Genomic DNA, 43,714 nt, shown 5'->3' with positions numbered 1-43,714 from the left:
GATCAGTATTGCCCATAATATGCGAAAATTGGCAGCCAGGTAGGCTACCAATTTTTTGTTTTTTCGTTTTTATTCGATTTGCAGCTAATTTTTGGGGCTGTTTCCAAATTCTTTAGAGACAGCCCCTCTTGCATTACCAATAAAAGAACCAGTAAACGTTACGCCTCCAGGCGCATCGGAAGATGGATAAAGAAAGTTGTTCCAATCTCTGGGGTCGAGGTAAAGAACGCCCGCCCCTTGAGGTACTTCTCGGTGATCATGCGCACGCTGTAGGTGCCCAGCCCGCGCCCGCTGCCCTTGGTGGAAAATGAACGCTGAAAAATCTGCAGCTGCGTCTCGCGCGGAATATATCCCCGGTTGTACACCCAGAATTCCAATTTGCCGTCGGCGTTCTCGCAGCCCAGCTTGATTTCCTGCCCGGCTTTGCTGGCCTCCAGCGCGTTCTTAATCAGGTTGCCCATCACCCGCCACAGCAGCTTGCGGTCTGAGGTGAAGTTGATATCCCGGGCGCGCTCATCAATTTCAATCATCCGGTTGGCCGACGCGCTGTGATGACGAAAGACGTTGCGCAGCTCGCGCAGGAATTCCAGCGAGTTTAATTTCTCCGCAGATTCAGTGTATTCATCGCGCTCCAGGTCTACCAGCAGCTTCTGCGCCTGCACCTCTTCCAGAATTTCATCCGTCAACTGGTAGAGCGTGTCCAGCAGGTCTTGCTGTTCGGCCCCGCTTGAAATCTTGGCCAGCTCCACCAGACCGCGCATCCCACCTGCCGAATTGAGCAGATCGTGGAAAAACAGGCGCTCCAGCACGCGGCGGCGTTTTTCGTGGCTGATGTCTTGCAGTGACACCACCGCGTATTTTTCACCTTCCACTTCCAGCGGCGAAGAGTGCACCAGCAGGTCCAGCGAGCCGTGTGTTTTTTCTTGAAGGATGCGGCACTCCTGCGCGTTTTGCTTGCCGGTCAAACCGCCCACCACCGCCCTGGCCGCGCCGCAGGTCTTACAAAATTCGGTTGTACCGCAGCCACCCTCCGTTTCAAAGGCGTGCAAGCAGCCCAGGGCTTCACCCGGCCGCAGGCCGGTCACGGCATCGCCATCCTCCAGCTCCAGGTACTCCATCAGGCGGCGGTTGCCATACACAATCTGCCGGTCGCTGTTCAGCACCATCAGAATATCCGGCGACGCGTCGATGATCGCCTTCATCACAGCGCTGCGGTCCAAAACAGCCGCCTGCTGACGCACTTCTTCTTTGCTGCGCCGCTCGGCAGGTAAAAAAGCGGTGGGCATGGCAACCAATGAATCTGACATTTCTCTTCACCTTTTTGAAGTCCTTATAGTATGAATTTTAAGTGTCCTCCCACCGGCTGACCATTATTTCCGCATGCAAATTGCCTAAATTTTCCATAAATTCTCCTTATTCCTTGCCCTCGCGCGCCGGGCTGCTGTCGGGCTCTGCCGGGTGGCTGTTGTGGCAAATTCCCAGGGACGCGGCGCGCATCACCGCCTGCTCGCGCGTCAGCGTGCCAAAGCGGGTTTTCACGCCGTGAATGTGCATCATCACCGTGCGCGGACTCAAGCCCATCACCGCGGCAATTTCCTTGGTCGTCAGCCCTTCGGCGAGAAACTGCAGCACTTCGCGCTGCCGCGGGCTCACGCGCCGCCGCTCGGCCCGGCCCAGGTTGCCCTGCGCCAGCAGGCGCTGCGGCATTACCACCACCAATTGACCCAGCACCAGCGCGCGCAGAGAACAACCTTCCACCTCTGCCTCGCTGGCGGCCAGATCGTAGGGCGGCGGCGGCGACCATTCTCCACGCATTACGCGCTGTTCAATTTCTTCCGCGCTATCCACCGACTCGAGCATCAGCACTGTCTGGTCATCGGGCAAATACAAAATTCTGGCCATGTTCAGGTTTCCTTTGTGGTGTGCAAATCCAATCTCATTACCGTTTCCCTGCGCTCCCGAACTGGCTGTCCAGCATCGTGATCAAGAACATCATTTAGAACATATATTCTAAATTATGGCTTTCTTTTCCACGTTTGTCAAGAAAAAACAGGAAAAAGCCGGCCAACCAAAAGAATGGTCATCATCGTATGGATTGCCGGTCGCACGTGCGGTGGCGCGCTGTCTTCACTTTCTCTATTGCGCCTTGGCAGGTTTTCCACTATACTCACACAAATCCATTCAGGAAGTTCCCCCATGCTCGCTTTTATCACCCAAGGTCTTTTGCTCGGCATCTACGCCGGAGCCACCCCCGGCCCATTTCTGGCCTTCCTCATGGCACAGTCGCTGCGCGTGGGCTGGCGGCGCACCCTGCCGGCCGCCTTTGCCCCCCTGCTCTCCGACAGCCCCGCCATTCTGCTGTGCATCTTCATCCTCTCGCAAACCCCCGACTGGTTCATCAGCGCCTTGCGCCTGGTGGGCGGCGGCGTGCTGCTGTGGATGGCTTACGGCACGCTTTCCACCGCCCGGCAAAACAGCCTCACCGAGCCATCCGCGGCCAATGAGAGCAGCCGCAGCCTGATCCGCGCCACCCTGATGAATCTCTTCAACCCCAACATCTACATTTTTTGGAGCACCATTGGCGCGCCCATCGTGCTGGATGGCTTCAAATACTCCCGCATTCACGGGTTCAGCTTCATTGTCGCCATGTACGCCACCCTCATTCCCACCCTGGCGGTGATCATCTTCCTCTCTGGGGCGGCCAACCGCTTCACCCCCCGCGTGCGCACCATTCTCTCCTACGCCCTGGGCGGCATGCTGGTTCTCTTTGGCCTCTACCAGATCAGCCAGGGGCTGATCGCCCTGCTCTAAAGCGAGTCGCCTTTAACCTTAAAAGAATACAGCTCATCCCGTAATGAGCTGTATTCCCCTTGAGAAACCACACGTTGTTTGGAGGAAAAGGAGAGGTTTGTCGCTAAACCTGTCCGGATGTAGTTATAATATACATAATATTACCTTTTTTGTCAAGTATTAATTTCTCCAATTCAACAACCAAAAAAGCGGCTCTGGGTAACCAGAACCGCTTTCTGCTTTTTTGCCGATCAGGGTCAGGCAATCACCAGATCGTTGGCGATCACGGTTGTGCCATTCATCAGGGTATCGCTGACCGGGCAGCGGCTTTCCACAAATTTCTTAAACTCGCGCAGTTTCTCTTCCGAGGCGTCCGATTGGAAGCGGATGGTAAAGCGCACATTCTGGTAACCGGGGCGCACGCCTTCTTTGCCCTTCAAGAAACCATCCGTATCCAGGTCGCCTTCCGTTTCAACCACTAAATCTTCCACCTTAATCCCGTGCGCCGGAGCAAACGCGCTCACCACAATCACCAGGCAGGAACCCAGCGCGGTCAGCAGCGCTTCCACCGGGTTCATCCCCAGGTCCGTGCCGCCCAATTCAGCCGGTTCATCCATGATGATCTTGAAACCGCGTGATTCATTCTCCACCGCCAAACCGGTCGGGAGTTTGCGAGATACTGCCTTGAACGTTACCAGTGCCATACGAATAATCTACCTTTCATTGTGAAATTTGTAACAAACGTCATGCAATATCATAACAAATAAGATCGAAAAAGCAACCAATATTAAGTCATCTATTTTTAGACAAAAATCATCTAATTAATAATGACATTCCTTCTCAACGATTACCCCCCTTGGGTCCGCGCCCACCCGCCAAACCGGCGCGCGAGACTGCAATTCCCCCTCAACCTTCAAGTGCGGATCTACTCTTCCAGCTCGATGCCAGACCCCGCCTCCAGCGGCTTGCCCCCCACCTTCAGCCCGCTCAGGCTGGCGCTGGCCCGCCCGGCATGCGCGCGGATATCATCCCGCGAATTGGCCAGCATGGTCATCGCCCGCGCAAAGCGACCATCCAGCTCCAGTTGAATGGCCTCGGTGCTGCTCTGCACCGTCTGAATGTACGCCTCCAGCCGGTACAGATCAATGCTCTGGTCGCTGCGCAGCACGGTTTGAAACACCAGCATCAGGTACGGCACCAGCATTGAATAGCTCACCAGCACCACCCCCATCTGGAACACCTCTGGCAGCACACCAAAACACAGATCGTAGATCGCGTCGGGCACCACCGCCAGCCCAAAGTTAAGCGTCAGGCCGGGGTCAATGTACTTGCGCACCTCCCGCGCCTTGGCCAGCACCGCGTTTTCAATCTCGCGTTTCAAGCGCGCCTGCTCATCCACCACCTCGCTGGCCAGAAATTGTTCCAGCAGACCGGTGGCCGCCCACTTACTGTCAATCGGCAGCACCAAGCCGTTGGGCAGCCGCAGGCCAAACTCCACCGGCCGCCCGCCCACCATAAAGTTGCGGACCTGCCATTCCACCGGCAGACGCGCGAAGACCGCCTCAACAATATTCTCCCCTGCCGCGCCTTTCGACTGGGTGCCGGCAATCACTGTCTCCAGCCGCCGCAGCGACTCGGCCATGCGCCGCTCTTCTTCCTGGCGCGTGCGGTCACTTGCGTGCAGCGCCGTCAGGTCGCTGCGCGCCTGGTTCAATTCAGCACGCATCGTTACCGTCGCCGAAGCCAGTTGGTTGGTCAGCGAGCGCAGCTCGCTCAACGCCGAAATCGACTGGGTGGCCAGTTCGCCCACTCCGCGATGCACCGTGCCTTGCGAGCGTTCCACCGTGGAAATGCGCTCGGCCAGCCCGCGCACGTCGGTTTGCAGGCTGCTCACGTGCTGCACCAGCGGCTGAATCTGCCCCACCCGCTCGTGCAGCGCGCCGATCTGCGCCTGCTCTTGTTGTAAACCGCGCGTCAGGTCCTTCAGCGACACCGCCAGCCCTTGCGGGTCATTCGCCCCGCGCCGCAGCTGCACCAGAATAGCCACGGCCAGCCCCACCAATGCCAGCAGCACCAGACCTACAACCACCACCGCCGCCGCAATCATCAATTCCATATCCGTCATGTCGCACCTCCGCGCTGATGAGATTATAGAACATTTTTCCAATTCAAACCAGTCTTCTCCACTCCCGCGCTTAAAAACGCACCGGGCGGCCTGTCGATGCCGTCCGGTAGCGGGTAAATTGGTGAACTGCTGCCGTTATTTCACGGTTACGTCCAGCACAAAGGTATCTTCGGGCGGGGCTTCCAGCTCAAACGGGCGGTAATAGCGCAGGCTCAATTCGGTTTGCCCGGCTTTCACAGCCACAAACGTCAGCGTGTATAGCCCACCTGACCCCAGCAGGTCTCCCTGCTGCTCGTATTCCGGCGTGCCGGGCATATCCAGCACTTCGCGGTCCACTTCGTTCAGGTCCCACAGATAACCCGTGGTGGGGTTGCCCTCCAGGGTAATTTGCAGCTCGTCGCCCACCTGCAGCTCAACACTTCCGCCGTTGCTCTCCGCATCCAATTGGACCACTTCCCCTTTTTTGGGGGCGCAGCCAGCGGCCATCAGCAGCGCCAGCCCGCCCAGCAAGAATTGTTTCCACATACGGCCTCCCAACTCACTTCACATGCTCCCGCACCCATCGCACCGCCTCTTCAAAAGCCGGGCGCAGCGGGCTGTACGTCAATCCGAGTTCACGCTCGGCCTTGCTGCCGTCGCAGGCAAACCCCTCCAGAAAGGTGCGCGTCTGGTCATTCGACATGCCCCACAGCGGAGGCCTTCGCGTGCGATCAGCCAGCCAGGTGAGCGCGCGTGCCAGCCCCACCACCACCCCATCGGGCAGCCAGATCAGCGGCAGGCGCTCCCCTGAGATTTCACTGACGGTTTTCAGGTATTCCTCCAGGCAAAGCGTGTGTTTGCCAATCAGATACCGCTCGCCCACATTGTACTGCGCGCGCAGCGCCAGGGCAATCGCCTCGGCCACGTCGCGCGCCGGCACAAAGGTGATGCGGCTGTTCTTCAGTCCCACCGCTGGCAGGCGGTGCTTAAGCACATTGACCACAAACATACCGCTGGCCTTCAAGTCGCCCGCGCCAATCACCGCTGCCGGGTAAATGCCCACCACCGGCAGGCCGCGCTGGCGGTGCAGGTCCCACACCAGACGGTCACCTTCATACTTCGATTCCGCGTAGGCGCTGAAGCGCTCCGGCCCAAAGGGCGTATCCTCCGTGTAGGGGCTCACCGTCGGCTTGCCGTAGATCACCGCCGAGCTGACGTGAATCACTTTCTGCGCGCCCGCCTCCAGCGCGGCGAGCATCACGTTGCGCGTGCCTTCCACATTCACCCGCCGGTAGACCGTTGGGTCCTTCTCCCAGAAAGAATACACATTCGCCAGGTGAATCACCGCCTGGCAGCCGCGCATACCCTGTGCCAGCGCCTCATTGTCGAATACATCTCCTTCCACAATCTGCGCCCCCACAGCCTGCAGCGCGCCGCGCTGGCTGGTTGGGCGCGCCAGGCACACCAGTTCGTGGCCGTCTTGCGCCAGCCGCCGTGTCACATACCCGCCAATAAATCCCGTTCCGCCGGTGATAAAAATTTTCATGGTTGTTCGTTAAAAATTTGGAGATAGCCCGCGATTAGCGCGTAACCAGCCAGGCCCCGGCCACCAGCAGTAAAAACCCTGCCACGCGCGCCAGGTCAATTGGCCGCTGCACCGCGCCCAACAGGCCAAAATGGTCCACCGCCGCCGCGATCAGCAGCTGCCCCACCACCATCAGGGTGGCCGTGGCCGCCGCGCCAATCCGCGGAATAGTGAAGCTCACCCCGCCTACCACAATCAGGCCCAGCGCCCCCGCCGCCAGCGCGTACCAGGGCACCCCGCGCCACTCGCGGATCTGCTGGCCGCCGCTCAACACCAGCGGCACCAGCGCCACAATCGCGCCGCCGATATGAATAATAAACACGCTGGAGAGCATCCCCAGACGCAGCGAAAGCAAACTGGCCATGGGAGACTGCAGCGACACCGTCGCTCCGGCCACCAGGCTGACGAGTACTGCCATAAGAATGGTTTCCATGTTCTGTTCCTTATCACCCTTCAAAATAACAATTGCCCGCCTTCAGCGGCGGTGAACAAAAAATCCGCAAGGCACTCCTTGCGGATGGGAATGCGCTTAAAACCGGGTTGGATTAATGATTGGTATCCGAATAATCGCTGCGATCTGCCGCTTTCAGCAGCGCCTCGGCCAACTGCCGGGCTTGCTGAGGAGTGATATAAATATGCGATTCGTCCACCTTAAAAATCTTTTCTTCCTCGTCGCACGACTCAGTAAAACACACGCAAATATCATCCTCGAAGCTGGTATCATCCGGGTCAAAATAGATATCCACCTTCAAGCTGTCGTCTAACAAGTAAATCGACACGCTGCACCTCCCGTCCGATGGTTGATCATCTTGTCTCTCATCAATATATAAAAATTTGGCGGCGCGGTCAAGGGGAACTTTACCGGCCTTCGCCACACGGACGTTTGAAACGGCATTTCCACCACCAGCTGCGCCTTTCCAGGATCAATTGCCACCCGGCCGCTTCCAGCATCTGGCAGAGCTGCTGGTGTACCTTATGATTATCGGGAATTTCAGGGTTTGGCCAGTTGTTGCCGCGCGTGAACGCCGCTCTGGGTGAGGTCATCAGCGCCGTTTGCGAGCCGTCGCCCTGCAGGCTCACCGCCTCAAACCACAGCTCACCGCTCCAATCTCCGCGTTCCGAAAACTCCACCTGGTAGGTCATTTCGCACACCTCGCAGCCGCGCTCAATTTCCACAGAGTCATAAGCATTGAAAAGCACCCGGCAGCCCGGCCCAGGCTCAAACTCTACCTGCGCCCCCACCTCACCATGCTCCAGCTCAAACCGCCGCGCCAGCACCCGGCCAAAGATGTCCACACCCAGCACCTGATACAATTCGTCGTCTTGACCTGCCTTGAACACATCCCCCAGTCTCATGTCGTTGCGTCCTTTTTTCTTCAGTGATGTTTCCCCGTACTGTTGTTAATTATAGGCGATCCTTGCAAGCGCGCCACCGTCTTACCCGCCCGAATATGCTATAATGATCGCCGCTCGCAGAGAGGCGTCCCCATGAAACAACCAACCCGACCCATTTTTCTAACCATCCTGCTGCTCTTCGCCGCGGCGCTCACCCTGGCCGCTTGCCGCACGTCTGTGCCGCTGCCGGCGCCCACCTTCACCGCTCTGCCGCCCTCCGTCGACCTGTACTTCACGCATGCCTGCACCCCCGCCCAGCAGCCAGACGCGCCCGCCCCCCTCGATGCCCTCGTCCAGGCGGTCAACGCCGCACAAGAGCAGGTAGACATGGCGATCTACAACCTCAGCTACCCGCCCCTCGTCGACGCCCTCATCGCCGCCCACGAACGCGGCGTGCTGGTTCGCCTGGTGGTGGAAAACGAGAACCGCTCCCGCTCTGGCCCCGCCGCCCTGCAAGACGCCGGCATTTCCGTGCGTGCCGATTCGCCGGACGGCCTGATGCACAACAAATTTGCCGTCATCGATGCTGCCGACGTTTGGACCGGCTCGATGAACTTCACCGCCAACAGCAACGACGAAGACGCCAATCACCTCATCCATTTCCATTCAACGCAACTGGCCCAGATCTTCACCGCCGAATTTGAAGAGATGTTCACCCAAAACCGCTTTGGCGCGAACAGCCCGCGCGGCGATGAAATGCAAGGCTTTATTTTTGATGGCGTTCAAGTGGAAGTCCTCTTCGCGCCCGACGACCAGCCGGAAGAACGCGTCATCGAGTTGATCGGCTCGGCGCGCCAAAGCGTGGAAATGCTGGCCTACTCCTTCACCTCCGACCCCATCGGCAACGCCCTGCTGTCCAAAGCTCGCGACGGCGTGCGCGTGCGTGTTGTGCAAGACGCCGAGCAGGTTACCGGAACCGGCAGCGAATACAAGTATCTGAGCGATTCCGGCCTGGATATTCGCCTGGACGCCTGTGATGGTCTGATGCACCACAAAGTCATCATCCTCGACGGAAACACGGTGGTGATCGGCTCGTACAACTTCACCAAAAGCGCCAACACCCGCAACGACGAAACGCTGCTGGTGATTCGCGCCCCCCATTTAGCGGCCGCTTTCCAGCAGGAATTTGAAGCCCTTTACGCCGCGGCGGTGACCCATTGAGCCGTGCGGCCGTCTGCCCCGGCTGCCAGCGCAGTTATACCTACCCGCTTGAATTGGAAGCCGTGCGCATGGTGGGCCTGGCCCTCTTGGGAACCTGTCCCAACTGCGGCGCCAGCGTGGGGCTGAACCTCACCTGGAGCTGCCGCGCGCGCTTTATCTACCAGCCCCCCGACCCCGCCGCAGACCCCGTCCCCGCCGACCCTGCCGCCAGCCAGCAAAGCCTGCTCTAATTACGGGCCGCCGTCCGAAACCCGCCGGTTCTCCGCTCCCGCGGGCGCGCCTGGCCATTTCCCCCAAAAAACAAGCCTCTCCGGTACCACGCGGCCGCAAGGCAGTGTACAATTAATCAAAAGCCCCACTCCCTGCCAAAATCGAGGCGCGTATGCTGTTCCAAATTCTCCTGCCTGTTCTGGTAGTGCTGCTCTTCGCAGCCGCCTTTATCCTCATTCGCACCGCCACCTTTTCCACCGCTGGCCACCCCGCAGAACCCGCCAAACCCATCCCTCTGGAACCGCGCCAGGCCGCCATGCACCTCGCCCAGGCTATCCGCTGTGAAACGGTCTCCACCGCGCGCGGCAAGCCCAACCGCCAGGCCCTGCTGGATATGCACCGCTTCCTGGAGCTGTCTTACCCGCTCGTCCACCAGCGCCTCGAGCGCACCCAAATCGCCGAATACAGCCTGGTCTACCGCTGGCCCGGCGCCCAACCCGAACTGGACCCCATTCTGCTCATGGCGCACCTCGACGTGGTGCCAGTCGACCCGGCCACCCTGCCCGCCTGGACCTATCCTCCCTTTGACGGCGCGATTGAAGACGGTTTTGTGTGGGGGCGCGGCGCGCTGGATATGAAGAATCAACTGGTGGCCATCTTTGAAGCCGTGGAACACCTACTCGCTGCCGGCTACCAGCCCTCCCGCGACGTGTACATCTCCTGCGGCCACGACGAAGAAATTGGCGGCATCGACGGCTCGCGCCAGGTGGCTGCCTGGTTTCGCGAGCAAGGCACCCGCTTCAGCCTCGTCCTCGACGAAGGACCGGCCATCGTCCTGGACGGCTATCCCGGCATTCAATCGCCCGTTGCGCTGGTGGCCACCGGCGAAAAAGGCTACATGACCCTCGAACTGAGCGTGGAATGCGAACCGGGGCACTCCTCCATCCCACCCCGCCAGACCGCCATCGGCATCCTCAGCCGCGCCATCACCCGCCTCGAAGCCCACCCCATGCCCGCCCACATCCGCGCTTTGCAGCCTTTCTACCGCGCGGTGGGCAGCGCCGCCCCGTTTTCCATGCAGCTCTCGTTTGCCAACCTGTGGCTGTTCGGCGCGTACTGTCGCGGCATGATGGAAACCAACCCGCAGACCAACGCCGCCATGCGCACCACCACCGCCCCCACCATCATCAGCGGCGGCATCAAAGATAATATTCTTCCGCGCCAGGCCAGCGCCCGCATCAACTTCCGCATCCTGCCCGGCGACACCATCTCCAGCGTGTGCGAGCACGTGCGCAAAGTGATCAATGACCCGCGCGTCAAATTCCAGCCCTATCACGGCATCGCCTGGGAGCCATCGCCCGTGGCCGACATCAACTCACCAGCCTTTATCAGCATCCGGCATCTCATTCAGCAGACCTTTGGCAGCCTGCCCGTAGCGCCCTTCATCATGCTCGGCGCCACCGATTCGCGCCATTTCAACGACCTGGCCGGGCAGATCTTCCGCTTCTCGCCCATGCGCCTGACCGCCGAAGACCAGGCGCGCATTCACGGGATTAATGAACGCGTCGCCGTTGATGAGCTGGCCAAAATGGTGCAGTTCTTCATCCAACTGGTGCAGGCCTGGAGCCAGCCCAAAATCATGTAAATCTTCTCTTCACACAGGAATCATTATGCAGCCGCTCATCTTTTTCCTCATCGCTCTCCCTGTCGCCCTGGTCCTGGTGGTGCTCATCCGCGCGCTCACCTTCTCGCGCCCCGCGCCCGCCCTGCCGGCAGACGAACCGCTCAAAATCGACAGCCTTGCCGCCGCGCAGCATCTCTCCCACGCTGTGCAGTGCCAAACCATCTCGTGGTCCGAATCGCAGCCGGCCAGCGCCGAAAGCCTGCTTCAGCTTCATCAGACCCTGCGCCAGGACTTTCCCCTCGTTCACCAACAGCTGACCCTGCACACCATCAACCAGTTCAGTCTGGTCTACGAGTGGCCGGGCAGCGACCCCGCGCTGAAGCCCGTGCTGTTTATGGCCCACCAGGACGTCGTTCCCGTGGACGAGGCTACCCTCGACCGCTGGGAACAGCCGCCCTTCTCCGGCAGAATCGCGGACGGCTTTGTGTGGGGCCGCGGCACGCTGGACGTGAAGAACCAGGTAACCGCCCTGCTGGACGCGGCAGAGCATCTGCTGGCGCGCGGCTACTGCCCGGCGCGCGGCATCTTCCTTGCCTTTGGGCACGACGAAGAGATCAGCGGGCGGCAGGGCGCGCAGCAGGTTTCCGCCTGGTTTGCCGCGCGCGGAACCACGTTTGAAGCCGTATTGGACGAGGGTCTGGCCGTGGTAGAAAACGCCCTGCCCGGAGTAAAAGGCCCCATCGCCCTGATCGGCGCCGCCGAAAAAGGCTACCTCTCCCTCAAACTGGACGTAACCACCGACGCCGGGCATTCCTCCACACCGCCCGCCGAAACCTCTATCAGCATCCTGGCCCACGCCCTGGCGCGCCTGCAGCGCCATCCGCAGCCCGCCCATGTGGAAATGATGAAACCGCTCTTCCAGGCCCTCGGCCCAGCCGCGCCTTTCACCCTGCGCCTGGTCTTTGCCAACCTGTGGCTGTTCGGCGGCCTGGCGCGCAAGCAGCTCGATGCCAGCCCGCAGTCCAGCGCGGCCATCCGCACCACCACCGCCCCCACCATCCTCACCGCCGGCATGAAAGACAACGTGCTGCCGCGCTCGGCCTCGGCGGTGGTCAACTTCCGCCTGCTGCCCGGCGACACCACGCAGAGCGTCATCCAGCGCGTGCGCCAGACCATCCGCGACCCGCGCGTCAGCATCGAAACCCTGCACGAATCGGCCCGCGAAGCGTCGCCCATCTCCCCCACCGACTCAACCGCCTACCAACGGCTGTCCGAAACCATTCAGCGCACCTTTGGTCCCGTGCCGGTAGCTCCATTCACCATGCTGGGCGCCTCCGACGCCTATCACTACACTCCGCTCAGCGCCAATGTCTACCGCTTCTGCCCCGTCCACCTCGACTCCAAAGACCTCTCGCGCGTCCACGGCCTCAACGAGCGCATCAGCCTCAAAAATCTGGGCAATATGCTGCGCTTTTATATACTGCTCATGCAAAGCTGGGGAAAATAGACCAATCAGTGCTCCCTTCCTGCGTAGGGTGGCGTGGAGGGCGGCCAGTTTGCACTGCACCAAAACCCGCCCATCGCCGCCCGAAACCCACCATCCCTAACGCAATTCTCCCCCATTTTCGGAACGAAAATGGGGGAGACACAGAGGGGGTTACCCAAAACTACTTCTTGCTGTTCGGGCTGCTGCGCCAGAATCCCGCCCGCATGGGGCGCACATCCTCGGCGGTGATAAACGCCGTCGGGTCCGCCTCCAGAATCACCGTCTCAGCATTATCCACATCGTTGCGGTTCACATCCGCGTGCAGCAGCGTAACCGTGCCGTCTTTTCCACGCGCCGGCACTTCCGTCACCGCGAAACCGTTCGCCCGCAGCGCGGCGGCCACCGCCGAACCCAGCGTGGTCGAGACAATATTGAGCTGCACATGCCCAATCGCCAGCCGCTTTTCAATCCACATGCCAATCGTCGTGCCGGTGGAATAGCCCGCCGCGTAGGCAACAATATTCAGCACATTGTCCATGCTCGACAGCACTTCGCTGATCACCACCACATACATGATTGATTGAATAAATCCCAGAATCCAGGTCAGCAGCTTCTTTCCGCGCAGCACCAGCAAAAACCGGACGGTGTCCAGAGAAATATTGACCACGCGCAGCCCAAAAATGGCCAAAGCCCACAGCCATACCTGGGGAGAAAGCAGCGTTTCCATTGAAATTCCTTTCTGTTAGTCTTCTTCCTCAAGAATCGGGCGGTAAGACCAGTTGGCATATTCCTTCAGCATGCGTTTCATACTGAACTGCCACGAGCAGGTCTTAATCGAACTCTTCACCCGCTTGATCCATTCGCTGGAGAGATTATCTCCCACGCGCCCGCTGTAATACATGGGCACAATTTCATTTTCCAGCGTGCTGTACAGGCTTTCCGCGTCAGCGTCGTCTTGCAGGTTGTGATCGGTGTAAGTCTTGCCGTCGCCAATCGCCCAGCCGTTCATGCCGTTATAGCCTTCGGCCCACCAGCCATCCAGAATCGAGAAGTTCAGCGCGCCGTTGATCGCCGCCTTCATGCCCGACGTGCCCGAAGCCTCGTTGGGGCGGCGGGGCGTATTCAGCCATATATCCACACCCTGCACCAGGTAGCGCGCCACATTCATATCGTAATTTTCCATGAAGATCAGCCGCCCGCCGGTTTTCGCGTCTTTCACCGCGCGGTAAACCTGCTGGATGATCAGCTTGCCCGGTTCGTCGGCCGGGTGCGCCTTACCGGCAAACACGATCTGCACCGGACGCTCGGCGTTGTTGATAATGCGCAGCAGGCGCTCCATATCGCGGAAGATCAGGTAGCCGCGTTTATAGGTGGCAAAGCGCCGCGCGAAACCAATCGTCAGCGAATATGGCTCCAGCAGTGCCCCGCCGGCGATGGCCTGCACCGGGTGAATTTGCCCGGCCAGCCACTGGCGGCGAATGCGCCGGTTGGCAAACATCATCAATTTACGCTTCAAATGGCGGCGCACTTCCCACAGCTCTTCATCGGGGATCTGATCCACACCGTCCCACAGGGCCGGGTCGTCTAAATGCTCGTACCAGTCCGCGCCCAGATGCTTGTTAAACAGCTCGCGCATGCGCCGCGCCAGGAAGGTGCCGTTCTGCACGCCGTTGGTGATCGACGTGATCGGCACTTCATCCACCTTCTTCTCCGGCCACAAGAAGTTCCACATCTCGCGCGAGACTTCGCCGTGCAGCTTCGACACGCCGTTGCTGTAGCGCGAGAAGCGCAAAGCCAGCACCGGCATGCTGAAGGTTTCGCCCCACGGCTGCGCCTGCTTGGCCAGGTTCACAAACTGGTCGCGGTCGAGGCCCAATTTCGGCCAGTACTGGTAGAAATATTTATCCACCAGCCACACAGGGAACTGGTCGTTACCGGCCGGCACCGGGGTATGGGTGGTAAACACACTCGATTTGCGCACAATTTCACCGGCTTCTTCAAAGCTCTTGCCGGCTTCAATCAACTCGCGCATGCGCTCCAGCACCATAAAAGCCGAATGGCCTTCGTTCATGTGCCAGGCCTTGGGATCGTAGCCCAATTTACGCAGCATGCGCACCCCGCCGATGCCCAGCAGAATTTCCTGCGAAACGCGCGCTTCGGGGTCATTGCTGTACAGGCGCGCCGAGAGCTGGCGGTCGGCCAGGTTATTTTCTTCCACGTTGGTATCCAGCAAGAAGAGCGGAATGCGCCCGATCTGAATGCTCCACACCCGCGCCCACACTTCGCGGTCTTGCAGCGTCACCGAAATTTTCACCGGCTGGCCGTTCTCATCCACAATCGAAATGATCGGCATATTGTGAAAGTCCAGGAAGTGATTGCGCGTCTCCTGCCAGCCATCTTCGGTGATGTGCTGGTCAAAATAACCCTGGTTGTAAATAAAGCCCACCCCCACCAGGTTCATGCCCAGCTCGCTGGCTTCCTTCAAATGGTCACCTGAGAGCACGCCCAGGCCGCCGGCATACACCGGCACCGATTCGTGCAACCCAAACTCAAACGAAAAATAAGCCACCCAATCTTTCGACAGCGGCTCGCAGTCCACATCGCTCCAGGTGTCGGTGCGCTGCATGTGGCGGTCAAAATGCTGCAAAGCGCGCTGGTAGCGCTCCACATAGCGCGGGTTCTGCGCCGCGCGGTCCAGGCGCGCGCGGTCCACTTTGCGCAACAGCTCCACCGGATTGTGATTGGTGGTTTCCCACAAAATCGGGTCCAGCATGCCAAATATACGTTGATCATCGGCGTTCCACACCCACCACAGGTTATAAGCCAGTTCCCCTAACCGGCTTAAAGGGGTCGGAAGGTCAAAATGATTCGGAATTTCTCGTCTAAATTTCTCCATCGCTTATTCTCCTAAGTTGATTCCAATCCTTCAGCCTGCAGTGAGCGTTGGCCTGCTTCTCTCGTCAGCCTATCCGGCCAACAGGTACAGATCACCCCTGATTGACGTCCAAAATTCATTATACATGATGAATCCATGACAAATAGAGGAAAAACCAGCGCGGACAGCCGGCCGTTGGGGCAGCTTCGCGCCAAAGAAGGGAAGGGATGACAGGGCTTCGGTTGGCTCAGAAATAAAAACATCTCACTTGTACAGAGAAGGCTAAAAAACCCGCCGCATTATACCATGAAAAAACCAATACCTGACCTTCCCACTCTACTTTCATAACTTTCATTAAGGGTATCCAGGCAAGCCCATTAAGGCAGGGCCAGGATTTCATCAATCACCCACACCCCATTCTGGCGCAGCAGCACAAAAGCCCGCCCCAACTCTGCCTGCCCGGTGGTCAGGTTCACTTCCACAATCGCTCCCGGCGGGTTTTGCGACACCGACGCGCTGGAGATCAGGTATCCCATCACCACATCTTGGCAGTGCAGCATTTCAACCGCGCCCTCTGGCGGAAGCTGCGCCAGCGCAGTGGTCGAGAGGTAGCGCTCCATTTGTTTTGGGTCTTCCTGCTGCGCGGCCAAAAACGCCGAAACCACCTCTTCCGGCTCCTGCGGATATTCCGTGCCATCTCCGGCAGGCGCGTAGCGCGCGTTGTCCGTTCCCGCCCCGCTGGCCGAACAGGCCAGTCCCACCAGGCTCACCCATAAGATCAACCACAAAAAAATTCGTTTCAAGCTGTTCATCCTCCGCGTTCCGCCAGCCACGCCAGCAGACGTTCTGGCGGCCAGGTATTGATGATCTGCTGCGGCGGCGCCCAGGCGCGCCGCGCCACTGAAACCCCATATTTCAACAAATCGAACTGGTCGGGGGCGTGCGAGTCGCTGTCAATGCTTAACAAAATCCCCATCTCAGCCGCCCGCCGCGCGTAGACCTCGTCCAGGTCCAGGCGGCTGGGGTTGGCGTTGATCTCCAGCACCGTCTGGTTGGCCTGCGCCTCACGCAGCACCGTTTCCCAATCCAGGTCCGAAGGTTCGCGGTGCAGCAGCAGCCGCCCGCCGGGGTGCCCGATAATATCCACGTGCGGGTTGCGCATGGCCGCCACCAGCCGCTGGGTGATCACCTCACGCGGCTGTCGCAATCCGCTGTGCAGCGAAGCCACCACCACATCAAGCTGCGCCAGGGTTTCATCGTCAAAATCCAGGCTGCCGTCTGCGCGGATCTCCACCTCCGTGCCTTTGAGCAGGCGAATCTGGTCACCCACCTCGCGCTGCACGGCTTCAATCTCCAGCCACTGCTGGCGCAGGTCTTCCGCGCTCAGGCCGCCTGCCACCCCCAGCCCGCGCGAGTGATCGGTGATGGCCAGCACGCGCAAGCCGCGCTGTGCGGCCGCCCGCGCCATGGTCTCAATTGTCTCCGCGCCATCGCTCCAGCGCGTGTGGCAGTGCAGATCGGCCATTATCTGGCTGGTCTCCAGCATGGCTGGAAGTTTGTGTTCTTTGGCGGCCTGCACCTCGCCGCGGTCCTCACGCAGCTCAGGCGGCACCCACGCCAGCCCCAGCTGCGCGTATAAATCTTCCTCGTTATCAAAGCGCAATTCTTGCCCCTGCTCGTCCACCAGGGCCTGCTCCGAGAGCGAATACCCCTGGCGCTGGGCCAACTCGCGCAGGCGCACATTGTGGTCTTTCGAGCCGGTGGCGTACTGCCACAGCGTGCCAAAGCGCTCCGGCGGTTGAATCCACAACTGCGCGCCCATTCCGTTGGCAAATTCCACGCTCGACTTGTTCTCACCGCGGCTCTTCACACGCGCCACCTCCGGGTGCGAGACAAACGCCTCCATTACTTCGGCCGGACGGTTGCTGGCCGCCACCAGATCAAAATCGCCAACCGTGTTCTTCCAGCGCCGCAGGCTGCCCGCCGCTTCGGCGCGCTGCACCCCCGGCAGGCCGCGCAGCCATTCCAGCCAGCGTTCGGCGGCCGGCACAGCGTTGCCCAGCAGCATGCGGTTGCTGCGCCGTTTCAGCGCCTCAATCCCGGCCAAAATGCGCTGCTCCGACTTCTCGCCCATCCCCGGCAGCTCACGCAGACGTCCGGCGCGGGCCGCCGCCTCCAGCCCCACCACGTCGATCACATTCGCCTCGCGCCAGAACAAGGCCGCCTTCTTGGGTCCCACGTCCGGCACGTTCAACACCTCAATCAGGCTGGGCGGCACCTCGCCTTCCAGCTTCTCCAGAAATTCGAGCCGCCCCGTATCCAGCAGTTCCTCGATCTTCTGGGCAATCGCCTTGCCCACCCCGGGGATCTCCGTCAGCCGCCCGGCTTCGCGCACCGCGCGCACGTCTTCCGCCAGGTTGCGCAGGCTGTCGGCCGCTTTGCGGTACGCCAGATACTTGTAAACCAGTTCCCCCTTGATCTCCATCAACTGCGCGATGCGCTCAAACACATCCGCCAGCTCTTTTGCGTCCATTTGCCGCTCCACTTTCTGCGCCGTCGATTAACGACAGCCGCGTAAATCGACCAGCACGCGATAGTCCTCGCCGCGTTTGGCGGCGTATTCGCTCACCACGCGCGCGCAGCTCAATTCCTGTATTTGATGATACGCCTTTTCGTTGGTTTTCCAATCCGCCCAACCGTAGTAGAGATACTCCACCCCCTCGGCCAGCAGAGCCTCCACCTGCGGGTTCGCGCTCAGGCGCGCCTGCGCGGCCTCGTCCAGCCCGCTGGTACGCGCGAAAAGGGTCTCTCCCCGCGCCGCCCGCGGATCAAACACGCGCGCCTGCGGCTCAAGTGCGTCCCAATGGTCGTCCATCAACTGCGCGTCCAGTGGCTCGATGAACGCGGCCAGCACCGGGCGGGGAGCCGCAGCCAGCGCCGCCCCCAGGCTCACGCCGCCGCCCACCAGCGCCACCAGCCAGGCAGCCGCCAGCCAGCCGCGCGCGGAACCCGCGCGTCTGCGCGCCCACATCCACGCCGCGCTGACGCCAATCGCGCTGAAGGCAAAGCCCGGCACAGCCGCTTGCAGCTCGCGCGCCCAATCCGCGCCGCCCAGCAGCAGGCTCAGCCCGCCCAGCAGCGGCAGAGACAAAAAGCCGGCCTCATACCAGCGCCCGGCCCTCCAGGCGCGCCAGCACCAGGCCAGCCCCGGAGCGGCCAGCGCAATCAGCCAGCCCGATTCAACCAGCAGGACCACTCCATGCCGGGGGTTCAACAGCGACAGCCCGCCCCAATCCGCAGAGATCACCCTCGGCGGCCAGCGCCAGTTCGCGGCTGGCAAAGGCAGCCCCAGCGCCAGCAGCGCAAGCCCCGCCCCCACCCCCATACCCAGCCAGGCCAGCCAGCGGCCGCGCCGCGCCGGGTTCATTTCTCCCCTTGCCCAGGCTGCCGCGCCCCCCAGCAGCAAGCCCGTCAGCACCACAATCAGAAACCAGGGCGCGCTCAATGCCGCCCCGGCCAACAGCAGTCCCGTAACCAGCGCCCCGCGCCAACCGCGCCAGCGCCCGGCCCCCAGCAGAAGCACCCCGGCCAGCAGCGTGCCGCCGGTCATTCCCTGGCTGAACAAGGCAGCTGGCAGGTCACTGGCCAGCAGAAACGGCACATCCAGCCCGCCGGCGCGGTTGGCCAGCCCGCCCAGCCAGCTGCCGCTGGCGCGCAAGAGCTGCGCGTCCGTGCCCAGCCAGTTCAGCACAGCGGCGGGGAAGAGCAGCAGCAGCCAGCGCGCGCCGCCCCCCAACCACCCCAGCAGACCGGCGCACCAGCCCGCCAGCGCGCTGCCGGTGGCGCGCCGCGCCCACAGCCCGGCCAGTAGTACCGCCAGGCTCAGGCTCAAGGCGCGCGCCAGGTCCAGCGCCAGCCACGCAGATAAACCGCCCAGGCGCATCACCTGCGCGGCCAGAATTTCATTGAAAAGCGCGCCGCCCGCCCAGCGGACGCCCTCCCCGGCCGCCAGCAGCGAGACCAGCGGCAGGCTGTGCGCGTCGCTCGCCGGGCTGGTTCCACGCCCGATCAGCGCGAAGACTCCCACCCCGGCCGCCAGAATCAACAGCAGCCCCGCGTCTGAGCGCGCCGGCATCCAGTCTTTCCCATTTCCTTTGCCGAAGGGCAGGTTCACAGCAATACCCAGCAGCAGGGTCAGTATGGCCGCCAGACCAAAGGCCATCCCCGCGCCCGCGATCCGGCTCAGCAGCCCCGCCAGCAGAACGTCCACCAGCAGGCCAGCCGCCAAACCGGCTGCCAAGCGCTCGCGGCGCGGCAGATGATAAGCGCGGCCCACCAGCAGCAGCCCGCCCGCCCACAGCAGCGCGCCCCAGCCCACCAGCAGACCCAATTGCAGCAGTTTCGCGGCCAATTTCAGGCTCCCTTTACTCTTCCACCGCGCAGGCGCGCAAATCCAGCAGCGCGCGCCAGTTGCCCTGCCCGTCGGCGGCTTCATCCACCACCCGCGCGCAGGTTCTTTTCCAATCGTCCAGCGCCAGGCCGCTGTCACCGGCCTGCCCGCCCACATAGGCGTAATCAAAACCAGCCGCGCGCCAGGCCGCCGGGTCTTCCCGCTCGCCCAGCGCCTGCCATTCCGGCTTGTATTCGAACCAGGTCAGCGCCGCATCGCTCGGCCGCCCGAAGAGCGTTACCGCCCCGCCGGGGTCTTTGGCATAGATCAGCGCGCCCGCCTCCAGACGGTTCCAGTTGCGCTCTGACAGTTCCACGTCCAGCGCGCTCAGGTGCGCCCCATACTTTGGCTGCGGCGCGGACGCCAGCAGGTAGCCGCCCAGCACCAGCCCGCCCAGGCAAGTCAGCGCGCCCAGCGAGGCCGCCGTAACCCGCGCCCAGGCCGCGCGCCGCGCCGCCCAGCGCCATACCAGCGGCAGGGCATAGAGCATGGCCAGCGAGACAAAACCGTACAGGCGCGAAGTGTTGCGCACGCCCGTCGAGCCGGTGAATTGCACAAAAATCGTGACCAGCGAGAGCAGCCCGCCCCACACAAAGGCGCTTTCAAACCAGCGCCCGGCGCGCAGCGCCTTCAAGCCGTAGAATCCCAGCAAAGGCAGGGCCAGCAGCCCCGGCCCCAGCTCAAACAGCGCTGCCAAAAAAGCAAACGGGCGGCTCAGCGGCATCACCCCCAGGTGAGACGATACCAGCGCCGGCGCAGCCAGTTCAAAGCCCACCGTCTGGTAGGAAGAAACTGTCTGCGCGCCGCCCAAACGCGCCGCGAAGGTCAGCAGGTATTCCGTCCACGCCCCGCCTTGCGCCAGCCCCAGCAGGCTGCCCGCCGCGTACACGCCCATCCACTGCCAAAATGAGCGCGGCAGGCGCAGCCCGCGCGCGCGGATCGCCGCGCCCAGCAGCACCACCCCCCAGCCCGCCGTGGTCAAAATCTGGTCGCTTTCGCCGGTCAGAAACGAAGCCGCCAGCAGCAGCGCGCTGAGCGCCGCGCCCCAGCCGTCGCGCCAGCGGTTGAAGGTTAACAGCAGCGCCAGGGTGATCAGCAGGCCGCACAGGCTGTTAGGTCCCAGCAGCCCCGCCACCCCGCTGGCGTTGATGCCGTTGGCAAAGGCAAAGGGCAGTTCCAGCGGCGCGCCGCTGTCGACCCCCCAGCCGCTCTGCAGCGCGCTGAGCAAATCCGCGCCCGAGGTGGCCCCGCTGCCGATCAGCGTAACCTGCGCGGAGATGCGCGTCAGCACGCCCTGCGGCAGCAGCAGCATCAGCCAGCGCGTTCCGCCCGCCAGGGCGGCAAACGCCCCACCCAGCACTGCGGCAGCGCGCCTGCCGGTCAGCCGCCGCGCCCACACGGCGGCCAGCGCCACCGCCAGCGCGAAAGACACGCCGCGTGCCAGGTCCAGGGCGGTGCCGGGCAGCAGCCCGCCCACCCGCGTCCACTGCGCGGCGAACAGCATCAGAAAATAGTGATAATAATAGGGAACGCCGGGATCCAGCGCGAAATGAGGCGGCACGTCCCCGGCCGCCATCAGCGAGGTGGTCGGCAAATGCGCGTAATCGTCAAAGATGGTCGTGCCCAACGCCACCCGCGCGGCCGTGGCCGCGATCAGCGCCATCACCGCCAGGCTCAACAGCGGGCGTTCCATCTTCAACCGCTCACGGAACTGCCCCCGGTTCAGCAGCAGACCGCTTACCAGCAGCGCCCCCGCCGAGACCCACGCCGCCGCGGGCAGGCTTACCACCCGCGCCAGCATATTGGCCAGCAAAATTTGCAGCGCAAAACCCACCGCCAGGCCCACCGGGAGTTTCTCGTATCCTTGCAGCCGAAAAGCGCGGACCGCCAGCAGCAGCCCGCCGCTCATCCACACGGCAAACCACACCCAGGATAACAGCAAACAGCACCCCTTTTATCGCGTTACGGTTGGTCGGGCGCCGGGCACTGCGCGCCCGGATACGGCGGCGTAACTTCTTTGCGCGGGAAGAACAGTGTTGCCCCCGATGGCTTGTAAGTAACCACCGGGTCGTAATAGCACAGCACCGGGATCGCCACCCAATCCGTCCAGGCGTCATTTTCATTCCCGTACTGGTGTTCTTCACCGCGGTAGGTCACCGAAATCGGTTCCGCGATGATCAGCGAGAAGCGCCGCGTCGCCAGATCGCGGTAGAAAGTGTCAAAATACTCCGCGTTGCTGGTCATCGCCATTTCCATCAGCACTTTCTTCTCATAGTCGGGCACCAGCGTCACCCCCTCACCCATGTAGCCAAAGGTGAGCAGTTGGCGCTGATCCATGAAAAGCACCTCACCCATCTGCTTGCGTTCCTGCACATGCCCGCGGATCTCGCTGACGGCCTGCTCGGTCTCCGCGCGCGGCGGAAAGCCAAACGTTTCAATCTGCACAACCGGCGTTACCGCCGGGACCAGCACCACCAGTGCCAGCAGAACGCGCGCCCAGCCACTCTTCCCCGCCTGCTCGCGCAGCCAGCCGCCCAGTCCGGCCTCCCAGGCCAGCCCGGCCAGAATCAACACGCATATCAAAAACATATCCACGTTATGCAGGTTGCTGCCCCCGCCAATCTTCACACTGATCACCAGCCCCACCCCCAGAAAAGCCCCCAGCACACCCAGCGCCGCCAGGCGCTGCAGCCAGTGCCGCGCCCAGCCTTTTTTCAGCGCGAACCACACCATCAACGCCAGCAGCGGACCGGCCGCCAGCAGCAGCCAGGGCACTATCCCCAGCGGATTGGTGGGGTTGGGGAACAAACGCTGCCACAGCAGCGGCTGCTGCTGTACCACCGTGGAGATACCCTCCACCGAGACCAGTTCGGTAGCCTCATCCGAAAGGCTGCGTTCAATCGGCATCCATTTGAGCACTTCGGGGATCAGGTAGCCCCCCACCAGCCCCGCCCCACCCAGCAGAACCGCGCGCCGCACGCGCTGCGCCAGGCTTGCTTCGGGGTCTTTCTTTTCCAGCAGGGCGATCATCACCGCCCACATCCCCGCCGCGAACATCCAGGTATAGCGGGCAAAATTGGCATAATAGCCCGCCACAGCCACCAGCAGCATGCCCGGCAGGGTTTTGGCGCGCCCAGCCAGCACCACCAGCAGCGCGGACAGCACCAGCGGGGTATAAATCGGCCCCTGATTGAGGAAAAGGTACGCCCACAGGCCCACCAATCCCCAGGTGAACAGCGATTCCCGCCGCGCCTGCCAGAATACCAGCCAGCCCAGCAGCACATACGGCAGCGAGAACAGGATCATATCCCACAATCGCACCAGGCTGATGTTCACAAACGGCAGCAGAAACGGCAGTCCCCACAAACTGCGCCGCCCCAGGCTGGTCAGCGGTTGCGGCTCAACACCGGTTGGAAGGTCGTACAACCGTGTGCCAAACGGAATGGAATAATCATACAGGCGGTTGCCCTCCGACCAGTACAGCGAAAAGGGATAATCCACCACCTGCTGAGCGGCAATCGTCAGCGCGAAGGCGCTGCCCATCAGCGTCAGGCCAATTGACGCGCCTGCTAAATCCAGGCCTTTTCCCTTTCCCGAAGCCAGCCACACACTCACTACCGCCAGAACCAGGGTAAACCATGCCTTCTGAAACGGCTGCACAAAACTCTCACTGAAGTGAACCCCAAAGAACAGCCCGGCCGCGATGCTGATCAGCACCACCACAACAAAGCGCCCGGCGCCCAGCCGGTCACGCCAGCGGTTGAGAAAAGCCAGCCGCCCCGGCGCCCAGATCAACACCAGCGCCAGCAGGCCGGTGATCAGCGCGTAAAGCACGATGGCCGCCATCGGGTATGAAATGCGCGTTGCGCCTTCCAGCAGCGGCTGGTAATAGCGCTGCAGATTCGCGCCAAAACCCACTGCCAGCCCGGCCAAAGCCAGGCTGCCCGCGATTTTCCACACCAGGTAACTGCTCTTCATCTGTCTGCTCGCTAGAAAGCGCGCCCCAGGCGTTGCAGGTTAAACCCGGCTTCGCGCCAGGCAGATTCGTCAAAGATATGCACCGCGTCCAGCACGCTGCGCGCGGTGGTTTTGGCCGCCAGCGCCTGCGGATTCAACTGCCGGTACTCGCTGTGCGCCACCAGCACCACCAGCGCGTCCGCGCCGCGTAGCGCCTCATCCAAATCGCACAGATCCAGACCGTCAATCGGTTGTTTGGGCTGAAAAGGATCGTGAGCGCGCACCCGCGCCCCGGCCGCCTGCAGCAGCAGCGCCGCTTCCACCGCCGGGCTTTCGCGGAAGTCATCCACATCCGGCTTATAGGTCAGCCCCAGCACGGCCACCGTGCGCCCGCTCAGATTACCGCCCAGCAACTTCTGCGCCAATTTGAGCACAAAATGCGGCTGGCTGTCGTTGACCTCGCGCGCCGTGCGGATCAGCGGCGTCAGGTCGGGAGCGGCCTCCACCAAAAACCACGGGTCAACGCTGATGCAATGCCCGCCCACCCCCGGCCCTGGCCGCAAAATATTGACCCGCGGGTGGCGGTTGGCAATTTCAATCGCCTCCCATACGTCCACGCCGAAGCGGTCGGCCAGGCGCGAGAACTCGTTGGCGATGGCGATGTTCACGTCGCGGTAGGTGTTTTCCATGATCTTGACCATCTCGGCCGTGGTCGAGTCGGTCAGCACAATGTCGCCGCGCACAAACACGCGGTACAGATCGCGCCCGGCTTCCGCCGAGGCCGCGTCTATGCCGCCGATCACGCGCGCGTTCTCAATCAGCTCTTTCAGAATCTGGCCGGGCAGAACCCGCTCCGGGCTGTAAGCCAGGAAGAAATCCTCGCCCGCTTTCAGCCCCGACCGTTCCAGAATGGGCGCCACCAGGTCTACCGTGGTGCGCGGCGGAGAAGTCGACTCGAGCACCACCAGGTTGCCGCGCCGCAGCACCGGCACAATCGCCTCGGTAGCCGAAATCACAAAGCGCATATCGGCGCGTTTGTCTTCCAAAAACGGGGTAGGCACGGCGATGATAAAGGCATCGGCCTCCTCCGGCTGGCTGCTGATGGTCAGCTTGCCAGACTTAATCGCCGCCTGCACCAGCGTGCGCAGCCCCGGCTCAAACAGGTGCACTTCGCCGTTCTTCAGGCCGCTCACCACCCGCTGGTCCACGTCTACCCCCACCACCTGCAGACCGTGGGTGGCAAAAGTGCTGGCCGAAGGCAAACCAATATAACCCAGCCCCAAAATGCAAATTTTCTCAAATTGCATGCTTCTTCCTCGCTTGCCGGGCATCCAGCGCTCGCGCCCGGCCTCATCAGATAGGTCTATCGCGCCGCGGCGCGCAACACTTGCTCGTATTCGTCCACAATCTTGCCCAGGTCGAAGCGCTGCGCCAGCTCGCGGCTGGCCCGGCGCGCCGCCAGCAGCTTTTCCGGGTCGCTCAACCAGACGCGCAGCGCGGCCTCGTAGCCGGCCTCGTCCTCCGGCTCCAGCAGAACGCCGTTGCGCCCCGCTTCCACCAGTTCAGGGTTGCCGCCCGCGCCGCTCAACGCCAGCGCCAGCCCTTTGGCCATCGCCTGCACACCCACCACCGGCAGCCCTTCCGAATAAGAGGGCATCAACAAAATATCTGCCTGTTCAAACGCTTCCAGCACCTGCTGCGGCGTTACCCAGCCAGGCAGCTCAAAGCGTTCCGCGCACCCCCCGCGCGCAATCTCGGCTTCCACCTCCGCCTTCAAAGGACCGTCACCCAGCATCAGACAGCGCCAGTCCAGGTCGGCCAGGCGGTTCATCACCCGCGCGATCTGCACCACGTTCTTCTGCTGCATAAATCGCCCGGCGAACACCACCACCGGCGGCTGGTGCAAGGTGATTTCACCCGCGCTCACCGCCTGTAAATCTACCCCGTTAGGGATCACCTGCACCGCTACCGGGTAATGCTTCAGCGCCAGGTCGCGGGTGAACGCGCTCACCGCCGTTACGCGCGCGGCGCGCTTCCAGATCGGCGGGGTGAAGGGATAAATCATCTGGAACCATTTACCCGTTTTTTCCGGCGTGCCACCCGGCACATCCCCCAGGTGCGCGGTGAGCACATACGGTGTGCCCGTCACCAGCGAAAGCGCCCAGGCAGCCGCCCCGGCCGGCACAGCAAACTGGGCGTGAATCACGTCCGGCTTCCACGCGCGGATCTGCTTCAGCCCCTGCCAGAAGGCCTGCCACACATACCCGGCCATCGCCTTCAGGCTGGCGCGGAACAACTGCGCGCGCCCGGACTTCAGAAAAAGCACCTCCACGCCATCCCGCTTTTCATAGAAAGGCAGATCGGCGCAATGCGCGGTCAGCACGCGCACTTCATGTCCGCGCGCGGCCAGCCCGGCGCATACATCTTGCGCCACCCGGCCTCCGCCCCCGCCCACTGGCGGGTATTCATGGGTCAGCACTAATATTCGCATGGCCGCTCAGGAATGATCGTCTTCAGTGAAGTTGATTTTTTTGCGCACCGTGTAGGTGGGCTTGCCCTGCGACTCGTGGTAAGTGCGCGCCAACAGCTCGGCAATCAGCCCCATCAAAATCGACTGGAAGCCCAGAATGGCCACCATGGTGCTTATTTGAAACAGCGGAGAATTCATCACCGACACATCGAAGAAGATGCGCCGAATGAACAGGTAAAACAGCACCAGCCCGCTCACCAGAATCAGAACGCTGCCCGTCCCGCCAAACAGGTAGATGGGCTTGTTGGCATAGCGGCTCAAAAACTGCACGGTGAACAGGTCCAGCACCACCTTAAAGGTGCGCTCCAGGCCGTATTTGGCCTTGCCGAACTTGCGCGGATGATGGTTCACTGGCACTTCCAGAATGCGCGCGCCCACCGAATTGGCAAACACGGGGATAAAGCGGTGCATCTCGCCGTACAACCGGAAACCGGTGATCACTTCGCGCCGGTAGGCTTTCAGCGTGCAGCCGTAATCGTGCAACTTAACCCCGGTGGTTTTGGAGATCAGCCAATTTGCCAGGTTGGAGGGCAGCGTGCGGGTGATAAACGTATCCTGGCGGTTCTTGCGCCAGCCGCTGATCACATCGTAGCCCTGCTCCAGTTTTTCCAGCATCATGGGAATATCCTGCGGGTCGTTTTGCAGGTCAGCGTCCATCAGCACCACCACCGCACCGGTGGCGTGGTCAATCCCCGCCGCGATGGCCGCCGTTTGACCAAAATTGCGCCGCAAAGCGATCACCCGCACGCGCTGCGGGTCGCTGTCCGCCAGCGATTCGAGCACCGGCAGGCTGTCGTCGCGACTGCCGTCATCCACCAGAATCAACTCCCAGGGTTTCTCAATGGGCTTCAGCGCGTCCACCACCGCCTGGTACAGCAAAGGCAGGTTATCCCGCTCGTTATATACCGGCACCACTACCGAAAGATACATTCCACTCTCCAGCGCAAGAAAATTTGGGTTGTCCGGTGTACCTGCAATCATAAAAAACAACCGCTGCAATTATATCATTGGCAGCGGTCTTCATTCCGGTTATTCATTCGGCTCGCACAGATTACGGACCGAATAGCCGTCGGGCGGGTCGCGCCGCGTGTATTCCGCGCACAGCGACTCGATCAGGTTCTGGTTCAAACGCAGCTCGGCCGAGATCTGGTTGGCGTCATCGTAACGGCCCAATTTGGAGTAAGCGAAATAAAACGGCATCCACTCCACCAGATCAACCGGCCGCAGGCCTTTGGCGCGCGCTTCGTCGCCCAGGCGGACGGCCTCTTCCCAGTTCTCCTGCTGGCGCGCCAAGCTGGCTTTCTGGTAATAATAGCACCAGTTGTGCGCTGGTTCTGGGCCAAAAATCTCCACCGGCGGCAGGTTTGCGCTTGCCTCCGTGCGGATCAAATCCACCCGCGAGCGGCTGGCCACCGCCCGAATCCAGGCGTCTTCCCGATCCGAGACCTCCGGGTAGCTGCCGTCGAAGACATGCAGGCAGGCCCCTTCACCCGGCAGGCTCATCACCACCAGGTTGGAAAAATCCAGCGTCATGGGAATTCGCCGGAAGGTACGCCCAAACGAAAACGCGCTCAACATCGGCTGCAAAGTCTCCTGGTTGAGCACCTCGCCGGTCAGTTTCAGCTCGCCACCCTCCGGACGGTAGATGATGTTGGCCGGCCCCCAGATCTCGTAGCTCTCCGCCAGACGGTAGTCTTTGGGCAGCAGCGCGGTCAGCACGCTGTGATCTTGAAAATCGGGGGCGCGCCAGGCCAATTGCCACCACACCTGCCGCTGCGCCTCCCAAAACTGCTGAAAATACACAGCGTTGTTGTAATGCGTCATAGCCGAGACCGCCGCCAGCGCCACAAACAGCAAGCGATTAGCGCGGCTATCCATCACCAGCGAAACCGCCGCCACAAGCGCCAGCACCACGCCCGGCGCGGCCGCCAGCGTGTAGCGGTCAAACGTGTTCTCAAATTCCACCGAGCGATTGGCTGCCACCACCGGCGCGATGGTGAACAGCACCCACGCCAGGCCCACCACCAGCACCACCCGCATCTCCTGACGCTGTGTCTGCGGGAAAAAGGCGCTGTCGGGCTGGTGAATCTGCATGCGCCGCAGATACACCAGCATCAGCCCGCCGGCCACCAGGCCAAAGGCCAGCGAGAGGAAGAACTGCCCCGGCTCCACGCTGTGTGTGGTGTTATAGAGTGGAACCGCCCAGCTCAAAACCAGCGCTTCAAAAAAGTCTTGCAGCGTTTCGGCAAGCAGGCGCGGAATCATCGCCCCCGGCTGCGCCAGGTAGCTTTGTCCCAGCGCGCCCACATCAATCACCGAGCGCGCGCTCTCAAAGATGAAGATGCGCCACACCAGAAACGCGCCAAACGCCAGCAGATTGGGCAGCCAGCGCAGCAGCGCGGTTTTCGCTCTCTCGCGCCAGCCTTGCGCTTCGCCCTGTCCAAACGCCAGCAGCAGCGCGCCGCGCGCGAACTCCAGGCCGATCATCCATTCCATGATCAGATAGCACACCAGCGCCGCAGCCATCGCGGCCAGCGTTAACAACACGCGCAGACCTTTGCGCCGCGGGTCCACCCGCGTGAGCTGCAGGCTAAGCGCCAGCGAAAGCAGCCCCATGTTCAGCCCCACCATGTGATTGGAATACGCGCTGGCGGTTGGCAGTTGTAAAAATCCAGGGAAGACCAGGAACAACGCCGCGGCGATCCCGGACAGATGCGGCTTGCGCGGCCAGATCAGGCAGCCCAGCCAGTAAAAAATCAGCGCGCCGCCAATTTTCATCGCCACGCTGTACAACTGCCAGGCTTGCGGGCTGTCTCCCAGCAGCATGTAGGTTCCGGCGTAGATCAGCCCCATAAAGGGGCGGTCGGTGAGGTGCTGGTCAAAAATCTGCTGCGGACCGCGTGTGTAGCCGGCCCAGGCCACATGCCAGTCGTCGTGATAATAACCTAATTGGGAAACCAGCGGCAAAAACACCAGCGCGCCCAGCAGAACCAGGAACAGCAGGGTAACTCTTGTTTTTGAACGCCAGAAGCTGTGCATATCGCCTGCCCTTTATTTACTTTTTTGGAATTTTCGCGCCAGCCAGCCGCGCGCGTCCCACACCAGACCGCCCACCACAATCAAACCGCTCAACGCCACAATCCAGGCCACCATCGTCCAGAACGGCAGGCGGCCGAACCAGTTGAAGTAGCGGCTGAAGTACCAGTTAGTGAAAAACAGCAGAAAGACCACTTCCACCGCGATCAGGCGCGCCAGCCAGGCGTCGCGCGCCGCTCTGGCCTTCGCCAGTGCCCAGGGCGCAGCCAGCGCCAGCCAGGGCAAAAAGGCAATCCGGTAGCGCGGATTATCCCAATCGTCGCCGCCCGCCCTCAGGGAAGAAATCAGCACCCACACCAGCAGGGTGATCACCATCACCAGCATCCGGCGCCGTTCAGCGCGGTCTTGCGCGCGCAGCAGCGCCAGCGGGCTGTAGAGCAAGAAAGGCGCCAGGGCGTACCAGCCCGCCGAGCGGACGATGGCAATCGTTTTCCAGATCGGGTTGGAGGGGTCGGCAATCGCCGCCGGCAGCAGCGGGCGCAACAGGCCGTAGATGGTGATAAAGCCCATCTGGAACACCCGCGGGCGGCCTTCGATCAGCTTGGCTACCCAGCCGGAATTCTGCACCGCCAGGGTCATGTCCCAGCTCAGCGATTCGCGCAGCCACACCCAGAAGATACCCGCCAGCGCCAGCCCGGCCCCGGCGATGGCCGCGTAACCCAGCCAGCTCAGCTTCTTCTGGCGTGGAGACGTGTGAATCACCCAGAACCATACCGCCAGCGCCAGCAGCGCCATCACCGCGATGCGCGAGGAGATCAGCAGCATTCCGGCTGCCGCCAGGCCAAAACCCAGCAGCCGCTTCCAGCGCGCGCCGTTCTTCCAGTCGCACACTGCCCAGAAGCCAATCGCGAACAGCCCCAGCATAAACGGCTCGCGTAACTGCGAACTGCCGTACAGAATGCCATCCGGATAGAGGGCGTAAATCCAGCCCGCCGCGCGGGCCATCTTTTCATCAAACAACGCGCGGCTGGCGCGCCAGAAGAACGGCAGCCCCAGCGCGATGAAGAACGCGCCCAGCATCACAATCAACTGCGGGCGGTGCGCGTCTGGGCTGATCCCGCGGTAGACAATGCCGCTCAACACCAGCAAACCACCGTACTGGTCGGTGTCAAACTCCGAGCGCATCACCTCCCACAGCGAGCCGGGGTTCAGACGCAGCCCCCAGGCCTCATCATCGCGCCGGTAGGCATCCGTAAACAGGTAACCGGCGTTCTGCTCATCATTATCGTAGCCGTAAACCGGCAGCACCGCGCTGATTCCAATGCCAAACACCAGCCGCACCAGAAAAGCGGCCGCCATCATCGCCGCAAGGCCCTTTTGCCCGCCACCCCAGCGCCAGGCGCAGATCAAAATAAAAACCGACACGCTCAACAGCAGCGCGCTGATCCAAAAGCTGCTGGCATACGCGCCTGGCACAAAGGCCGCCGCGGCCGCCCCCAATCCGGCACCACTCACCAGGGCAATCACAGCATTTTTCATCATGGGTTTCTGAAAGAAATGCATCTCCTCAGGATTCCTTTCCAATCATGCCTGGCGTAATCCGTCCAGCGCGCGTTCAGCGCGCGCCTTCCACGTATAGCTGTGCGCGTCTTCCCGCGCCCGCGCGGACAGGCTCTCGCGCCGCGCCGGGTCTCGCATCAGCCCGCGCAGGGCGTCTGCCCAGGCCGCCGCGTCTTCCGGCGGGCAAAAGACGGCGTTATGCTCATTTAAGATTTCATGCAGCACCGGCAGTTCGCTGGTAACGATCACCCGCCCGGCCGCCAGGTAGTCAAACATTTTCATCGGGCTGCAAATCGCCGCGCTGTCGCCGCCCCCCGACCCGGCAATCGAGCGCTCATACGGCATCAGCAGAAAATCGCCCGCCGCCTGGTACAGCGGCAGGTGCGCGTTGGGCACAAATCCGCTCAACACCACATTTTCCATGTTCGCCTCGGCCAGCTTCTCGCGCAACGCGGCCACATCTTTTTCACGCCCGCCAACCCACACAAAATTCAATTCCGGCAGGTGGCGCGCCAGTTCAAACAACAGATCGGTGCCGCGCCCGGCGTAAAAATGCCCGCTGAAGACCGCCGTCAATCCTTGCGGCAGGCCCAGTTGGCGGCGCGCGTCCTCTGCCGCGGGCAGGTTCTCATAGCGTTCCATTTCCGTGCCGTTGGGCGCGATCTGTGTAACCGGCGCGGGCAAAGCCATGCCAAACTGCCGTTCCAGCACCGCGCGCAGCGCCTCGGTGATCAGCAGCAGGCGCTTGGGCCGGCGCGACTGCAGAAACCACCGGAACCACAGCGGGCCAACCTTGCCGGTGATGCGGTCGTGCAGCTCCAGCACCGCGGGCAGGCCGCGCCACTGCGCGAAGACCGCCGCCTGCGGCGCCCAGGTATACACCACCCGCGCGCCCCACTGCTTCGCCGCCCGCGCCGCGTTCCAGGCCAGATCATAGCGCCGCCAGACCTGGCGGGTGGGCAGCCAGCGCACCTCAAACGGTGTGATCAGGCCGTACTGCTCGGCCAGGGCAGCCCATTCCGCGCCGCGCGCGCCGGGCACCCACAAACACACCTCGTTTCCCACCTGTGCCAGCGCCTGGCAGGCCTTCATCACCTGAATGCTGTTGGCCGTGCTGGAAGGCACCTGTGAAGTGGCAATACAGGCGATTTTCATACCGCCGCTCCCTCCGGGTTTTGCCGCTCCGCCGCGCGCAGTTCGCGCATGCCCTTCCACAAAATCGGAATCACCGAGATGATAAAGAAGCTGGTCAGCAGCAGCGCTTCGCAAACATAGCCATAACGCGGCACCAGCGGAAACGCCAGCCCCACCTTCACCAACCCGCCCGCCAACATGGCCGCCACCGGGAAACCCGGCAGGCCCAGCGCCAGCAGCAGGGGACGGTTCCAGAAGAAGACATTCGCCAGCCCATAGCCCACCAGCAGCACCATCAGCGCCGGGTAAGCGGGAATATACTCCACACCGTACATCAGGCCAATCACCCAGCGCCCCAGTACCAGCAGGCCCAGGGTGGTCACCAGTGTCCACGCGCCAGAGAACAGCGTTACCCGCCGCAGCAGATGGCGCAGCCGCTGCCATTGTTTAGCCGCCACACTGCGGCTGATCTCCGGATAAGTGGTGCTGATGAAAGGCGTAATCGGCATCACCACCAGGTTGACCACCGCCATGGCGATCTTATAATACCCGGCTTCCAATGGAGAGAGGAAATACGAAATCCACAGCAGTTCGCTGTCGCGCACCAGCAGATTGATCGTCGCGCTCAGGTTGGTGCTCACCGCGAAATGCATCACTTCCTTCAATTTCGGCATGTGTTCGGCAGAAATGCGCCACCAGTCCGGCCCAAACAGGCGCCGCAGACTGCCCAGCGCCAGCCCCACCGGCCCAATGCCCAAAATCACTTTGCCCACCAGGTAGGCCAACATCACCCAGAACAACCCACCCTTGAGCACAAAGGCGGCCAGAATCATCGCCGCCGTCAGCACCGACTGCGCCACGTTGATCACCGCCTGGGCGCGGAAGCGGTTATCGATCTGCAAAATGCCGGTGGCGGTTTCCACCACCAGCCCGGCCAGTATCGAAACACCGTAAATCCGAAATAAAGGGGTAAAGGAAGCGTCTTTGGCCAAAAATTCGGCCGCCAGCGGAGCCAGCCAATACAGCACCCCAAAGGCGATCACCGAAGCCGACGCCTCGGTCAGCGCGGCCAGCGCCACCACCCCTTTGGCGCGCTCGCGCCGCTCTTCCGTCAGGTCGCGGCCCAGGTATTTGACCACCAGCTCGCTCATGCGGAACGACAGCAGGCGGTTGATGGTGGAAGCAAACGAGGTGATGGTGCCCAGCACGCCCAGCAGCTCAACGCCCAGCAGGCGCGCCGCGAAAATGCTCTGCAGCATGCCCAAAACCATGCTGACCGTGCTGCTGCTGAACAAATAGCCCGTATTCTTAATCACCCCTTGCAGCAAACGGTCCTGGCGCAATCCCTTAAGCGCGTCTGTTAGCCGCTGCTTCATGGCGTTAGAACCTGGCTGGTCCACTCCCTCTCTTGCATATACCATTCCACCAGACGGCGCATGCCCTCGCGCAGCGAGACCTGCGGTTCCCAGCCCAGCATGCGGCGGGCTTTGCTCACGTCCGCCCAGTTGGAAAGCATATCGGCCTTATGCGCTTCGTGGAACACCACGTTGGCCTTCTTGCCAATCAGCTCTTCCAGCACGCTGATCATCTCATTGATACTGATCACCTCATGCCCGCCCAGGTTGATGATCTCATAGCCCAGCGGTTTCAATCCCAGAATCGTGCCGCGTGCGATGTCATCCACATAGGTGAAGCCACGCGTCTGCTCGCCGTCACCGTTCAGATGCACCGGGCGGCCTTCGGCAATCCACTGGCAAAAGCGGAACATGACCATATCCGGCCGCCCCGCCGGGCCGTAGACCGTGAAGAAGCGGAAGATGGTTACATCCAGCCCGTGCAAAAAGTGATAGGCGTGGCACATCGCCTCGGCGCCTTTTTTGCTGGCCGAATAAGGCTGCAGCGGATGGTCGCTGTTGGTCTCTTCGGGCGTGGGCATCGGCGCGTTCAGGCCGTAAATGCTCGAAGTGCTGGCCAGAATAAATTTGGGCACGCCGTGAATTTTGCACTGCTCCAGCAGATTGAGCACCGCGTTGTTGTTGGTCTCCAGGTAAATAAACGGGTTTTCCACGCTGTAGCGCACGCCCGCGCGCGCCGCCAGGTTGATCACCGCGTCAATCGGCCCGCTTTCAAATACCGGTTTCAGGCGCTGATAATCGCGCAAGTCTTGTTGAAACAAGCGAAAACCCGGCTGCCCAGCCAGGCGCTTCAATCGCCATTCCTTCAGGCGCACATCGTAAGCGTCATTCAGATCGTCCACGCCCAGTACGGTATGCCCGTCTTGCAGCAGCAGTTCGCTAACGCGCGCGCCAATGAAACCAGCCGCGCCGGTTACCAGATAATTTGCCATGTTACAGCCTCACGACTTTCGATTGATTTTTGCCCATTGCCCCCAGGCCGTTGCGCGTGTCGACAATCAGGCTGGCCTGTTCCAAGATTGCGGCGTAATCGTAGCTGGAATGGTTGGTGATGATCACCACACAGTCCGCCGCCGCCACTTCCTTCATTAAGTCATCCACGCTGTGCAGCGCCCAACCGTCGTGCTCAATTTTCGGCACAAACGGGTCGTGATAGCGCACGTCCGCTTTCAACTGCATCAGCAGGCCGATCACGTCCAGCGCCGGCGACTCGCGCATATCGTCAATGTCCGGCTTGTAGGCCGCGCCCAGCACCAGCACCCGGCTGTTCTTGAGTGGTTTTCCGGCCTCATTGAGCGCGTCTTGCACTTTGCGCAGCACAAAGCGCGGCATGCCGGTGTTGATCTCGGAAGCCAGCTCAATAAAGCGCGCCGTGTAATTGAGGCTCTTCAATTTCCACGACAGGTACAGCGGGTCAATCGGAATGCAGTGCCCGCCCAGACCGGGGCCGGGGGTGAACTTCATGAAGCCAAATGGCTTGGTCGCCGCCGCGTCGATCACTTCCCACACATCCACGCCCAGCCGGTCGCACATAATCGCCAGCTCGTTCACCAGCCCGATATTGATCATGCGGAAGGTGTTTTCCAGCAGCTTGGACATCTCGGCCACTTCGCAGGAAGACACCTTCACCACCGTTTGCAGCGCCTGGCCGTACCACAGCTCGGCCATATCTGAACACTGCGGCGTGATGCCGCCCACCACTTTGGGGGTATTGATCGTCGTCCAGTCTTTGCGGCCGGGGTCCACCCGTTCGGGCGAAAAGGCCAGGAAGAAATCCCGCCCGGCTTGCAGCTCGCAGCACTCGGTCAGCACCGGCAGCATCAGCTCGCGCGTGGTGCCGGGGTACGTGGACGATTCCAGCACCACCACCATGCCGCTGTGCAGAAATGGCGCCAGCGACTCAGTGGCCGAAACAATAAACGACAGATCCGGGTCGCCGGTTTTGCGCAGCGGGGTGGGCACGCATATGCTCACCGCGTCGGCCTCGGCCAACACGCTGGTATCGGTGGTGGCGCGCAGCTTCCCGGCCGAAACCAGGGCAGCCAGCTGCTCCGAAGGGATATCCATTACATAGCTTTCACCGCGATTGATGCTCTCCACCTTCGATTCAATCGGATCAATGCCCACCACCGTGTAACCGGCTTCGGCAAACACCACGGCCAGCGGCAGGCCCACATAGCCCAGCCCCATCACCGCCACCTTCGCGCTGTGATCGCGAATCCGCGCGGCAAGCGCGGAACGAATTTCATCACTCATACCCATCTTCCTTCATTAACTCAGGCAAATTAACAAATGCCTGGAATTTCAATCTTGCATCGCTAAGCTAGAACAGGCTCAACTGCGTGGCGCTGCCCAGGTCTTCCTCAGACGGTTCCGCCTCTGCCGCCGGGCTGGCTGCCTGCGCCGCCGGGCGGTGACTCTCGGCCATCTTCACAAACTCAGGCAGGCGCGCGAAATCGGCTTCCACCACCGGTCGCAGCGTTGGTTGGTGCAGCGCCGCCGCCGGGTGATACATTGCCACCACCAACCGGTCTTTCACCCAGCGCGTCTGCCCGTGCACTTCGCTGATTTTCGCGTTGGGCAAAAACTTTGCCATCGAAAAACGGCCCAAGGTAACAATCAACGCCGGGTTAATCGCGTTGATCTGCCGATCCAGGTAATCATTGCAGGCAGCCAGTTCGTCTGCCTGCGGATCGCGGTTGCCGGGCGGGCGGCATTTAACCACATTGGTAATGAACACCGCTTCACGCCTCAGGCCGGCCGCCGCCAGCAGCTCATCCAAAAATTTTCCGGCCGCGCCCACAAATGGCAGCCCCTGCTGGTTTTCATAAAAGCCCGGACCTTCGCCAATGAACATGATCTTGGCGTTGGCTTGTCCTGATCCGGGAACCGGTTTCTTTCGCGAGAAATGCAATCCGCAGCGCTTGCAGTTGCTTACCTGCCGCGATACCTCCAGCAACACTTCAGCAGGGTCCACGATATCGCCTCCTTCATCTTCTTAAGATCGCAAATCGCTCCGCGATTTGAAATCGGTTGATCGCCAAAGATTCCCGGTCAACGATTCTACCAGAAGCCAGGCTGTCTGAATGGATTCAATTCTTTAACCGGCCAGCGCCTGCAGCGCCTCGGCGTTCAGGTTTTCCAGCGCCATTAGCAGCGCGTCTTCGTGATTGTCGCGGTAATAGCGCGGACGAACACCCTCCACGCGAAAACCCAGCTTCTGGTACAGCTCCTGCGCCGAGAAGTTTCCCGCGCGCACTTCCAAATACGCGGTTTTCGCGCCGTTTTGAGCTGCGTCGGCCAGGGCGTGCGCCGTCAGGCGCAGGCCAATCCCCTTGCGGCGGTAATCGGGGTGCACCGCCACTGTGGCAATGTGCGCCTCATCCAAAATCAGCCACAAAACCAGCATGGCCGCCAGTTTGCGGCTGCCGTCGGGCAGGGTTGCTTCTGCTACCCACGGACGCGCGGCGCGGTTCTCGCACACTTCAAAGCGATAAGAGCGTTCAGACCACGGCAGGCTCAACGAAAGGGTGTCAATTTCATGCACCTGCGGAATGTCCGCTTCCTGCATGCGCCGGATGAGCAGTTGGGATTCTTCCATTTCAGGCATCCTGATGGGGTGGGGTCACGCTTCAGGCCTCGGCTGGCACCGAGCCCGGCACCACATGCAGATAAATGGGCGCCAGCGAAACCGGTTCGTCGAATTGCTTGGCTTCGTAGCGCGCCCAGGCCAGCTGCGCCAGGTAGGCCGGCCGCCGCGCGCTGCGCGCCGGGTCGGCCAGCTCTAACTGCTTGCACTTGCGCGCCAGCGACTGCCGCTCCAGCGCGCTCAACTCGCCCGCCACCAGCGCCTTGTGCGGTGGAAACGCCTCTGCCAGGTTGGCCTTCTCAATCACCTGCAAATCGCCCTGCGCCCGCCACTTTCCTTTCATAAAACCATACCACTGCAGCGCGAAGCGGCCCCGCCCCGCGCGCAGAATGCACGCCAGCGGATCTTCGCTGCCCGGCTGGGCGGCGGCTAAAAAGTCCAGGGTGGGAATGCCAATCATCGGAATGTGCAGCGCCAGCGCCATGCCTTTCGCCACAGCCAGCCCAATCCGCAGACTGGTAAACGAGCCCGGCCCCAGCGCCACCGCCAGGGCTTTCAGGTCTTGCGTTTCGACCCCGCAGCGGTTAAGCAGCGAACGAATGGCGGGCGCCATTTCGACCGTGTGATGGTTGCGGGTGTTCCAGATCATCTCACCCACTACCTGATTTTCTTCATAAAGCGCCAACCCGGTCCACTGGGTAGACGTGTCTACCGCTAACAGCATGCTTAACCTCCAAACGCCTGCCGGCGAAAGTCCGCCAGCAGCGTGTTGTATCGATTTCCTTCCGCTTTGAACACCATGCCGCGCTGCAAATCATCAATATAGCTCAAATGCACCCACAGGCAGTCGGCTGGCAGCGCGCTCTTAATCCGTTCCGGCCATTCCACCACCAGCGCGCCGCTGTCCAGCATCCAATCCATGTCCAACGCCTCGGCCTCTTCCGCGCCCTCCAGGCGGTACGCGTCCAGGTGATACAGCGTCTCACCCTGCGGGCGGCTGTAATAATTCACCAGCACAAAGGTCGGGCTGGTTACCGCGTCCAGCGACCCCCACCCCTGGGCGATTCCCTTCACAAAGGTGGTCTTGCCCGAGCCCAGGTCTCCCGAAAGGCAAACCACATCGCCCGCCGAGAGCAGCGCGCCCAGACGCGCGCCCAGACGCCGCGTCTGCTCGGGGCTGCGGCTGAAAAATTCGAGCGCGTTGGGAGAAAGGATTGGCATGTTGAAATTATAAGGTACCCAAATCTGAAGAGCAAGAAATCGCTACCCACCCTGTTGTTTTTTTCTGGCCGCGCTGGCCAGAATGCGCGCGATCTGGCGCGCCGCGTCGGGCCGCGCCACACGCAGGCAGTTTTGCGCGGCCTTCTCGCGCTCTTCCGGCGACTCAATCCAGCGGCACACCGCGTCTGCCACCTGGTTCGGTTCCGGCGCCCAAATGCCCGCGCCCTGTTGTACCACATAGGTTACATTGCCGTCTTCCTGCCCCGGCATCTTGCTGTACAGAATAATCGGCAGCCCGGCGATAAAGGCCTCGCAGATGGTGCCCGGCCCGGCCTTGCTCACCAGAATATCGGCGGCGCGCATAAAGTCCGGCATATCGCGCACAAAGCCATACACAAAGGTAGGGATGCTCCATTTATGCGCTTCCAGAGTGGCTTTCAGCTTGCGGTTGCGCCCGGTGATCACCACCAACGCCGCGTTGGGGCTGCGCTTCTCAATCGCCCGCGCCACCTGCTCCAGCGGCCCCATGCCCTCGCCGCCGCCCACCAGCAGCACCACCGGCCGGTCTTGCGGCCAGCCCAACTGCTCGCGCAGCGCCAGCTTGTCGCCCACCGGCTGGCAAAAACGGTCTGCTACCGGCAGCCCCACCACCTGCACTTTTTCAACCGCCACGCCCACCTTCACCGCGCGTTCTTTGGCGGCTTCGGTCGGCACAATCACCAGGTCGGCGTTCGGGTTGTACCACGCCGCGTGGGTTGAGACCATGTCCGTCACCACGGTGATATACGGAACTGTCTCCTTGCGCAGCGCGCGCAGCACCGGCGCGTTGATCAGCGGATGCACCGACACGATCAAATCGCACGGGTTTTCATGGATCAGGCGGTGAATCGAGCGGCGCACATACGGCCAGATGGCGTTATACACCATGTTGGCGCGCCGCGGCCCATCGCTGATCTGGTAGCCAAACTTCCACACATCCGGCATGCGCGACAGCGGCGGGTACACGCGCGGCGCGAGATTAAACGGCGACGGCGCGTATTGCAAAAAGATATCCACCATCTCGGTGGTAAATTGGTTGGGATATTCCAGTTGAATGGCTTCGATAATCGCTTCTGACGCGCTGCGGTGTCCGCCTCCCGTATCGGAAAACAGAAACACAATGCGTGGCTGGTCAGGCTGTAGATGAATCATGATCACCTCGCGGTTGGATAACCTTCAATCTGCGCGCCAGTTCTCGCCGTGAAATCAGCACGCGGCGCTGGCAGGTGCAGCACTCCAGACCAATATCCGCCCCCAAACGCACCACCTTCCACTCTGTCCCCCCGCAGGGATGTGGCTTACGAAGTTGCACAATGTCGTCTAACCTTAGGTCGGGCAGCACGAAATCATTATACCACCCATGTTATAATCAGGAAAATGACCGCTTTTCACCGCTTAAACAACCCAAGCGCGGTTGGTTTGAGCGAGGAGACCTGACCTATGTTCGGCTTGAGTGTTCCCACACTTCTATCCCGCATCATCACCCTCGTGATTGCGTTCACCATTCACGAATTTTCCCACGCCTGGACGGCCAACCAGTTCGGCGATGACACCCCGCGCCTCAACGGGCGCCTCACCCTCAACCCGGCCGCCCACCTCGACCTGATGGGCACCCTCATGCTGTTGATGGCGGGCTTTGGCTGGGCGCGCCCCGTGCCCATCAACCCCTACGCCCTGCGCCGCCGCTCTCCCTCCGCGGTGATGTGGGTTTCCTTCGCCGGCCCGCTTTCCAACCTGCTGCTGGCCATCCTGGCCGCCATTCCCCTGCGCCTGGGTCTGGTTCCGCTGCGCTACCCCACCGGCATGTTCCCCACCCTCTACAGCTTCTTATGGGACTTCATCAGCATCAATTTGCTGCTGTTGCTCTTCAATTTAATCCCGCTCGCCCCCCTCGATGGCGACAAAATGGCCGAATACCTCTTCCCGCCGCGCTGGGCGCGCGCCCTCGAAACCATCCGTCCCTACGGTCCCATCATTCTACTCGCCATCGTTTTTGTGCTGCCCATCATCGGCATTGACCTGTTCGCCTGGATTCTAACCCCGGCGCTCTACGCCTTGCGCGGCCTCCTCATCGGCATATAGGAGATACCATGACCATCCAGCTCACCATCATTGGATTGAACCAGATCGGCCTTTCCATCGGCCTGGCTTTAAGCAAACAAACTCACCAGCTTCGCCGCGTGGGGCATGACCGCGATTCCGGCCTGCACGCCCCCGCAGAGAAAATGGGCGCGGTGGATGAAACCCGCCTGCTGCTGCGCGACAGCGCCCGCGGCGCGGACGTGATTGTGCTCTGCCAACCGGCCGCCCAGGCCATCGAAACCATTGAAGTGATCATCCCTGACCTCAAACCCGAATGCGTGCTGCTCGACACCTCCTCGTCGCCAGCCGCCTTCCTCAACGCCGCCGCGCGCCTGCTGCCTGCCAATGTCTTTGCCCTCAGCTTTGTGCCCGCTTTGCACCCGCAGTACCTTGAGCTGAACCCTCTGGACGAAGAATCCGCCCGCGAAGACCTCTTCAAAGACAGCACCATCGCCATTTCCTCCCTGCCCAGCGCCTCCAGCGACGCCCTGCAGTTAGCCACCGACCTGGCCGCCCTGCTCGGCGCGCAGGCCTTGTTTGCCGATCCGCATGAGATCAGCGGCTTGCTGGCCGCTTCATACGCCCTACCCCAGATGGCCGGGGCCGCCCTGCTGCAAGCCGTTACCACCCAGCCCGGCTGGATGGAAGGTCAAAAATTTGCCGGCTACCCCTTCTCGCTGGCCACCCTGCCTTTCCAAACCCAGCCCGAAACCCAACCCCTGGCGGCTTCGCTGCTGCTGGAAAAAGAAAATAACCTGCGTGTGCTCGATAATTACCTGGCCGCCCTGTCTCAACTACGCGCCATGCTGGCCGAAGAGCGCGCCGCAGACCTGGAAACATGGCTGGACGATGCCCGCACCGCCCGCGCCGATTGGCTGCGTGCGCGCCGCACCCGCGAATACCTGCCCGCCAGCGAAAAAATCGAAATTCCCACCCTCGGCCAGTCCTTTGGCCGCCTGCTGGGGCTGGGCAAGCGCAAACCCAAAGGCCAATGAACGGTTACTTCTGCTACATTGTGCAGTGCGCCGATGGCTCTTTTTACACCGGCTGGACCACTGACCCTGAGCGGCGCGTGCGCCAGCACAACCGCGGCCAAGGCGCGCGCTACACCCGCCTGCACGGCCCGGTGCGCCTGGTCTACCTCGAATCTCTGCCCGACCGCTCGGCAGCCATGAAGCGCGAAGTTTCCATCAAACGCCTCACCCGCGCCCAAAAACAGGCCCTGGCCAGTACCTATAACCAGATTTTGGAATAAATTTCAACGTTCGCTTGTTGTAGAATTAGAACAAGAACACTCAGAGAAAGGCTTATGCCAATGCGGAAAGCCATTAAACTCCCAGAGCATGCCCCAGGGCAGGGATTCCCCGAATATGCATTAATCCTTGCCCTGGCAGTCGTCATTTTGGTATTAATTCTCAACCTGCTGGGCGTCAGCACGCGTGAATTGTACTGCACTGTCCTGACCTCCCTGGGCGTTGAAACCGCATTGTGCGAGAGTGCGTATTGCCAATCCGCCTTCGAAAGTATGGAAGGCTGGCAATCAAGCCAAAACCAGGGCTGGAATATTCAAAACGGCAATCTTTGTAATACCAGCAATCCTTACCCCAACTTTCTCTTCAACCAATGCTCGCAGCAAAACGCCCCCTCCGATTATGTAATCAAAATCGATGGCGCCACTCTTAACGCGGGTGATGGGTATGGGGTCTTTTTCCGTTTGCAAAACTACGATAACCGGCCAAGTGGTTATATTTTCCAATACGACCCTGGACTGGGCGGCGCCTTCGCGGTGCGAAAATGGGTGAATGGAAATGAAATTAACCCACCCATTGCACTCAACCGCCCGCCGGGGTATACCTGGACAGGCGTGCCCCGCGATGTTGAAATTCATGTTAAAGGCAATACATACACCGCCTTTGTTGATGGCCAGCAAGTGCTGACGTTCACCGACAATACCTACATGTCAGGCGGAGTTGGATTGCGAACCTGGGACAAAACATCCGTTTGCATGGACGATTTTTCTATTAACCCAATCCAATAGCCACCAAAGGAATAACGATGTCATTGGATAATTCCCCTTCTCTAAAGGATTTTGCGAACGGTCTGCCTGCAAGCCCGCCTCCCGATTCGGTTACTCGCAAACGCCGCCTGCGTCTTGTGATTGTTGTTTTGGCCGTGGTGGCCTTGCTGTTTGGCGCCATTAATTTTTTCTCCAGCAGCACGGGCAGCATTTTGCGCGGAGTGGGATCCCTGCAGGGGCGCGTCACCGACGCGCGCGGTAACCCGCTGGCACAGGCCGAAATCTATTGGATCCCGGCCGGCGCGTCCACCTTTACTGCCGCAGACGGCAGCTTCATTCTCAATAGCGTCCCCGCCGGAGAAAATTCGCTCGTTGCCGCCTACAAGGGCACCGGCAGCGAAATTTTGGTGAATTTGCAGCCTGGTCAAACCGTGGATGTTGGCACAATCACCGTCGTTGTGATGGAAACCCCCGAAGCAGAATAACCTCCCATCCCACAAAATGAGGTCGACAAAAAAAGGGATGCCCGGCCTGACAACCCGGACATCCCTTATTGCATCTTTTTTGGTTATTTGAGGTTGTTTTCCATTCGCTGGTGCCCAAGATATCCCAGCAATCCCCAGCCCAAGACCAGGATAGCGGTGATCGGCAGAATGATGATCAAATAATTCCAGATATGCTGCAGTGTAATCGCCTGCCCCAAAAGGACCGTGTACTTGAAAATGGTAAAAAGTAATCCGACCAAAACAAAAGCTGCGTAACCCATCACCAGATACCGCATCTTGATCCTTTTCAAATTGACATGACCACTTAAAAATATCCCTCCCCCAATTAAAAGCAGCACGTTGAAAGTAATTAACAGAGCAATATCATCCCATTGCTCCGATGGCTGTCGCAAAACAAACTGCCGGTATAGCTGCAAAATGATCAGAACAATCAACGTGATGAAATAGAGAATGACGATTAGATTTTTATAGACATCTCGCTCTCGTTCATCCAGGTTAAAGGGGCTTTTTCGCATTTTAATCCTCCTCCCAAAACAATTCATCCAGGGTCCGATCCAGCGCTTTAGCAATTTTGATGCACAGATTCAGGGTCGGATTATAGCTTCCCTTTTCAATCAAGCCGATTGTCTGGCGCGTCACCTCTACCAAATCAGCCAGCTCTTGCTGATTGAGATTCTTTTCAATTCGCGCCAGTCGTAATTTCATGTTACCTTGTTTGTCCATAAATAATATATAACATAAATCTTGCATTATGTAAATTATATATTACATTATGAATGATATATATTACTTTAAGAAAGCAAGACAGCAGGTATACAAAAGGGGCTGTCCAAAAAGTAGAGGACAGCCCCTTTACATTTTTAAAAAGCAATGATTCAATAAAGGAATGAGAAGAAAACAAGCCCACCCCGTGTTTAAGCCCTATGTAATGAACCAGGTAGCGCTGCT

Annotated in this window: 43 protein-coding genes; 10 read left to right on the top strand and 33 right to left on the bottom strand. The window is 60.9% G+C overall.

Going from position 1 to position 43,714, the window contains the following annotated elements; translation table 11 throughout:
* Positions 1-158: 158 nt before the first annotated feature.
* Both ADN00_RS02065 and ADN00_RS02060 read right to left on the bottom strand, forming a co-directional pair.
* Entirely contained in the window at positions 159-1,307 is a 1,149-nt protein-coding gene (locus ADN00_RS02065; RefSeq protein WP_075061298.1) for a sensor histidine kinase, read from the bottom strand.
* A gap of 106 nt (positions 1,308-1,413) precedes the next feature.
* Entirely contained in the window at positions 1,414-1,902 is a 489-nt protein-coding gene (locus ADN00_RS02060; protein ID WP_075061297.1) for a response regulator transcription factor, read from the bottom strand.
* A gap of 294 nt (positions 1,903-2,196) precedes the next feature.
* On the opposite strand from ADN00_RS02060, the gene ADN00_RS02055 reads away from it, so the two are divergent.
* Entirely contained in the window at positions 2,197-2,811 is a 615-nt protein-coding gene (locus ADN00_RS02055) for a LysE family translocator (RefSeq protein ID WP_075061296.1), read from the top strand.
* A gap of 236 nt (positions 2,812-3,047) precedes the next feature.
* Here ADN00_RS02055 and ADN00_RS02050 read toward each other — a convergent pair whose 3' ends face one another.
* The 7 genes from ADN00_RS02050 to ADN00_RS02020 all read right to left on the bottom strand — a co-directional run bounded on the left by ADN00_RS02050 (position 3,048) and on the right by ADN00_RS02020 (position 7,835).
* Positions 3,048-3,494: an OsmC family protein gene (locus ADN00_RS02050; RefSeq protein WP_075061295.1), complete on the bottom strand. Its 447-nt coding sequence runs from the start codon at positions 3,492-3,494 to the stop codon at positions 3,048-3,050.
* 221 nt (positions 3,495-3,715) lie between these two features.
* Positions 3,716-4,915, bottom strand: coding sequence for a DNA recombination protein RmuC (gene rmuC / locus ADN00_RS02045; RefSeq protein WP_075061294.1), 1,200 nt, complete (start codon positions 4,913-4,915; stop codon positions 3,716-3,718).
* 135 nt (positions 4,916-5,050) lie between these two features.
* Entirely contained in the window at positions 5,051-5,440 is a 390-nt protein-coding gene (locus ADN00_RS02040) for a protease inhibitor I42 family protein (RefSeq protein ID WP_075061293.1), read from the bottom strand.
* A gap of 13 nt (positions 5,441-5,453) precedes the next feature.
* On the bottom strand, positions 5,454-6,440 hold the full coding sequence (locus ADN00_RS02035; RefSeq protein WP_075061292.1) for an NAD-dependent epimerase/dehydratase family protein: 987 nt from the start codon (positions 6,438-6,440) through the stop codon (positions 5,454-5,456).
* Between the two features lie 34 nt (positions 6,441-6,474).
* Positions 6,475-6,912, bottom strand: coding sequence for a DMT family transporter (locus tag ADN00_RS02030; protein WP_075061291.1), 438 nt, complete (start codon positions 6,910-6,912; stop codon positions 6,475-6,477).
* A 112-nt stretch (positions 6,913-7,024) separates the two neighbouring features.
* On the bottom strand, positions 7,025-7,258 hold the full coding sequence (locus ADN00_RS02025; RefSeq protein ID WP_152966221.1) for a hypothetical protein: 234 nt from the start codon (positions 7,256-7,258) through the stop codon (positions 7,025-7,027).
* Between the two features lie 79 nt (positions 7,259-7,337).
* Entirely contained in the window at positions 7,338-7,835 is a 498-nt protein-coding gene (locus ADN00_RS02020; protein WP_075061289.1) for a hypothetical protein, read from the bottom strand.
* A gap of 132 nt (positions 7,836-7,967) precedes the next feature.
* On the opposite strand from ADN00_RS02020, the gene ADN00_RS02015 reads away from it, so the two are divergent.
* The 4 genes from ADN00_RS02015 to ADN00_RS02000 all read left to right on the top strand — a co-directional run bounded on the left by ADN00_RS02015 (position 7,968) and on the right by ADN00_RS02000 (position 12,376).
* Entirely contained in the window at positions 7,968-9,035 is a 1,068-nt protein-coding gene (locus ADN00_RS02015) for a phospholipase D-like domain-containing protein (RefSeq protein WP_075061288.1), read from the top strand.
* On the top strand, positions 9,032-9,265 hold the full coding sequence (locus ADN00_RS02010; RefSeq protein ID WP_075061287.1) for a transcription initiation factor IIE subunit alpha family protein: 234 nt from the start codon (positions 9,032-9,034) through the stop codon (positions 9,263-9,265). The genes ADN00_RS02015 and ADN00_RS02010 overlap by 4 nt, the downstream gene beginning before the upstream one ends.
* Before the next feature lie 152 nt (positions 9,266-9,417).
* Complete coding sequence (locus tag ADN00_RS02005) at positions 9,418-10,890, top strand: M20 family peptidase (protein ID WP_075061286.1); 1,473 nt, start codon at positions 9,418-9,420, stop codon at positions 10,888-10,890.
* A 25-nt stretch (positions 10,891-10,915) separates the two neighbouring features.
* Positions 10,916-12,376, top strand: coding sequence for a M20 family peptidase (locus ADN00_RS02000; protein ID WP_075061285.1), 1,461 nt, complete (start codon positions 10,916-10,918; stop codon positions 12,374-12,376).
* A 160-nt stretch (positions 12,377-12,536) separates the two neighbouring features.
* Here ADN00_RS02000 and ADN00_RS01995 read toward each other — a convergent pair whose 3' ends face one another.
* The 22 genes from ADN00_RS01995 to ADN00_RS20395 all read right to left on the bottom strand — a co-directional run bounded on the left by ADN00_RS01995 (position 12,537) and on the right by ADN00_RS20395 (position 39,503).
* Complete coding sequence (locus ADN00_RS01995; protein WP_075061284.1) at positions 12,537-13,082, bottom strand: DUF2179 domain-containing protein; 546 nt, start codon at positions 13,080-13,082, stop codon at positions 12,537-12,539.
* A 15-nt stretch (positions 13,083-13,097) separates the two neighbouring features.
* Positions 13,098-15,251: an alpha-glucan family phosphorylase gene (glgP, locus tag ADN00_RS01990; protein ID WP_075061283.1), complete on the bottom strand. Its 2,154-nt coding sequence runs from the start codon at positions 15,249-15,251 to the stop codon at positions 13,098-13,100.
* Between the two features lie 356 nt (positions 15,252-15,607).
* Positions 15,608-16,033 carry a hypothetical protein gene (locus tag ADN00_RS01985; RefSeq protein ID WP_152966220.1) on the bottom strand — a complete coding sequence of 142 codons (426 nt, stop codon included), beginning with the start codon at positions 16,031-16,033 and terminating at the stop codon, positions 15,608-15,610.
* 5 nt (positions 16,034-16,038) lie between these two features.
* On the bottom strand, positions 16,039-17,763 hold the full coding sequence (gene polX / locus ADN00_RS01980; protein ID WP_075061281.1) for a DNA polymerase/3'-5' exonuclease PolX: 1,725 nt from the start codon (positions 17,761-17,763) through the stop codon (positions 16,039-16,041).
* A gap of 27 nt (positions 17,764-17,790) precedes the next feature.
* The gene (locus tag ADN00_RS01975; protein WP_075061280.1) at positions 17,791-19,641 is read right to left on the bottom strand and encodes a hypothetical protein; all 1,851 of its coding nucleotides are present in this window, start codon (positions 19,639-19,641) and stop codon (positions 17,791-17,793) included.
* A 13-nt stretch (positions 19,642-19,654) separates the two neighbouring features.
* Entirely contained in the window at positions 19,655-21,622 is a 1,968-nt protein-coding gene (locus ADN00_RS01970; RefSeq protein ID WP_075061279.1) for a hypothetical protein, read from the bottom strand.
* A 20-nt stretch (positions 21,623-21,642) separates the two neighbouring features.
* Positions 21,643-23,658 carry a hypothetical protein gene (locus tag ADN00_RS01965; RefSeq protein WP_075061278.1) on the bottom strand — a complete coding sequence of 672 codons (2,016 nt, stop codon included), beginning with the start codon at positions 23,656-23,658 and terminating at the stop codon, positions 21,643-21,645.
* Between the two features lie 11 nt (positions 23,659-23,669).
* The gene (locus ADN00_RS01960; protein ID WP_075061277.1) at positions 23,670-24,944 is read right to left on the bottom strand and encodes a nucleotide sugar dehydrogenase; all 1,275 of its coding nucleotides are present in this window, start codon (positions 24,942-24,944) and stop codon (positions 23,670-23,672) included.
* Positions 24,945-25,000: 56 nt separating this feature from the next.
* The gene (locus tag ADN00_RS01955) at positions 25,001-26,128 is read right to left on the bottom strand and encodes a glycosyltransferase family 4 protein (RefSeq protein ID WP_082389804.1); all 1,128 of its coding nucleotides are present in this window, start codon (positions 26,126-26,128) and stop codon (positions 25,001-25,003) included.
* Between the two features lie 6 nt (positions 26,129-26,134).
* Entirely contained in the window at positions 26,135-27,097 is a 963-nt protein-coding gene (locus ADN00_RS01950) for a glycosyltransferase family 2 protein (protein WP_075061275.1), read from the bottom strand.
* Positions 27,098-27,196: 99 nt separating this feature from the next.
* The gene (locus ADN00_RS01945; RefSeq protein WP_075061274.1) at positions 27,197-29,206 is read right to left on the bottom strand and encodes a hypothetical protein; all 2,010 of its coding nucleotides are present in this window, start codon (positions 29,204-29,206) and stop codon (positions 27,197-27,199) included.
* A gap of 12 nt (positions 29,207-29,218) precedes the next feature.
* Entirely contained in the window at positions 29,219-30,745 is a 1,527-nt protein-coding gene (locus ADN00_RS01940) for a hypothetical protein (RefSeq protein ID WP_152966219.1), read from the bottom strand.
* Positions 30,746-30,787: 42 nt separating this feature from the next.
* Positions 30,788-31,918, bottom strand: coding sequence for a glycosyltransferase (locus ADN00_RS01935; protein WP_075061272.1), 1,131 nt, complete (start codon positions 31,916-31,918; stop codon positions 30,788-30,790).
* Positions 31,915-33,273 (bottom strand): lipopolysaccharide biosynthesis protein, encoded by a 1,359-nt coding sequence (locus tag ADN00_RS01930; RefSeq protein ID WP_075061271.1) that lies wholly within the window; start codon positions 33,271-33,273, stop codon positions 31,915-31,917. The genes ADN00_RS01935 and ADN00_RS01930 overlap by 4 nt, the downstream gene beginning before the upstream one ends.
* Positions 33,270-34,244: a GDP-mannose 4,6-dehydratase gene (locus ADN00_RS01925; RefSeq protein WP_075061270.1), complete on the bottom strand. Its 975-nt coding sequence runs from the start codon at positions 34,242-34,244 to the stop codon at positions 33,270-33,272. The genes ADN00_RS01930 and ADN00_RS01925 overlap by 4 nt, the downstream gene beginning before the upstream one ends.
* A gap of 1 nt (position 34,245) precedes the next feature.
* Complete coding sequence (locus ADN00_RS01920) at positions 34,246-35,574, bottom strand: nucleotide sugar dehydrogenase (protein ID WP_075061269.1); 1,329 nt, start codon at positions 35,572-35,574, stop codon at positions 34,246-34,248.
* Positions 35,575-35,635: 61 nt separating this feature from the next.
* Positions 35,636-36,289, bottom strand: coding sequence for a uracil-DNA glycosylase (locus ADN00_RS01915; protein WP_075061268.1), 654 nt, complete (start codon positions 36,287-36,289; stop codon positions 35,636-35,638).
* A gap of 123 nt (positions 36,290-36,412) precedes the next feature.
* On the bottom strand, positions 36,413-36,913 hold the full coding sequence (gene rimI / locus ADN00_RS01910; RefSeq protein WP_075061267.1) for a ribosomal protein S18-alanine N-acetyltransferase: 501 nt from the start codon (positions 36,911-36,913) through the stop codon (positions 36,413-36,415).
* 31 nt (positions 36,914-36,944) lie between these two features.
* Complete coding sequence (gene tsaB / locus ADN00_RS01905; RefSeq protein WP_075061266.1) at positions 36,945-37,625, bottom strand: tRNA (adenosine(37)-N6)-threonylcarbamoyltransferase complex dimerization subunit type 1 TsaB; 681 nt, start codon at positions 37,623-37,625, stop codon at positions 36,945-36,947.
* A gap of 2 nt (positions 37,626-37,627) precedes the next feature.
* Positions 37,628-38,122, bottom strand: coding sequence for a tRNA (adenosine(37)-N6)-threonylcarbamoyltransferase complex ATPase subunit type 1 TsaE (tsaE, locus tag ADN00_RS01900; RefSeq protein ID WP_075061265.1), 495 nt, complete (start codon positions 38,120-38,122; stop codon positions 37,628-37,630).
* A 42-nt stretch (positions 38,123-38,164) separates the two neighbouring features.
* The gene (locus ADN00_RS01895) at positions 38,165-39,313 is read right to left on the bottom strand and encodes an MGDG synthase family glycosyltransferase (RefSeq protein ID WP_075061264.1); all 1,149 of its coding nucleotides are present in this window, start codon (positions 39,311-39,313) and stop codon (positions 38,165-38,167) included.
* The gene (locus ADN00_RS20395) at positions 39,294-39,503 is read right to left on the bottom strand and encodes a DUF951 domain-containing protein (protein WP_201781131.1); all 210 of its coding nucleotides are present in this window, start codon (positions 39,501-39,503) and stop codon (positions 39,294-39,296) included. The genes ADN00_RS01895 and ADN00_RS20395 overlap by 20 nt, the downstream gene beginning before the upstream one ends.
* Positions 39,504-39,601: 98 nt before the next feature.
* On the opposite strand from ADN00_RS20395, the gene ADN00_RS01885 reads away from it, so the two are divergent.
* Genes ADN00_RS01885 through ADN00_RS01865 form a run of 5 tightly spaced genes read left to right on the top strand, consistent with a single transcriptional unit; the run spans position 39,602 to position 42,745 of the window.
* On the top strand, positions 39,602-40,243 hold the full coding sequence (locus ADN00_RS01885; RefSeq protein ID WP_075061263.1) for a site-2 protease family protein: 642 nt from the start codon (positions 39,602-39,604) through the stop codon (positions 40,241-40,243).
* Positions 40,244-40,251: 8 nt separating this feature from the next.
* On the top strand, positions 40,252-41,238 hold the full coding sequence (locus ADN00_RS01880; protein WP_075061262.1) for a prephenate dehydrogenase/arogenate dehydrogenase family protein: 987 nt from the start codon (positions 40,252-40,254) through the stop codon (positions 41,236-41,238).
* Positions 41,235-41,498: a GIY-YIG nuclease family protein gene (locus ADN00_RS01875; RefSeq protein ID WP_075061261.1), complete on the top strand. Its 264-nt coding sequence runs from the start codon at positions 41,235-41,237 to the stop codon at positions 41,496-41,498. The genes ADN00_RS01880 and ADN00_RS01875 overlap by 4 nt, the downstream gene beginning before the upstream one ends.
* 54 nt (positions 41,499-41,552) lie before the next feature.
* A complete protein-coding gene (locus ADN00_RS01870) occupies positions 41,553-42,281 on the top strand; it encodes a family 16 glycoside hydrolase (RefSeq protein ID WP_075061260.1) in 729 nt (242 codons plus the stop codon).
* Positions 42,282-42,298: 17 nt separating this feature from the next.
* Positions 42,299-42,745 (top strand): carboxypeptidase regulatory-like domain-containing protein, encoded by a 447-nt coding sequence (locus tag ADN00_RS01865; protein WP_075061259.1) that lies wholly within the window; start codon positions 42,299-42,301, stop codon positions 42,743-42,745.
* An 83-nt stretch (positions 42,746-42,828) separates the two neighbouring features.
* On the opposite strand, the gene ADN00_RS01860 is transcribed toward ADN00_RS01865, so the two are convergent.
* A complete protein-coding gene (locus ADN00_RS01860) occupies positions 42,829-43,281 on the bottom strand; it encodes a hypothetical protein (RefSeq protein ID WP_075061258.1) in 453 nt (150 codons plus the stop codon).
* A gap of 1 nt (position 43,282) precedes the next feature.
* Positions 43,283-43,489 (bottom strand): helix-turn-helix transcriptional regulator, encoded by a 207-nt coding sequence (locus tag ADN00_RS01855; protein WP_407944709.1) that lies wholly within the window; start codon positions 43,487-43,489, stop codon positions 43,283-43,285.
* Between the last annotated feature and the right edge of the window lie 225 nt (positions 43,490-43,714).

Source organism: Ornatilinea apprima (assembly GCF_001306115.1).
In the GTDB taxonomy this organism is placed as follows: Bacteria; Chloroflexota; Anaerolineae; order Anaerolineales; family Anaerolineaceae; genus Ornatilinea; species Ornatilinea apprima.
Note: the sequence above shows the minus strand (reverse complement) of the source record. Positions and strands in the feature narration are given on the sequence as shown.

Bases quoted from the DNA above. Each gene is read 5' to 3' on its own strand.
- ADN00_RS02065 (WP_075061298.1), bottom strand. From the start codon at position 1,307: ATGTCAGATTCATTGGTTGCCATGCCCACCGCTTTTTTACCTGCCGAG.
- ADN00_RS02060 (WP_075061297.1), bottom strand. From the start codon at position 1,902: ATGGCCAGAATTTTGTATTTGCCCGATGACCAGACAGTGCTGATGCTC.
- ADN00_RS02055 (WP_075061296.1), top strand. From the start codon at position 2,197: ATGCTCGCTTTTATCACCCAAGGTCTTTTGCTCGGCATCTACGCCGGA.
- ADN00_RS02050 (WP_075061295.1), bottom strand. From the start codon at position 3,494: ATGGCACTGGTAACGTTCAAGGCAGTATCTCGCAAACTCCCGACCGGT.
- rmuC (WP_075061294.1), bottom strand. From the start codon at position 4,915: ATGACGGATATGGAATTGATGATTGCGGCGGCGGTGGTGGTTGTAGGT.
- ADN00_RS02040 (WP_075061293.1), bottom strand. From the start codon at position 5,440: ATGTGGAAACAATTCTTGCTGGGCGGGCTGGCGCTGCTGATGGCCGCT.
- ADN00_RS02035 (WP_075061292.1), bottom strand. From the start codon at position 6,440: ATGAAAATTTTTATCACCGGCGGAACGGGATTTATTGGCGGGTATGTG.
- ADN00_RS02030 (WP_075061291.1), bottom strand. From the start codon at position 6,912: ATGGAAACCATTCTTATGGCAGTACTCGTCAGCCTGGTGGCCGGAGCG.
- ADN00_RS02020 (WP_075061289.1), bottom strand. From the start codon at position 7,835: ATGAGACTGGGGGATGTGTTCAAGGCAGGTCAAGACGACGAATTGTAT.
- ADN00_RS02015 (WP_075061288.1), top strand. From the start codon at position 7,968: ATGAAACAACCAACCCGACCCATTTTTCTAACCATCCTGCTGCTCTTC.
- ADN00_RS02005 (WP_075061286.1), top strand. From the start codon at position 9,418: ATGCTGTTCCAAATTCTCCTGCCTGTTCTGGTAGTGCTGCTCTTCGCA.
- ADN00_RS02000 (WP_075061285.1), top strand. From the start codon at position 10,916: ATGCAGCCGCTCATCTTTTTCCTCATCGCTCTCCCTGTCGCCCTGGTC.
- ADN00_RS01995 (WP_075061284.1), bottom strand. From the start codon at position 13,082: ATGGAAACGCTGCTTTCTCCCCAGGTATGGCTGTGGGCTTTGGCCATT.
- glgP (WP_075061283.1), bottom strand. From the start codon at position 15,251: ATGGAGAAATTTAGACGAGAAATTCCGAATCATTTTGACCTTCCGACC.
- polX (WP_075061281.1), bottom strand. From the start codon at position 17,763: ATGGACGCAAAAGAGCTGGCGGATGTGTTTGAGCGCATCGCGCAGTTG.
- ADN00_RS01965 (WP_075061278.1), bottom strand. From the start codon at position 23,658: ATGAAGAGCAGTTACCTGGTGTGGAAAATCGCGGGCAGCCTGGCTTTG.
- ADN00_RS01960 (WP_075061277.1), bottom strand. From the start codon at position 24,944: ATGCAATTTGAGAAAATTTGCATTTTGGGGCTGGGTTATATTGGTTTG.
- ADN00_RS01955 (WP_082389804.1), bottom strand. From the start codon at position 26,128: ATGCGAATATTAGTGCTGACCCATGAATACCCGCCAGTGGGCGGGGGC.
- ADN00_RS01950 (WP_075061275.1), bottom strand. From the start codon at position 27,097: ATGTATCTTTCGGTAGTGGTGCCGGTATATAACGAGCGGGATAACCTG.
- ADN00_RS01945 (WP_075061274.1), bottom strand. From the start codon at position 29,206: ATGCACAGCTTCTGGCGTTCAAAAACAAGAGTTACCCTGCTGTTCCTG.
- ADN00_RS01940 (WP_152966219.1), bottom strand. From the start codon at position 30,745: ATGATGAAAAATGCTGTGATTGCCCTGGTGAGTGGTGCCGGATTGGGG.
- ADN00_RS01935 (WP_075061272.1), bottom strand. From the start codon at position 31,918: ATGAAAATCGCCTGTATTGCCACTTCACAGGTGCCTTCCAGCACGGCC.
- ADN00_RS01930 (WP_075061271.1), bottom strand. From the start codon at position 33,273: ATGAAGCAGCGGCTAACAGACGCGCTTAAGGGATTGCGCCAGGACCGT.
- ADN00_RS01925 (WP_075061270.1), bottom strand. From the start codon at position 34,244: ATGGCAAATTATCTGGTAACCGGCGCGGCTGGTTTCATTGGCGCGCGC.
- ADN00_RS01920 (WP_075061269.1), bottom strand. From the start codon at position 35,574: ATGGGTATGAGTGATGAAATTCGTTCCGCGCTTGCCGCGCGGATTCGC.
- rimI (WP_075061267.1), bottom strand. From the start codon at position 36,913: ATGGAAGAATCCCAACTGCTCATCCGGCGCATGCAGGAAGCGGACATT.
- tsaB (WP_075061266.1), bottom strand. From the start codon at position 37,625: ATGCTGTTAGCGGTAGACACGTCTACCCAGTGGACCGGGTTGGCGCTT.
- tsaE (WP_075061265.1), bottom strand. From the start codon at position 38,122: ATGCCAATCCTTTCTCCCAACGCGCTCGAATTTTTCAGCCGCAGCCCC.
- ADN00_RS01895 (WP_075061264.1), bottom strand. From the start codon at position 39,313: ATGATTCATCTACAGCCTGACCAGCCACGCATTGTGTTTCTGTTTTCC.
- ADN00_RS01885 (WP_075061263.1), top strand. From the start codon at position 39,602: ATGTTCGGCTTGAGTGTTCCCACACTTCTATCCCGCATCATCACCCTC.
- ADN00_RS01880 (WP_075061262.1), top strand. From the start codon at position 40,252: ATGACCATCCAGCTCACCATCATTGGATTGAACCAGATCGGCCTTTCC.
- ADN00_RS01875 (WP_075061261.1), top strand. From the start codon at position 41,235: ATGAACGGTTACTTCTGCTACATTGTGCAGTGCGCCGATGGCTCTTTT.
- ADN00_RS01870 (WP_075061260.1), top strand. From the start codon at position 41,553: ATGCCAATGCGGAAAGCCATTAAACTCCCAGAGCATGCCCCAGGGCAG.
- ADN00_RS01865 (WP_075061259.1), top strand. From the start codon at position 42,299: ATGTCATTGGATAATTCCCCTTCTCTAAAGGATTTTGCGAACGGTCTG.
- ADN00_RS01860 (WP_075061258.1), bottom strand. From the start codon at position 43,281: ATGCGAAAAAGCCCCTTTAACCTGGATGAACGAGAGCGAGATGTCTAT.
- ADN00_RS01855 (WP_407944709.1), bottom strand. From the start codon at position 43,489: ATGGACAAACAAGGTAACATGAAATTACGACTGGCGCGAATTGAAAAG.